This is a genomic window from Ureibacillus yapensis, from assembly GCF_003515775.1.
GTDB classification, from domain to species: Bacteria; Bacillota; Bacilli; order Bacillales_A; family Planococcaceae; genus Ureibacillus; species Ureibacillus yapensis.
This window is the reverse complement of the sequence record NZ_QWEI01000008.1, coordinates 115343-160834: the sequence shown is the minus strand read 5'-3', so window position 1 is coordinate 160834 and position 45492 is coordinate 115343. Positions and strand designations below refer to the sequence as shown.

Annotated in this window: 45 protein-coding genes and 2 riboswitches; of the genes, 16 read left to right on the top strand and 29 right to left on the bottom strand. The window is 40.5% G+C overall.

The features are described from left to right. Nucleotides 1-338: 338 nt before the first annotated feature. Complete coding sequence (locus tag D1B33_RS14195) at nucleotides 339-1238, bottom strand: nucleotidyltransferase-like protein (RefSeq protein WP_118877057.1); 900 nt, start codon at nucleotides 1236-1238, stop codon at nucleotides 339-341. Nucleotides 1239-1465: 227 nt separating this feature from the next. Here D1B33_RS14195 and D1B33_RS14190 point away from each other — a divergent pair, with 227 nt between their 5' ends. Continuing rightward, nucleotides 1466-1816, top strand: a complete 351-nt coding sequence (locus D1B33_RS14190) for a YgzB family protein (RefSeq protein ID WP_118877056.1) — start codon at nucleotides 1466-1468, stop codon at nucleotides 1814-1816. Between the two features lie 105 nt (nucleotides 1817-1921). Here D1B33_RS14190 and perR read toward each other — a convergent pair whose 3' ends face one another. The 3 genes from perR to bcp form a co-directional block, all read right to left on the bottom strand. Next, nucleotides 1922-2368, bottom strand: a complete 447-nt coding sequence (gene perR, locus D1B33_RS14185) for a peroxide-responsive transcriptional repressor PerR (protein WP_147370416.1) — start codon at nucleotides 2366-2368, stop codon at nucleotides 1922-1924. A gap of 211 nt (nucleotides 2369-2579) precedes the next feature. Further along, complete coding sequence (locus D1B33_RS14180; protein ID WP_118877054.1) at nucleotides 2580-3527, bottom strand: NAD(P)-dependent oxidoreductase; 948 nt, start codon at nucleotides 3525-3527, stop codon at nucleotides 2580-2582. A gap of 77 nt (nucleotides 3528-3604) precedes the next feature. Then, a complete protein-coding gene (gene bcp / locus D1B33_RS14175) occupies nucleotides 3605-4072 on the bottom strand; it encodes a thioredoxin-dependent thiol peroxidase (protein WP_118877053.1) in 468 nt (155 codons plus the stop codon). Between the two features lie 118 nt (nucleotides 4073-4190). Between bcp and D1B33_RS14170 the strand changes: the two genes are divergently transcribed. Then, complete coding sequence (locus tag D1B33_RS14170; protein ID WP_118877052.1) at nucleotides 4191-5477, top strand: glutamate-1-semialdehyde 2,1-aminomutase; 1287 nt, start codon at nucleotides 4191-4193, stop codon at nucleotides 5475-5477. Between the two features lie 411 nt (nucleotides 5478-5888). Further along, the gene (locus tag D1B33_RS14165) at nucleotides 5889-6977 is read left to right on the top strand and encodes an FUSC family protein (RefSeq protein WP_118877051.1); all 1089 of its coding nucleotides are present in this window, start codon (nucleotides 5889-5891) and stop codon (nucleotides 6975-6977) included. A 58-nt stretch (nucleotides 6978-7035) separates the two neighbouring features. On the opposite strand, the gene D1B33_RS14160 is transcribed toward D1B33_RS14165, so the two are convergent. After that, entirely contained in the window at nucleotides 7036-7650 is a 615-nt protein-coding gene (locus D1B33_RS14160) for a Crp/Fnr family transcriptional regulator (protein WP_158582988.1), read from the bottom strand. A 134-nt stretch (nucleotides 7651-7784) separates the two neighbouring features. Here D1B33_RS14160 and D1B33_RS14155 point away from each other — a divergent pair, with 134 nt between their 5' ends. From D1B33_RS14155 to cysK, 4 genes are all read left to right on the top strand, one after another. Continuing rightward, nucleotides 7785-8636, top strand: a complete 852-nt coding sequence (locus tag D1B33_RS14155) for an ABC transporter ATP-binding protein (RefSeq protein ID WP_118877049.1) — start codon at nucleotides 7785-7787, stop codon at nucleotides 8634-8636. Then, the gene (locus D1B33_RS14150) at nucleotides 8569-9354 is read left to right on the top strand and encodes an ABC transporter permease (protein ID WP_118877048.1); all 786 of its coding nucleotides are present in this window, start codon (nucleotides 8569-8571) and stop codon (nucleotides 9352-9354) included. Before D1B33_RS14155 ends, D1B33_RS14150 begins: the two co-directional genes overlap by 68 nt. A gap of 10 nt (nucleotides 9355-9364) precedes the next feature. Next, nucleotides 9365-10387: an aliphatic sulfonate ABC transporter substrate-binding protein gene (locus D1B33_RS14145; RefSeq protein ID WP_118877047.1), complete on the top strand. Its 1023-nt coding sequence runs from the start codon at nucleotides 9365-9367 to the stop codon at nucleotides 10385-10387. Between the two features lie 254 nt (nucleotides 10388-10641). Beyond that, nucleotides 10642-11568 (top strand): cysteine synthase A, encoded by a 927-nt coding sequence (gene cysK / locus D1B33_RS14140; protein WP_118877046.1) that lies wholly within the window; start codon nucleotides 10642-10644, stop codon nucleotides 11566-11568. Between the two features lie 50 nt (nucleotides 11569-11618). On the opposite strand, the gene nikC is transcribed toward cysK, so the two are convergent. The 9 genes from nikC to mutY form a co-directional block, all read right to left on the bottom strand. Next, on the bottom strand, nucleotides 11619-12512 hold the full coding sequence (gene nikC / locus D1B33_RS14135; RefSeq protein ID WP_118877069.1) for a nickel transporter permease: 894 nt from the start codon (nucleotides 12510-12512) through the stop codon (nucleotides 11619-11621). Between the two features lie 24 nt (nucleotides 12513-12536). Beyond that, nucleotides 12537-13541 carry an ABC transporter permease gene (locus tag D1B33_RS14130; RefSeq protein WP_118877045.1) on the bottom strand — a complete coding sequence of 335 codons (1005 nt, stop codon included), beginning with the start codon at nucleotides 13539-13541 and terminating at the stop codon, nucleotides 12537-12539. Between the two features lie 120 nt (nucleotides 13542-13661). Further along, nucleotides 13662-15296, bottom strand: a complete 1635-nt coding sequence (locus tag D1B33_RS14125; RefSeq protein WP_118877044.1) for an ABC transporter substrate-binding protein — start codon at nucleotides 15294-15296, stop codon at nucleotides 13662-13664. A 52-nt stretch (nucleotides 15297-15348) separates the two neighbouring features. After that, nucleotides 15349-16317: an ABC transporter ATP-binding protein gene (locus D1B33_RS14120; protein ID WP_118877043.1), complete on the bottom strand. Its 969-nt coding sequence runs from the start codon at nucleotides 16315-16317 to the stop codon at nucleotides 15349-15351. Next, complete coding sequence (locus tag D1B33_RS14115; protein ID WP_118877042.1) at nucleotides 16289-17311, bottom strand: ABC transporter ATP-binding protein; 1023 nt, start codon at nucleotides 17309-17311, stop codon at nucleotides 16289-16291. Before D1B33_RS14115 ends, D1B33_RS14120 begins: the two co-directional genes overlap by 29 nt. Nucleotides 17312-17622: 311 nt before the next feature. Then, nucleotides 17623-19368 (bottom strand): ABC transporter ATP-binding protein, encoded by a 1746-nt coding sequence (locus D1B33_RS14110; RefSeq protein WP_118877041.1) that lies wholly within the window; start codon nucleotides 19366-19368, stop codon nucleotides 17623-17625. Nucleotides 19369-19590: 222 nt separating this feature from the next. Then, nucleotides 19591-20139 (bottom strand): nucleoside tri-diphosphate phosphatase, encoded by a 549-nt coding sequence (gene ntdP, locus D1B33_RS14105; RefSeq protein WP_118877040.1) that lies wholly within the window; start codon nucleotides 20137-20139, stop codon nucleotides 19591-19593. A 257-nt stretch (nucleotides 20140-20396) separates the two neighbouring features. After that, the gene (locus D1B33_RS18500) at nucleotides 20397-20615 is read right to left on the bottom strand and encodes a hypothetical protein (protein ID WP_158582987.1); all 219 of its coding nucleotides are present in this window, start codon (nucleotides 20613-20615) and stop codon (nucleotides 20397-20399) included. A gap of 69 nt (nucleotides 20616-20684) precedes the next feature. Further along, nucleotides 20685-21740, bottom strand: a complete 1056-nt coding sequence (mutY, locus tag D1B33_RS14095; protein ID WP_118877038.1) for an A/G-specific adenine glycosylase — start codon at nucleotides 21738-21740, stop codon at nucleotides 20685-20687. 110 nt (nucleotides 21741-21850) lie between these two features. Between mutY and D1B33_RS14090 the strand changes: the two genes are divergently transcribed. After that, nucleotides 21851-22837, top strand: a complete 987-nt coding sequence (locus D1B33_RS14090) for a metal-dependent hydrolase (RefSeq protein WP_118877037.1) — start codon at nucleotides 21851-21853, stop codon at nucleotides 22835-22837. Between the two features lie 341 nt (nucleotides 22838-23178). On the opposite strand, the gene D1B33_RS14085 is transcribed toward D1B33_RS14090, so the two are convergent. The 3 genes from D1B33_RS14085 to recX are packed head-to-tail and all read right to left on the bottom strand — an operon-like array spanning nucleotide 23179 to nucleotide 24587. Next, nucleotides 23179-23454, bottom strand: coding sequence for a YfhJ family protein (locus tag D1B33_RS14085; protein ID WP_118877036.1), 276 nt, complete (start codon nucleotides 23452-23454; stop codon nucleotides 23179-23181). A 1-nt stretch (nucleotide 23455) separates the two neighbouring features. Beyond that, the gene (locus D1B33_RS14080; protein ID WP_118877035.1) at nucleotides 23456-23785 is read right to left on the bottom strand and encodes a YfhH family protein; all 330 of its coding nucleotides are present in this window, start codon (nucleotides 23783-23785) and stop codon (nucleotides 23456-23458) included. Further along, nucleotides 23778-24587: a recombination regulator RecX gene (gene recX / locus D1B33_RS14075; RefSeq protein WP_118877034.1), complete on the bottom strand. Its 810-nt coding sequence runs from the start codon at nucleotides 24585-24587 to the stop codon at nucleotides 23778-23780. Before recX ends, D1B33_RS14080 begins: the two co-directional genes overlap by 8 nt. Nucleotides 24588-24719: 132 nt before the next feature. Here recX and D1B33_RS14070 point away from each other — a divergent pair, with 132 nt between their 5' ends. Continuing rightward, nucleotides 24720-25511: a polysaccharide deacetylase family protein gene (locus D1B33_RS14070; RefSeq protein WP_118877033.1), complete on the top strand. Its 792-nt coding sequence runs from the start codon at nucleotides 24720-24722 to the stop codon at nucleotides 25509-25511. Nucleotides 25512-25557: 46 nt separating this feature from the next. Here the strand turns inward: D1B33_RS14070 and ribH are convergent, their stop codons facing one another. From ribH to ribE, 3 genes are all read right to left on the bottom strand, one after another. Beyond that, nucleotides 25558-26025: a 6,7-dimethyl-8-ribityllumazine synthase gene (ribH, locus tag D1B33_RS14065; RefSeq protein ID WP_118877032.1), complete on the bottom strand. Its 468-nt coding sequence runs from the start codon at nucleotides 26023-26025 to the stop codon at nucleotides 25558-25560. 36 nt (nucleotides 26026-26061) lie between these two features. Next, on the bottom strand, nucleotides 26062-26694 hold the full coding sequence (gene ribB / locus D1B33_RS14060; protein WP_118877031.1) for a 3,4-dihydroxy-2-butanone-4-phosphate synthase: 633 nt from the start codon (nucleotides 26692-26694) through the stop codon (nucleotides 26062-26064). A 213-nt stretch (nucleotides 26695-26907) separates the two neighbouring features. Beyond that, nucleotides 26908-27546, bottom strand: coding sequence for a riboflavin synthase (ribE, locus tag D1B33_RS14055; RefSeq protein WP_118877030.1), 639 nt, complete (start codon nucleotides 27544-27546; stop codon nucleotides 26908-26910). Between the two features lie 126 nt (nucleotides 27547-27672). Next, nucleotides 27673-27806, bottom strand: a riboswitch (FMN riboswitch). A gap of 126 nt (nucleotides 27807-27932) precedes the next feature. After that, nucleotides 27933-28067, bottom strand: a riboswitch (FMN riboswitch). Nucleotides 28068-28255: 188 nt separating this feature from the next. Here ribE and rlmD point away from each other — a divergent pair. After that, the gene (rlmD, locus tag D1B33_RS14050) at nucleotides 28256-29617 is read left to right on the top strand and encodes a 23S rRNA (uracil(1939)-C(5))-methyltransferase RlmD (protein ID WP_407656742.1); all 1362 of its coding nucleotides are present in this window, start codon (nucleotides 28256-28258) and stop codon (nucleotides 29615-29617) included. Between the two features lie 40 nt (nucleotides 29618-29657). On the opposite strand, the gene D1B33_RS14045 is transcribed toward rlmD, so the two are convergent. Genes D1B33_RS14045 through D1B33_RS14035 form a run of 3 tightly spaced genes read right to left on the bottom strand, consistent with a single transcriptional unit; the run spans nucleotide 29658 to nucleotide 31946 of the window. Then, a complete protein-coding gene (locus D1B33_RS14045; RefSeq protein ID WP_118877028.1) occupies nucleotides 29658-30449 on the bottom strand; it encodes a CPBP family intramembrane glutamic endopeptidase in 792 nt (263 codons plus the stop codon). Nucleotides 30450-30467: 18 nt separating this feature from the next. Beyond that, nucleotides 30468-31559: a DUF1648 domain-containing protein gene (locus tag D1B33_RS14040; RefSeq protein ID WP_118877027.1), complete on the bottom strand. Its 1092-nt coding sequence runs from the start codon at nucleotides 31557-31559 to the stop codon at nucleotides 30468-30470. A gap of 12 nt (nucleotides 31560-31571) precedes the next feature. Further along, nucleotides 31572-31946, bottom strand: coding sequence for a GntR family transcriptional regulator (locus tag D1B33_RS14035; RefSeq protein ID WP_118877026.1), 375 nt, complete (start codon nucleotides 31944-31946; stop codon nucleotides 31572-31574). 384 nt (nucleotides 31947-32330) lie between these two features. On the opposite strand from D1B33_RS14035, the gene D1B33_RS14030 reads away from it, so the two are divergent. Both D1B33_RS14030 and nspC read left to right on the top strand, forming a co-directional pair. Then, nucleotides 32331-33557 carry a saccharopine dehydrogenase family protein gene (locus D1B33_RS14030; RefSeq protein ID WP_118877025.1) on the top strand — a complete coding sequence of 409 codons (1227 nt, stop codon included), beginning with the start codon at nucleotides 32331-32333 and terminating at the stop codon, nucleotides 33555-33557. A gap of 1 nt (nucleotide 33558) precedes the next feature. Next, nucleotides 33559-34701 carry a carboxynorspermidine decarboxylase gene (gene nspC / locus D1B33_RS14025; RefSeq protein WP_118877024.1) on the top strand — a complete coding sequence of 381 codons (1143 nt, stop codon included), beginning with the start codon at nucleotides 33559-33561 and terminating at the stop codon, nucleotides 34699-34701. Nucleotides 34702-34938: 237 nt separating this feature from the next. On the opposite strand, the gene D1B33_RS14020 is transcribed toward nspC, so the two are convergent. Beyond that, on the bottom strand, nucleotides 34939-36111 hold the full coding sequence (locus D1B33_RS14020) for an MFS transporter (RefSeq protein ID WP_118877023.1): 1173 nt from the start codon (nucleotides 36109-36111) through the stop codon (nucleotides 34939-34941). A 274-nt stretch (nucleotides 36112-36385) separates the two neighbouring features. Between D1B33_RS14020 and D1B33_RS14015 the strand changes: the two genes are divergently transcribed. Further along, nucleotides 36386-36580, top strand: a complete 195-nt coding sequence (locus tag D1B33_RS14015) for an SE1561 family protein (RefSeq protein ID WP_118877022.1) — start codon at nucleotides 36386-36388, stop codon at nucleotides 36578-36580. 145 nt (nucleotides 36581-36725) lie between these two features. Next, the gene (locus D1B33_RS14010) at nucleotides 36726-38276 is read left to right on the top strand and encodes a fumarate hydratase (RefSeq protein WP_118877021.1); all 1551 of its coding nucleotides are present in this window, start codon (nucleotides 36726-36728) and stop codon (nucleotides 38274-38276) included. 289 nt (nucleotides 38277-38565) lie between these two features. Here the strand turns inward: D1B33_RS14010 and D1B33_RS14005 are convergent, their stop codons facing one another. Then, a complete protein-coding gene (locus tag D1B33_RS14005; RefSeq protein WP_118877020.1) occupies nucleotides 38566-39060 on the bottom strand; it encodes a pyridoxamine 5'-phosphate oxidase family protein in 495 nt (164 codons plus the stop codon). Nucleotides 39061-39324: 264 nt separating this feature from the next. On the opposite strand from D1B33_RS14005, the gene D1B33_RS14000 reads away from it, so the two are divergent. Next, the gene (locus D1B33_RS14000; RefSeq protein WP_118877019.1) at nucleotides 39325-41223 is read left to right on the top strand and encodes a heavy metal translocating P-type ATPase; all 1899 of its coding nucleotides are present in this window, start codon (nucleotides 39325-39327) and stop codon (nucleotides 41221-41223) included. A 37-nt stretch (nucleotides 41224-41260) separates the two neighbouring features. On the opposite strand, the gene D1B33_RS13995 is transcribed toward D1B33_RS14000, so the two are convergent. Then, nucleotides 41261-42190 (bottom strand): YihY/virulence factor BrkB family protein, encoded by a 930-nt coding sequence (locus D1B33_RS13995; protein ID WP_233549487.1) that lies wholly within the window; start codon nucleotides 42188-42190, stop codon nucleotides 41261-41263. 128 nt (nucleotides 42191-42318) lie between these two features. Then, nucleotides 42319-42654, bottom strand: a complete 336-nt coding sequence (locus D1B33_RS13990) for a YtxH domain-containing protein (RefSeq protein ID WP_118877018.1) — start codon at nucleotides 42652-42654, stop codon at nucleotides 42319-42321. A 167-nt stretch (nucleotides 42655-42821) separates the two neighbouring features. On the opposite strand from D1B33_RS13990, the gene D1B33_RS13985 reads away from it, so the two are divergent. After that, nucleotides 42822-43043, top strand: a complete 222-nt coding sequence (locus D1B33_RS13985; RefSeq protein WP_118877067.1) for a DUF1128 domain-containing protein — start codon at nucleotides 42822-42824, stop codon at nucleotides 43041-43043. Between the two features lie 279 nt (nucleotides 43044-43322). On the opposite strand, the gene D1B33_RS13980 is transcribed toward D1B33_RS13985, so the two are convergent. Both D1B33_RS13980 and D1B33_RS13975 read right to left on the bottom strand, forming a co-directional pair. Continuing rightward, complete coding sequence (locus D1B33_RS13980) at nucleotides 43323-44237, bottom strand: pseudouridine-5'-phosphate glycosidase (RefSeq protein WP_118877017.1); 915 nt, start codon at nucleotides 44235-44237, stop codon at nucleotides 43323-43325. A 1-nt stretch (nucleotide 44238) separates the two neighbouring features. Further along, nucleotides 44239-45327, bottom strand: a complete 1089-nt coding sequence (locus D1B33_RS13975) for a PfkB family carbohydrate kinase (protein ID WP_118877016.1) — start codon at nucleotides 45325-45327, stop codon at nucleotides 44239-44241. Between the last annotated feature and the right edge of the window lie 165 nt (nucleotides 45328-45492).

Below are 45492 nucleotides of genomic sequence, written 5' to 3'. Positions count from 1 at the left end.
GGCATCAATTTTGATGTCCAATTTTTTGTTTCTTATAATGGAAGAAACTTTATTCATTAACGTTTTGTTGTTCAGTTTTCAAGGTTCATATTATTTCTTCGTCGTTTTTCAGCGACTTCTCTATAATAACATCTCACTCGAACTCTGTCAACAACTTTTTAAAAAGTTTTTTTCAAAGTTCTTTGCGATTCAGTTTTATCTGTTCGCCTCAGCGACGTTTATAATAATACAACGTTATCTATATTAAAGTCAACACTTTTTGTAAAAAAAATCGGAGTGTATTTTACACCCCCGATTTTTCAAGCTAGATTATAGGAATCTTTCTTATATATACTTCCCTATTGCCGAGGCTTATACTGTGATTCGACAAACTCCCTATCTACTTTATAATGGCGATGATAAATCAACTCACTTTTAGATAGTTGCGGTTCTACTATGATACAACCTTTTTCTATTAAGTATTCAACAAATACTTCCAAGTCCTTTGAATAATATTTCAGCTCTTTATGATTATGTAGTTCCTGCGTCGTCCAAGTCTCTTTCGTTAACATCGTTTCCAATAAATGCTGCGCTCCATCATTTGTTCTTGAACCGATCAAAAATTCAATCGCCAAAAATAACAGTTCAAGTCGTTTGTCCAGAGTTTCCGTGCTCATCACAAGTTCCTCGTAAAGCTTATAGATGGATGGTTCGATTTTTTTCACTTGGGACCATACTGTCACTTCTGGATATAATCCATTTTCAATAACGGAGAGTCTGGCTAAATGATGAAGGGAATCAACTACATGATGATAGGAATCAAAATAGTTTCCACGGTTGAAAAACTCTTTCCCTTCTAAATAACGTCGAATCAATTTTGAAAATTGGATGCCTGTTTTTAATTTGCGGCCCAGGTAAGGGAATTCTTGCAGCCTTGACCTCAAGTTTGATAGATATTCATTTCGGTCAAACATTACTTTGCCGTAAAAAATCCAATCGACTATTCTTCTGTCTATCCCAATGTTAAGTCTTTTATTTAATAATTCTTCGGTAATAACATGCATCGCCATTTTTTTATCTTCATGTAAATAATGCTTTGTATAAATCGGTATTTCCGCATTTTCCACAACAATCAACAACACGGCATCAAATGTATCCGTTATACTCATCGTCTCTTCGCGTTTAGTTGCTAGAATAACACCCAACGTTTCCGATTGGCTTGCACGCTCCTGATAGATCGGGCGCAAAATGTGCTCCATAATAATCCTCCTAAATCACAGTTACATAATTTTTTCGACATTCAATAAAAGAATCCTTCTTTTCGAGCATTGCTTATCTGTTTTTACTTCATTCCAAATCTCTTAAAGTGAGATACTCTTCTTATACCACAAAATGAGTACTGGGAATTTTTTTGGTCTAATTTCTTATCCTCAAATAAAATTGTTCTATGTTATAGTAGAATCTAGATTGGGAGGGTCAAGAAAATATGGCAAAAAAATATAAAAATAAGATAAATAAAATCCGTTCGTTCGCTTTATCCCTTATTTTCATCGGGTTCGTTATAATGTATGGGGCCATTTTCTTCCGTGAGAATCAACTATTGGTTCTAATTTTTATGACACTAGGGTTATTATGTATTATCGGCAGTACCGTAGTATATGGATGGATCGGTTTGCTTTCGACAAAAGCTGTCCAAGTTGTTTGTCCTAATTGCAATCGCCATACAAAAGTGCTTGGTCGTGTGGATATGTGCATGTACTGCAATGAGCCATTAACATTGGATCCTGCACTTGAAGGAAAAGATTTTGACCAGGATTATAATAAGAAAAAAATTTAAGTCTAACGCTTTTAGCTTGCAAGGAAAGTACAAAATAAACTTTTCCCGCAGGCTCTTTTTTTGCACAAAAAAACCCGGCAACAAACTGTTGCCAGGCCCAGTTTACTATAAAATTTGTTTTCCGGCATTTTCTAGGCAATCTTGGCAAGTACCGTACACTTCCAGACGGTGTGAGTGTACTTTGTAGCCTGTTACATGGGAAGCAAATTGCTCCACCTCGTTCAATCCCGGGTAATGGAAATCGACAATCTTCCCACAGGATTCACAAATCATGTGATAATGGTCATTTGTTACAAAATCAAATCGACTTGCTGCATCTCCGTATGTCAACTCTTTCACTAAACCCGCTTCACGGAATACACGTAAGTTATTGTAAACAGTTGCTACGCTCATGTTCGGGAATTTCCCTTCAAGCGCTTTATATATTTCATCGGCAGTAGGATGTGTCATCGATTCAATTAAATATTCCAAAATAGCATGACGTTGCGGAGTAATTCTTACACCAGTTGTCTTTAACGTGTCCAGGGCATCTTTCAAATGCTTTTCAGACATCGCCATGCACCTCTTTCTAATTAATTCTTAATTTATAATTGTTATAATTAGTGTACCTAAATTCTCTATTATAGTCAACAAATCTGTACTTCCCGTTAATAATTCTTGAAGAAAAAAAGCAAAAATTTAAGATGTTAATGCTTTTATTATCAAAAATTTGCGATGCTTAGAAAGCAGATTGTCCAGGGATTATCAGTTGCCGATTTTATTCTCAATAACCGCGCAAGATCTCCATCTTATTTTCAAGATTCGTATCACCCTGCAAGTATTTTTCCAGGCTTGGTATAAGAATTTCGAAGCTTCTTTCCAAATAGCGGGATGAATGGCTGGAACAGTGGGGAGAAATCGTAACATTGTCCAAATCCCATAGACTGCTTTCTGCTGGAAGCGGTTCTTCTTCGAACACATCCAGAACAGCGTGTTGAATTAGTTTTTCTTCAAGTGCACGAATTAATACATCTGTTGCAACCAAATTTCCCCGGCCAAAATTCATAAAGATTGCATGCTCTGGCATCAACTCGAAATGTTCGTACTGAATTAGGTGCTCCGTTTCATCTGTGCTTGGCAAAATTGAAATAACAATATCAGCTTTTGGCAATTGTTCGGCTAGTTCATCAAGAGGATACGTTTCATTCATATATTCTGCCGGATTGCCGCTTCGATTGCAGCCTATTGTATAAACATCGAACGCTTGGAGAAGTCGTCCAATCTCTCCACCGATTGCACCCGGTCCTATGATCAAGGCTGTACTGCCATTTAATTCGGTTGGACGGCCTCCCCGTTTATTCCAAATTTTGTTGCGTTGGTTGTTATAGATATATGGCAAACAACGTTTTAAAGATAAAATGTGCGCTAATATGGATTCCGCCATCGGTTTTTTATGAATTCCCCGAACATTGGATACTAGGATATTTTTGTTGGCAATTGCTTGCTTTGGCATTTGCTCAATCCCTGCTGAAGCAACGAAAATCCATTTTAAATTATATGCCTGTTCAATGTGTGCATCCGTCAAATCTTCCCCATAAGTTACAATTACTTCAGCCGTTTCCAAGTCCTCTGCATGTATTCCTTTGCGAAAAACAAATTCGACTTCAGGAAATTGTTCGACTAATTGCTTTTGTAAATCAGGCCGTGCATCAAATGTAAAATAAACTTTCATTCCCTTTACCCTGCCTTTAAAATCAGTTTTTCATCAATTATAGCGAAAACCACTTGCTATTTCTTCCAAAAAAATTATTATTCTTGTTTTTTCAAGTAGGATAGAACTTCCTCGATATGGTTTTTAACCTTCACCTTACGCCATTCCTTTTCGACAATTCCTTCCTCGTTAATCAAGAAAGTGGAGCGTTCTATTCCCATAAATTCACGTCCGTACATTTTCTTTAATACCCATACACCATATTCATCGGCCACTTTATGATCCTCATCCACCAACAATGAAAATGGCAAGCCATACTTTTCAATAAATTTAGTATGTTTTTTTGAATCGTCACCGCTAACTCCCAGGATGACTGCATTAAGTTCCTTGAAATTTTCGTGTTGATCGCGAAAATCACAAGCTTCTGTCGTACAACCTGGAGTCATATCTTTCGGGTAGAAATATAATACGACCTTTTTCCCTTTAAAATCACTTAACGTGATGTCCTCTTCTTTTTCGTTTTTCAATGTGAAGTCCGGCGCTTTTTTATTTACTAAGGTTTCCATAAAATTTCCTCCCTTTTTTCCTTATCGTACAGAAGAATATGGCTACTTTCAAATTCTTTGGCAAACGCTTTGCATTAGGTCTACAATAAGATGTGTAATATATGAGGGGGTTTTTCAAATGAACCATACTAAATCGGAAGAAGTTTATTCAGAAGCGTTGGAACATATCGTTGGTGGGGTGAACAGCCCATCACGTTCTTATAAGGCAGTAGGCGGTGGTGCACCGGTCGTTATGGCAAAAGGAGAAGGTGCATACTTTTGGGATGTAGACGGCAATCGTTATATCGATTACTTGGCAGCATACGGTCCGATCATTACAGGATTTGGCCACCCGCACATTGCAAAAGCGATTTCTCATGCAGCTGAAACGGGTGTTTTATTTGGTACGCCAACTGAGCATGAAGTGAAATTTGCAAAGATGCTAAAGGAAGCAATTCCTTCATTAGATAAAGTGCGTTTCACCAATTCAGGTACCGAAGCGGTTATGACAACTGTCCGTGTAGCACGAGCTTATACGGGGCGCACCAAAATCATTAAATTCGCCGGTTGTTATCACGGGCATTTTGACCAAGTACTTGTTGCCGCCGGTTCTGGTCCTGCCACTCTTGGTTCTCCGGATTCTGCGGGAGTTCCTGAAGCAGTGGCAACAGAAGTGATTACGGTTCCCTTCAATAATCAAGAACAATTCCAGTTGGCGATGGATCATTGGGGAGATGAAGTGGCAGCGATTTTAATCGAACCGATTGTAGGCAACTTCGGGATAGTTCAACCAAACAAAGGATTTTTGGAATATGTCCATGCAATCGCAAAAGAAAAAGGCGTTTTGACCATCCATGATGAAGTGATTACGGCTTTCCGCTTCCATTATGGCGCTGCACAGGATTTGCTTGGCTTGACTCCCGACTTGACTGCCATGGGGAAAATCATCGGCGGCGGACTGCCAATCGGTGCGTATGGTGGCCGTAAAGACATAATGGAAACCGTTGCTCCGCTTGGACCTGCATATCAAGCAGGAACGATGGCCGGAAATCCCGCGTCTATGTTGGCAGGAATCGCCTGTCTGGAAGTATTAAAGCAACCTGGTGTTTACGAAGAAATGGATCGCCTGGGAGCAATGCTGGAACAAGGCATTTTAGAAGCAGCAAAAAAACAAGGTGTCACAATCACACTTAACCGAATAAAAGGTGCATTGGCTGTTTACTTTACCGATGAGAAAGTGGAAAACTACGAACAAGCAGAAAACTCGGATGGCGAAAAGTTTGGGCGCTTTTTCAAATTAATGCTCGAACAAGGCATCAACCTGGCTCCATCCAAATACGAAGCATGGTTCCTCACAACGGAACATACAGAAGAAGATATCGTCGAAACAATCAAAGCAGTAAACAACGCATTCTCACAATTATAATTGAAAAGCGGAGAACGCCCGCTTAGCTCCGCGTCGGCGAAAACGCCACGTCCTGTGGCAACGCCGACATGACTCACATCGTGTGAGCCTCAACAACTGGCTGACAAAAGGGCGCTCTTTGCCCTTTTAGGCAGCACCAAAGTTGTCGAGGAGCTGGCGTTCGGAGCTGGACATCAAGAAAAGCGCAAGCCCCTCCCTGCTTACCTCCCAAAAATAACTCCGGGGGCTCAGGGACTTGCGCTACATTTATAATAAATTGCCTCAAATTATTGACAAAATTCGTACCTTTTAATTTTATTCAAGAAACCAGTTGACCCCATTTAGAAAATTGGGTAAAGTTATGTAATTTCTACAGAGTGAATATCTTACTACGTAGAATATATTACTTAAAAAGAGAGGGCGTATTTTTACATGCAATTAGGTGCCCGTGTTCTAAAAACAGGTGTTGCTATTGTTTTTGCACTTTTTCTGGCTCAGATATTTGAATTACCTTCACCTGTTTTTGCTGGAATTGCAGCCATTTTTGCCATCCAACCTTCCATTTATCGTTCTTACTTATCCATTATTGAACAAATTCAAGGCAATATCATCGGTGCTACCGTTGCTGTTCTGTTTGGTTTAGTATTTGGCCATCATCTTGTCGCTATCGGGATTGCAGCGATTATTGTAATCGCCTTGGTGAGGAAATTCAAACTGGATAGTTCCATGTCTTTGGCGCTTGTAACAGTAGTTGCCATCATGGAATACCAGGGAGATAGCTTCTTGGAATTCGGCGTTGTCCGTTTTTTAACGGTCATGGTCGGTGTCTTCGCTGCCTTTATTGTAAATTTAGTGTTCATTCCTCCACGCTATGAAATTAAACTTTTTAAGATGATTGATTCGTTGCAGGATGATATTATCCGCTGGACAAGACTCGCTGCAAGGCAAGCATCCGAACATACATCAACAAAAGCAGCATTAACCAAATTCGAAAATCGTTTGGCTGACGTTGAAAAGATGTACGACTTTTACAAAGAAGAACGCCATTATTCAAAGAAAAAGCGATTTATGCAAGCGCGTAAGCTTGTCATTTATCGTCAACTGATTATTACAACCAAGAAAAGCTTGGAACTTTTACACCGATTGCATAAACACGAAAATGAAATTACCAATTTGCCGGACCATTTCCGATTCATGGTCCAAGATCGTCTCGACTTCCTTTTAACCTTCCATGAGCAATTGATTTTAAAGTTTACAGGAAAGCTGAAACCGGAACATTCCAAATGGATTGATAAAGAAGGAGAAAAATACGCAGACGTCATGGAACAGTTGATTCAACAGATTGCTTTTGAACAAGATCGGGAAAGCGAAGAGGAATTTTCAAGCTACCATCTATTTTATATTTTTTCCAGACTTCTTGATTATGAGGAAAACCTGGAGCACCTTGACACATTAATCGTTTCGTTCCTCAATTATCACGGCGAAGAAAGAAACATCGATTTGGAAGAAGACTTTTATTAGGCAACAAGGCTTATCGGCAAACTCGCACGATAAGCCTTGTTTATTGCTCTAAAATTACTTAATTCATTTGATCTACCTCTACTAATTGAATAAACCCCCGATCATATTCAATAATCCCTTCTTTTTTCCACTTATTTAGATACGTCGTCACTTTTTGCCGGCTGCACCCGACCATATAGGCAATCTCTTCATGTGTTAGAGGTATGTTGATAACAGCTTTGCCATTACTGGATGTAGCTAGCTTTTTTAAAAACCACCCCAGTCTTTCAGGTACGGATAATTTTGAGTGCACATATACCAAGTTTTGGGCATCCGACAATTGTTTTGCGATCATCTTGAAAAACGCTCTTTCAAATTCCGTTAAATTTTCCAGATGCTTCAGAATTATATCGAGCGGAAACGCAATTACAGCAACATCAGTAAGAGCAACCGAATATTGAGTATGTTCAAAACGATTATTAAAGTAATCTAGATAGCCAAAAAGCTCGCCTTCTTGAAGCAGCGAAATTGTCACGGGGTGTCCATCACCTGCATCCTCAGCCAATTTAACAATTCCTTGTTCCAGAAAATATATATTATCGATTTCATCGCCTGTTTGATAGATTGCGGAATTTTTTTTAAAATAAAGCTTTTTGCTAAACTGTTCCGCATTTGTTAAGACATCCATCATCATTGCTATCCCCCCTATTTTTAGAATTATACCTATTATTCTGATATTTTGTAACAAAGGTGACAGAAAAATTATTTTACAAAACATAGAATAAAACATAGTATATTAATATGTTTTATTGGGATGGAGGGAATTAAATGGCTGAAGAACATATTATCCTGAAAAATATTCACAAAGGCTTTCATAGAAATGAAGATACTCCTACCATTGCATTGGATGATGTGACGCTAACCATCAAAAAAGGCGAATTTGTTTCTTTACTGGGTCCTTCCGGTTGCGGGAAGTCCACTTTATTGAATATTATTGCAGGCCTGGAAAAAGAGTCTTCAGGCAGTTTGCTAGTAAATGATCGTCCTATTAAAGGACCTGGCAATGACCGCATTGTAGTTTTTCAAGAATCGGGGCTTTTTCCTTGGATGAGTGTACTGGATAACGTTATGTATGGACTTCTTATTAAAAAAGTTCCAAAAGAAGAAGCAAATAAACGGGCAATGGATTGGCTTCAAAAAGTCCATCTTGGGAAATTCGCCAATTCAATGCCACATGAATTATCAGGCGGCATGAAACAACGGGTTGCAATTGCTCGAGCGTTGGTAATGGATCCCGAAATTCTGCTGATGGACGAACCGTTTGCTGCACTCGACGAGCAAACACGTATGGTGCTACATAAAGAGCTTGAAAAAATTTGGCGGGAAACCGGCAAAACCATCATCTTTGTCACTCACAATATTCGTGAAGCAGTTGTTTTATCGGATCGAATCGTTTTAATGAAAACACGCCCAGGCGGCATTAAAAATATTTTCCCTGTACAAGCAGCTCGTCCTAGAATTTCTTCAGACAGCCTCTTAATACATTTGGAAAATCGGATTTTAACCGAACTTGAACAGGAAATGGAAAAAGTGCTGAAGGAGGAATTGGGCAGTGACTACGCTCTTAAGACGGATCATCTTCGTGTTGATCCTCATAGCAATATGGGAAGCGATATCTAAATTTGAAGTTTTCCCGTCATTTATGTGGCCGCCGTTTATCATTCCTAATGATCCTGGTGGCGTTACGGTTGTAAAAACATTGGTCAATGGACTTATAAGTGGACAGTTGCTTCTGGCAACAGGTACTTCTTTATGGCGTTTAATACTAGGCTTTGTAATCGCCGTGATTATTGGCTTGTTATTAGGATTCCTCATTTATAAATATAAAATTGTCGATGACACTCTTGGATTCTTTGTAACAAGCTTACAAGCAATCCCGAACCTGGTCTGGATGCCGATCGCTATTTTATGGTTCGGTCTTGGTGTGGAATCTGTTATTTTCATTGTTATTTTGGGAGCAGCGCTATCCATTACCATCACATCCAGTACGGCTTTCAAAAGTGTGCCTCCCCTGCTTATTCGTGTTGCCAGCACGATGGGATCGTCGGGTTTCCATTTATTCCGGACCGTTATTTTTAAGTCTACGGTCCCTCAGCAAATTGCAGGTTTGCGATTGGCATGGGCATTGGCATGGCGTTCCGTGCTTGCCGGGGAATTGCTTGGCGGCAGCGGAGGTCTAGGTACATTGCTTGACTTGGGCCGTTCCATCCAGGCAATGGATTTAATCTTCAGTATCATGATCATTATTGGAGTAATCGGCTCCTTTATCGATAATTTTGTGTTTGTAAGACTGGAACGAATGGTACTAAAGAAATATGGCATTCAAACAACACCTTAGGAGTGAAAAAATGAAGAAGAATTTTCTATCTTTGGCTCTTTTAATCCTTGTCATCCTAGTGTTGGCTGCTTGTGGCGGCGGCGAGGTAACCAACGATTCCGAAATTTTGAACGATGCGGCAAATGAAGTACGCATTGGGTACTTTCCCAATATGACGCATATTGCCACAATTGTTGCACTTGAAAAAGGCTTTTTCGAAGAACAATTCGGTGAAGACATTGAAATTTCTACAAAATTCTTTAATGACGGCACTGCTTTCATGGAGGCTATGTCCACAGATGCGATTGATATCGGTACAGTGGGGCCAACACCGGCCATCAACACTTTCGTCAAAAACCCACAGCATGAGATTATTGCGGGAGCTGTAAGTGGTGGCGCTGTTCTTGTCATTGGCAAAGATTCAGGAATTGATAGCGTGGAAGATTTAGCCGGCAAAACGGTAGTGATTCCAGCTTACGGCAGTACACAGGATGTTTCCTTAATGAAATCTCTTAAGGATGCCGGCCTAAAAGTAAAATTAAGCGGCGGCGCTGTGAATACAATTAAACAAGCACCTGCCGATACTGCTGCATTAATGTTAAGGGGCGAAATCGATGCGGCAGCAATGCAGGAACCTTGGGGCGTTAACATTGAAATGAATGGCAATGGAAAACTTTTATTGGATGAAACTCAGTTTGGTTGGGGCAGTGAATCAACAACTACGGTTGTAGCGGCAAGAAAAGATTTCTCTTCCATAAATCCTGATTTAACTACAAAAGCGTTAAAAGCACATGTACAAGCTGTTGATTTTATTAACGAAAATCCAGAAGAAGCCATTCAATTATTCTTGGATCATATCAAGAAAATTACAGGCAAGGAATTATCAAAAGAAGAAGTAACAAAAGCATTTGACCGTATAGCACCTACAACGGAAGTAAACGAAGAAGTTTTAAAGGAAATGGCGACAGTTTCCAAAGAAGCCGGTTATATTCACACAGACAATATTGATGGATTAATAAACTATTCTTATTTAGAGGAAGCTTTAAGCGAATAAGTTATAATGAAGCTAAGCAGCAAAACAAATGGGCTTAGCTTTTTTAACTTTATTCAGTAGAAAGCCCATACTTCCAATTAAGTAACAATTCAAGAATAGTAAATTTTTCTGGAGGGGTTCAAACTTAACTGAATAAAGTTAAAGCCTCCGGCGGATGCCACAGATTTTCAGAGGAATTTTTCGAGCTAGCTCGAAAAAATCTGGGCACAAATACGCCAAGGCGAATTTGATTGTAAAAGAAAGGTGTTTTTCCAATGAGAATCCATAGCAATATTCTAGAATTAGTTGGCAATACTCCAATCGTAAAATTAAATGCATTGCCGGATAAAACAGGTGCAGAAGTGTTTATAAAATTGGAATCTTTTAATCCCGGCGGCAGTGTAAAAGACCGCGCTGCACTGAACATGATCGTTCAGGCGGAAAAAGAGGGAAAACTTATTCCCGGAAAAAGTACAGTAATTGAACCTACGTCCGGGAATACGGGCATAGGCCTGGCAATGGTTTGTGCAGTAAAAGGCTACCCTTGTATTATTACGATGCCTGATAACGCGACAAAAGAACGGGTTCAGCTGATGCAGGCTTATGGAGCGGAAGTTCATTTAACTCCGGCTAATTTGCGGATGCAAGGGGCAATCGATGAAGCAGTTCGCATTGCGGCTGATATACCAAATAGCTTTATTCCCCTTCAGTTCGATAACCAAGCCAATGCCGATGCGCATCGAACAACAACGGCATTGGAAATTCTGGAAGCTTTCAATCATGAGCTCGACGTTCTTGTGTTGACTGCAGGAACAGGGGGAACCGTAACAGGTACCGGCGAGGAATTGAAAAAGCACCTGCCGAATTTAAAAATCTATGTGGTTGAACCGGCAGGCTCTCCTGTTTTAGCCGGCGGGAACCCAGGACCGCATAAAATTCCTGGTACCGGGCCTGGCTTCATCCCGAAAATTTTAAATCAAGACGTGTATGATGAAATTCTTCATATCGAGGATGATGATGCTCAATCAACCCCAAGACGATTGGCCGCAGAAGAAGGTATACTGGTCGGTGCTTCCGGAGCGGCATCAACCTATTTTGCCGTTGAGCTGGCAAAGCAGCTGCCTCCTACCGCTAAAGTACTTTGTTTAGCGCCTGATACCGGCGAGCGCTATTTATCATCGGATTTATTTCCGGTTGATTAGAAGCGTAACACGCAATTAAGATTAAAGAGACGAGCACATGCCCGTCTCTTTTAATTTTTCATCTTTGGATCCAATGCATCTCTTAATCCATCTCCCATTAAGTTGAAACCGAGAACGGTTAACATAATCGCCACCCCAGGGAAAATCATTGTCCAAGGTGCCGTCATCAAATGCACCCGCGCGTCCGAAAGCATTTTTCCCCACTCGGGCTGCGGCGCTTCCGCTCCCAATCCCAGAAAGCTTAATGCGGCCGCTTCAATGATGGCCGTTGCGATTGCCAAAGTGCCTTGCACAATGACCGGCGAAAATGAGTTCGGCAAAATATGTCTATATAAAATGCGTGAATCTTTCATGCCAATGGCTTTGGCAGCCACGATATATTCCTCTTCTTTCACGCTTAACACTTTTGAACGGATCAAGCGGCCAAAATTCGGAATGTTAATAATCGCAATTGCAATCAACGCATTCTGCAAAGAAGGACCTAAGATCGAAACAATGGCAATCGCCAATAAAATGCTCGGAAAGGCCAACATAATATCAAAGATTCTTGAGATGATCGTATCCAGCCAACGCCCATAATAACCCGCAATGACACCCAAGAAACTGCCTACAACGATGGAAAGTATCACGGATAGGAACCCGACTGCCAATGAAATTCTCGCACCATAAACCACCCGCGAGAAAATATCTCTTCCAAAATCGTCTGTGCCAAACCAGTACTCGCTAGAAGGGGGGGCCAATCGGAGGGTCGGGTCTTGCAATTTTTGTTCGTTTATTCCTTCTGGTGCAATGAATGGCCCAAAGATGGCAAGCGCTATAAAAAACAAGACAAGCGCTGAGCCGATTAAAGCCGACTTGCTTTTTCTGAAAGTGCGCCAGGCTACTTTCCAAGGTCCAACTACTTTTTCTTCTTTCAAGGTTAAATCTGCTGAATTCGAAACCATTTCCCGCAAAAATCCCACTCCCTTCTAGTTATATTTAATTCTTGAATCGATTACTGAGTATAGGAGGTCGACAAAGAGATTAATCATCACAAACATAAAAGCGACTATGAGAATCCCTGATTGGATGACAGTATAATCCCGGTAACCGATTGCTTCATAAATATAGCGCCCTATCCCTGGCCAGCTAAAGATGGTTTCCGTTAAAATGGCTCCCCCTAGCAGCAGCCCCGTTTGCAATCCAATAATCGTAATAATCGGAATCAAGGCATTTTTAAGTGCATGTTTGTAAATGACTTTACTCATTTTCTGCCCCTTTGCTCTAGCGGTACGAATATAATCCGAGCGCAATACCTCCAGCATGGATGACCGCGTCATTCTTGCAATAATGGCCATCGGAATGGTTGCAAGGGCTACTCCCGGCAAGATCAAATGTTTAACCGCAATCCAAAACTGATCCAATCGCCCTTGAATGAGCGTATCAATTAAGTAGAAATGCGTTATTGCTTCAACGGGATTGCGCACCTCTTCCCGTCCGGAAGTCGGCAGCCAATGCAATTCAATGCTGAACGCCCATTGTTCCATCAAACCCAGCCAAAAAATCGGCATGGATACACCAATAAGCGCAATAACCATCGCAATATAATCAAACCAGGAATTCTGGAACCAAGCTGAAATAATTCCCGCATTCATCCCTATAATAACCGCCAAAATCATTGCGAAAATCGCCAATTCAATCGTCGCGGCTAAATACGGCCAAATTTCCGTGGAAATAGGCTGCCTGGTACGCAGCGACTCCCCCAAATCCCCGGTCAACAACCCTTTTAAATAATCAAAGTATTGAATGTACCATGGCTGGTCAAGTCCCAGCTTTTCTCTCAATGCTTTAATGGATTCTTCCGTCGCTTGCTGCCCTAATATGACTTGAGCAGGATCCCCCGGGATTGCACGGATAATCAAAAATACCACAAAAGTCATTCCTAGCAACACTGGGATTAACTGAAGAATTCGCTTTCCTATGTAACGAAGCATATCTTCACCTCTTTTATTTTAATGAATCTTACTAAAAAGAATGGGAGGCACCGTGACCCCCCATTTAAACTATCTGTCTAGCTTAGAGATTTTAAATTTGTTTGCTACCCTGATTCCACCCTATTCCATTGACACGTTGATTAGGCTTTCGGAACCTGTTGGGTGCGGCAAGTAATTTGCCACTCCTTTTTTCCCTGCCAGCAATGGCGTGGAGTGTGCTAACGGTACCCATGGCGCATCCTCGAAAATGATTTCCTGGGCTTGTTTGTACAGCTCATTCCGTTTTTCTTCATCAATTTCCGATTGAGCTGCAATCAACAACTTATGCACTTCATCATTTGAATAGTAGGAATAGTTGTTGCTTCCGATTGTGTCTTTATCCAGCAATGTATAGATAAAGTTATCTGCATCGCCGTTATCGCCTGTCCAGCCTAGCAGGAATGCATCTGCTTCCCCGTTTTTCGCTTTTTCCAAATAAGTCGCCCATTCAAAAGTCACGATTTTTGATGGAATGCCGACATCCGCTAAATTTTTCTGAATGGCTTCAGCCACTTTTTGGCCATCCGGCATGTATGGACGCGGCACCGGCATTGCCCACAGTTCAATTTCCGAACCATCATATCCCGCTTCAGCCAATAATTCTTTTGCTTTTTCTGGATTATATTCATAACCTGTAATTTCTTCGTTATATCCGCTGATTGTCGACGGCATCGGATTGACCGCTACCTCTGCACGTCCTTGGAAGAATGCATCGACAAGGGCCTGTTTATCAACCGCATAGTTTACAGCTTGACGCACCAATTTATTGTCAAATGGCGGACGAGTATTCGTTAAACCCAGATACCCAATATTCATGGAAGGGCGTTCAATTAATTGCAGTTCCGCATTTCCTTCAATGGTTGCAGCATCAGATGGATTAATGCCATCCGCTAAATCAATTTCACCTGTCACTAGAGCATTTAAGCGAGCGGAGTTATCCGGAATGGCACGGAAAATGATTGTATCCAGCTTCGGCAATCCCTCTTGCCAGTACTCTTCATTCTTTTCAACCGTGATCGAGTCGTTGCGTTTCCATTCAACAAATCTGAATGGTCCCGTTCCAACAGGGTTGTCCCCGAATTTATCTCCTGCTGCTTCAAAAGCAGTTGGCGATGCAATGGCAAATGGGCTCATTGCAATATTTTTCAGGAATGGCGCTTGTGGACGAGATAGGGTGAATACTACTGTATATTCATCAGCAGCCTCGACGCTTGCAATCACATCTTCCCCTTCTGCTTTAAACATGGAATGGAAGTAGTAGTATTGCTCTTCTGCTCCGCCTTTCCAGCGTTCAATGTTTTTCACGACCGCCTCGGCATTGAAGTCTGTTCCATCATGGAATTTTACGCCTTCCTGCAAATGAAACGTATACGTTAACCCATCTTCACTAACTTCCCATTCTTTTGCCAACCCCGGATTGATTGTTGTATCTTGTTCACCAAAGTTCAGCAGCGTTTCATAAATATTTTCCGTTACCTTAAAAGACTCCCCATCCGTAACGATGGCTGGGTCAAGTGATACAGAGTCGCCTCCACGGCCAAACACCAACACTTGCGGAACTGCTTCTTCCGCTCCCTCTGTCGATGTTCCATCCGTTGGTTCCTCTGTTTTTGCCGGCTCATCTGTTGTTCCCTCATCTTCACTGCAGGCAGCTAATAGCAGGGAAAAAGTCAGCAACAACAATATTCCCCATAACCAATGCTTGTTTTTCTTCATAGAAATCCTCCCCATGTTTCTTAATCTATATGTCATTGCTGCGTATTCGTTATCAATCGGTACTGTATAAGTGACACGCAACAGAATGACCTGGTTTAACTTCTTCTAAATTTGGTGCAATCATTTTGCAAGTGATGGTGGAATAAGGGCATCTTGACTGGAACTTGCAGCCCCTATCCGGAATGGCATTGGTGATATCGCCCATCAGGATCATTTTTTCTCTTTCAACTGTTGGGTCGGGTATTGGTACTGCAGAGAGCAATGCTTTTGTATATGGATGAAGAGGTTCGGTATATAAGGATTCGCTGTCTGCCAACTCTACAATTCTCCCTAAATACATCACGGCAACTCGATCGCTAATATGGCGAACAACTCCCAGATCATGTGCTATAAAAATATAAGTAAGCCTTAAATCATTTTGCAGTCTTTGCATCAGGTTAAGAACTTGCGCTTGTATGGAAACATCAAGTGCCGACACCGGTTCATCGGCGATAATCAATTTCGGATTTGTCATTAACGCCCGCGCAATGCCAATCCGCTGTCTTTGTCCACCGCTGAATTGGTGTGGATAGCGTTTTGCATGATAAGGACTTAAACCTACAATATCCAAGAATTCTTCTACCAGCTCTTTGCGGTCTTTTGCATGGCCAATTCCATGTACAATCAAAGGCTCCTCCAGTATTTTCTTAACTGTATGCCGTGGATTTAAGGAGGCATATGGATCTTGGAAAACCATCTGGATATCCCGTCTTTTTTTCCTCATCACTTTTTTCGGCAGCTTTGACAACTCTTCACCGTCAAATGAGATTGTGCCATCCGTCGGTTCAAGCAGACGCATGATCATTCTTCCGGTGGTCGATTTTCCACAGCCCGACTCACCTACAATTCCGAGCGTTTCTCCTTCATATACTTCAAACGAAATATCATCCACTGCTTTGATTTGTGTTGCTTTTTTTAAAGAACCGGAAGATTTCCGAAAAAATTTCTTTAAATTATCGACTTTCAATAACGTGTTCTGCAATTTCGCTTCCCTCCATTTCCTGCAAGAAGCACCTTGATTTATGGACTTTCATTTCACCCACGTCATATAATGGCGGGTTTTCGGTTGTGCATCGCTCGGCGGCAAATTCACAGCGAGGTGCAAACCGGCAGCCCATCGCAATGGATCCCGGTTTTGGCACATTGCCTTTAATCGAATATAAAGTTTCTTTTTTATAGCGCATATCGGGGACAGATTGGATCAACCCTTTTGTATAAGGGTGCCGGGGATTTTTGAAGAGTTCCTCGACCGGCGCTTCTTCGACAATTTGACCTGCATACATGACGATGACCCGTTCACAAACCTCGGCAACTACGCCAAGGTCATGCGTAATTAATAAAACCGCCGTTTTAAATTGTTTATTCAACTCTTTCATTAACTTTAGAATCTGGGCTTGAATGGTTACATCAAGCGCAGTTGTTGGTTCGTCTGCAATCAACAATTTTGGATTGCATAAAAGGGCCATGGCAATCATGACACGTTGCCTCATTCCGCCCGATAATTGATGCGGATAGTCTTTCATCAACTGTTCTGCCCGTGGCAACCCAACCAACCCCATCATTTCAATTGCCTTTGCTTGCGCTTGTTTCTTTTTCATTTTTTTATTGTGCAATAAAATCGCTTCAATCAGCTGCTGGCCAATGGTATACAAGGGATTTAAAGAGGTCATTGGTTCCTGGAAAATCATTGCGACTTCTTTTCCTCGAATCTTGCGCATCTGCTTTTCGGATTGCTTTGTCAAATCCACATCACTCAAAAGAATTTGGCCTGACGTAATTTTTCCGGGAGGGGAAGGTACCAGTCCCATAATCGAAAGTGATGTTACGCTTTTTCCGCAACCCGATTCTCCGACAATACCCAATATCTCTCCTTCATATATATGAAAATCAATATGATCAACTGCCGGTATTCTCCCATCCTCTGTAAAAAAAGTTGTTTCTAAATTTTTTACGTTCAATAATAGGTTTCTTTTCATCTTGTCCCTCCCTGTGTGAAAGTTACTGCATCTGCTAGTTTCGACTCTTTTTCTATCACTGCTTATACAAAAGATAGATTGCAATCTATTAATCATATTTTTTTATGCGAAAGAGAGTTGAATTATCCCTTTTTGCAGATTTAAAGTTGTCGACAATTCCCAACAAATTGACTACATCATCAGCTTGCAGTTCGAACCGGATTGCGTAATCACAGGGATATTTTGATCCAACATAAAAATGCCCGGTAAGTCGAAAAGTGACTTACCGAGCATTAAAATGTCGCTAACTTTTTTGCGTACAGTGTACATAATTAATCTAATTTTTGAATTTGGAACAAATCGTAATAGGCGCCTTGTTTTTTCATCAATGTATCATGATTGCCTTCTTCCACCAATTCACCATGATCGATGACGAAAATCTTGTCTGCATGCGTGATGGTCGACAGACGGTGAGCGATGATGATCGTTGTTCGATCACTTGCCAAACGTTCCAGAGAGTCCTGAATCAGCGCTTCGCTTTCGAGGTCTAGGGCAGACGTTGCTTCATCCAATATTAAAATCGGCGGGTTTTTCAAGAATACACGGGCAATGGCCACACGCTGTTTTTGTCCACCGGATAGTTTAACGCCGCGTTCCCCGACTTTCGTTTCATACCCTTCCGGCAATGTCATGATAAAGTCGTGGGCATTGGCCGCTTTTGCAGCAGCAATGACTTCCTCGTCTGTTGCACCCGGTTTTCCCATCAAAATATTTTGTTTTACCGAATCGCTAAATAAAATATTATCTTGCAGGACGATGCCAATTTGTGCTCTTAATGAATGAATGTTTGCATCTTTCACATCCATACCATCAATTTTAACGGCACCTTCCGTCACATCGTAAAAGCGGGGAATCAAACTGACGATCGTTGACTTTCCTCCCCCGCTCATCCCGACGAATGCCGCTGTTTGACCTGGCAATATGTCGAAGTCGATATTTTTTAATATCATTGAGCCGTCTTTTTCGTATTTGAAATTTACCTTTTCAAATGAGACATGTCCATCCACAACCGGCAATTGACGGGCATTTTCTTTATCTTGAACATCATATTCTTCATCCATCAATTCAAACATACGGTCCATTGACGCAATGGATTGCGTTAACATGGTAGACGAATTTACCAAGCGGCGCAACGGGCTATATAAGCGTTCGATATAAGCGTAAAACGCAGCCATTGTCCCCACTGATAAATCTCCTTGTATGACCCGGTATCCTGCATAGCTAATAACGAGAAGCGGCGCAATATCCGTAATCGTGTTCACGACAGCAAAGGATTTTGCATTCCATTTTGTATGATCCAGTGAGCGATCCAGAAATTCGCCATTTTCTTTATCGAAAATTTTTTGTTCATGTTTTTCCAAAGCAAAGCTTTTAATGATGCTTATTCCGCTTACACGTTCATGCAAATAACTTTGGACATGCGCCAAAGCCTGCGATCTCTTTCTGGTTAAATCCCGCAGCTTTCCAAAGAAATACTTCACGCTGATTGCAAAGAATGGCAAGGCAATAATTGACACGAGTGTCAGTTTTACATCCATCGCCAGCATGATGCCAATCGCAATCAAAATTGTGGCAACATCCAGCCAAAGATTCATCAAACCAATCATGATGAAGTTTTTCGTTTGCTCTACATCGTTAATTACCCGAGAAATGACTTCTCCGGCACGTGTATTGGCATAATATTTCAAACTTAGTTTTTGCAAGTGCCCAAACAATTCCTGCCGAATATCAAACAGCACTTTGTTTCCGACATGCTGGGCAAAATATTGGCGGTAATATTCAATCGGCGGTCGAATTATAAAGAATAAAATCACGGTTCCGCCCAGCCAATAGACTAGCTGTTCAATTTTCTCGCCATTTGTCAGGTCCGGTGCGCCGATGATATTATCAATGACAATCTTCATCAAGATCGGGATGAACAACGGAATAGCAAATTTTAATATCCCAATCACGATGGTTAAAAAGATTTCCATACGATAGGGTCTGACAAAGCGCATATAACGTTTAATACTATCCAACTTTTCCACTTCCTTTGTTGCGTAACCTTCAAAATTCTGCCTACCAAGCTTTACCCCTATTCGTGATATTAAAGCTCCCGATTTAGAGCATCTGAATTTCACTATACTCTACTTTATCAGTAATTTCACAAATATGCCCCATCTCGAAGCTTTTCAAATACTCCACTATTCGTTAACCAAATAAAGAAAGAGGGTGTCTCTGCTAGACGCCCCCTTCCCGATTTATTTTTCGTTGGAATGCATTTCCTTATTAAATAAATATCGATTCGTCCATACCTCGATAAAATCAGGCGCAAATGGACCTCTTTTTTGCTTAATCCAGCCAACAAGTTTGGTGACATTGCGTTTCAGTATTTTATCGATTACTTCTGGATACCCCATTTCTTTTTTGTGCTGCTCGTATTCATCTTCATCTAAAAGTGTATAGGACATATCCGGGAATACTTTAATATCGAGATCATAATCAATATATTTGATTGCATTGTTATCAAATACATAAGGAGAACTCATATTACAATAATAGTACACTCCATCTTCACGAAGCATACAGATAATATTGAACCAATGCTCGGCATGGAAGTAGCAAATGGAAGGCTCTCTCGTCAGCCAAGTACGTCCATCCGATTCCGTAACCAAGGTACGTTCGTTTGCTCCAATAAAAATATTTTTTGTTCCTTTTAAAACCATCGTTTCCTGCCAGACACGGTGGATGCGACCATTATGTTTATAACTATGTATTTGTATGGTTTCTCCTTCTATAGGTATTGTCATTGATATGCCCACCTTTTCGTCTATGTATGAATATCGCTTGGTGATAATTTTGCTGGTATATTTTGAGTCATCTAACACTAATAGGTCTATTATAGCAATGCTGACCAAAAACGTGTAGTTTGAAGAACATCTTTTTCAAATAATCCAATGGAATGCAGGATTTTCCAAGCTGAAGCAGGTAAAAAAATTTAGGTATAGACAATGTCTATACCTAAAAGTGAATTCACTTTATTCATACTCGCGAAAAAATGACTTAATTAAAAGTCGTTGTTGTTATCGTTATTGTTGTTGTTATTTGCGTTGTTAGCATTGTTGTTGCGGTTATTGCGGTTTTGGCGAGCTTGTTGGAAATCTTGTTCAACAGCAAATTCTTCATTGTTGTTGAAGTTGTTGTTGTTATTGTTATTGTTGTTGTTGTTGCGGTTGTTGCGTGAATCATTGTTGTTATTGTTGTTTCTGTTGTTGTTGTTTGCCATCTAATATCACCTCCGTGATATTTATTGTGGTCTGGACCCTTCGAGATTATTCGACATTTTTAAATTAAGTCAATTCAGAACATTCATAATTTTCAACATCGGCACTGGCATTGGCAAAGCTTGTATACTATCCATTGCAAGGAAAAGCGCGTCATTCGGTAATGTTGATTGTTGTTCTACTTGAACAAAGATACAATTCAACTCCCAAGTTAGATGTGAAAAGATATGCTTGAAGTTTAAATCTTTATCATCGGCTTTTTCCAAAATGATGACATTGTAATTATGTTGAAATGACTCGATGCTGTTTGCATTCTCGTTTAATTCAATCATCGGGAATTGCCACATATTTGCTAATAGCCCTTCTTCTTTGCGCTTCTCCACTAGATACTTTCCTTCCTTATCTATGGCTACAAAAACATCAAATTTCACTTTTTTTGTTTTGGTTTTCTTTGACTTAATGGGAAGCTGGTCCGCATCGCCTTCCTGAAAGGCCGTGCAATAATCCCTCACCGGACAGAGCAGGCACTTGGGGGATGTTGGAGTACAAATCATGGCGCCAAGATCCATCAACGCCTGATTAAAATCCCCTGGATAGTCTTCATCGATTAACGCGTCTACTGCTTCTTCAAATACTTTTTTGGTTTTCGGGACAGCTATATCTTCCGTGATGTGCAAAACACGGCTCAGTACGCGCATAACATTGCCATCAACCGCGTGCTCCGGCTTATTATAGGCAATGCTTAAAATAGCTCCGGCAGTATAGGGACCGATTCCCTTTAACTTGGAAATATCATGGCGAGTGTCCGGAACGATTGCATCATACTTTTCTACAACTTCTTTTACACCTGCTTGCAGATTTCGGGCGCGTGAGTAATAACCAAGGCCTTCCCACATTTTCAGGAGCTCTTCTTGCGGCGCATATGCAAGAGACTGCAAAGTGGGGTATTTATCCAAGAAACGGTTGTAATATGGGATGACGGTATCGACCCTCGTTTGTTGGAGCATGACTTCTGAAACCCATATTTTATAAGGATCTGATGTGCGTCTCCATGGTAAATCCCGTTTTTCTTGATGAAACCATTCGACTAAACTGTGTCGAAATTCTTCTATATATGGATAATTCATCATAGCCTCCTATAGATTTCGATTTTAAAATGCGTAATTGGGGTATATTATAGTTATACTAAACAAAAAATTTATTTTTTTAATCTCTCCAAAACAAGGAGTTGATATATTTGGATTCTGGCACACATTTGGTGATGGGCATTGCTTTAGGCGGCCTGGCTCTAGCCGACCCGGCTGTGGCAAATAACACGACTGGGTTCGCAGCAATCATGGCCGGTACCATCATCGGATCACAAGCACCTGATATTGATACAGTTTTAAAATTACGCAACAACGCGGTTTATATACGGCATCACCGAGGAATTACACATTCGATTCCCGCGGTAATTTTGTGGCCAATCGCCATTACTGCCGTTTTGAGTTTCATTTTTCAGGATGTTAATGTCCTGCACCTTTGGCTTTGGACATTTTTGGCCGTATTTTTGCATGTTTTTGTTGATATATTCAATGCATACGGGACACAAGCCCTAAGACCTTTTTCAAGAAAATGGATTGCTCTTGGCGTCATCAATACTTTCGATCCAATTATTTTCGGCATTCATTGCATTGGGCTATTGCTGTGGGCGTTTGGCTTTGACCCGGTTAAAACCTTCACCATCATGTATATCATTATTGTGGTTTACTACATTTTGCGTTTTTTGGTACAAGCTGCGGTCAAAAGAGCGGTTCACAATACAATTCAGGATGAAGATTTCGTTATTGTGGCACCGACAATGCGCTTTTTCAACTGGCGTGTTGCCGCAAAATCAAAAACACATTACTATGTTGGCCGCGCCTATGGAAGAACCATTAATATTTATGATAAATTCGAAATTCATCCTATACCAGAAACGCCGCTTGTGAAAAAAGCGTTGGAAGATCGAAACTTAAGTGCATTCCTTTCGTTCTCTCCCTTATATCGTTGGGAAATTAATGAATTGGAGAATGGGTTGACGGAGGTGCGCCTAATCGATTTAAGATACCGCAGTAACGATCACTATCCGTTTGTAGCATTAGCTCACCTTGACGATGATTTAAATATCATCAATTCTTACACAGGGTGGATCTTTAGCGAAGACAAACTGCAAAAGAAACTTCAAATTGGATCAAGTGATTAATCCGGAAAGCGGAGGCGCCCTTCTTAGCCCCGACAGATGTTTTGTGTACCGAAAGCATAGCGACAGGTACAAGCGCTGGCCGATAAAAACGCCACATCGTGTGGCAGATGTTTTTTGCGCGAAAGCGAAGCGACAGCAGCATTATCGGCACTTGCACATCCATGTGCTGCGGAAGGTCCGAATCGAAAGTATCTCTTCAGCTTTCTACCGAGGGCAGACCGCGACTCGAGGGGCTGGGCGCCGGAGCTAGACATTATTTGAATTTCCCAAAAAATTCATACTATCGTATAATCAAGTTAAGGAGCTGTCCATTTTAGGACAACTCCTTATTTTTATACAACTTATTGAAGTGTTCCATCACTTTCATCCAATAAATGAATGTACTTTGGATTTCTTCCTGCAAATTCATGGATTTTGTCGCCGTAACTTGTAATCCATTGTCTAATGATTCTCTCGGTATATTCAGCACCTCGATAATCATACCCCGCTTTGGCATAAGTGGATTCAAAATCCGACCAAAGCAATTCGATCCAAGTTCTTGCTTTATTTACGGATAAGTTAGGGTTTTTCTCAGCCAGGAGTTGTGTTAGCTGTTCAATGGAATGTTGTTGATTCATTTTATTTCCCTACCTTCATTGGCAACAGAATCGAGATTGGCAATGCTTCTTCATAGCGCTCCCCGCCTAAACGATAACCCCAGGCGAAGCGTCCTTTTAAATATTCCACTTTGAAAAATTCTCCCGGTGCACCGTCAATCCGGTACATCTCGCCTTTGACAATCGTATCAGGGTCAATAAGATAAGCAGCTGCCATGGTCGCTTTTCGTTCATAAACCGCATATTCATTCACAATACCTAGCTGCTCCGCTTTTCTCGCTTTTTCTTTTAGCTTTGCAATTTCTTCTCTTAGTTCTTGTTCAGTCATGTCGGCATAGCTTTTTTCAGTCATGTTGTTCCCTCTCCTTTTCCTCTAAAAAGCGATCGATTATTTCTATCGGAAACCCTTTTTGATAAAGAGCTTGTTTCATCTTCATGCGCAAATCATTTCCACTGTATTTTGAGGCGTATTTCTTCCAAAGTTTCTCCCCTTGAAGTTGAATCATTTGCTGCCAATCATCATCTTCTCGCTCAAGCTTTATTTCGTCAAGTATTTGAGTGATGACGGAAAAAGAATACCCTTTACGAAGCAAAACATCCTGTATTTTTTGCTTGGTTTGCATGGGTGTTTTATTTTGGTTGGCGCGAACGGCCTTTTGCGCTAGCTCCATCGCAATAGCAAGCTGCTCATTAAAGGAAAAAGAATCTAGTACCTTAGCTTGCGTTTCTTTATCGATTCCTTTTTTGATTAAATCCTGCTTAATGGCCCTGGGTCCTTTTTTCGCTGTTTTCTTTTTTGTCTCCAAAAGGGCTTTCGAATAGGTTTCATCATTTAAAAACCCTAGTTTTTCAAGCTTTTTTATGGCCTCCAACACGACGGCTTCCCCAAAGCCCGCGTCCAGCAGCTTTTTTTTCACTTCGTATTCACTGCGCATTTGAAAGCTTAAGAAATTCAACGCCCGATTAAAAGCTTTGGCAATCTCGTCTTCGTATGTAATTTCATCAATATCAAACTGCTCGAGCACTTTTCCCTTTGTTAAGCCAAACTTAATAAGCGTCGACTCATCCACCGCAAAAGCGTATGTATCATTTAAATAGATATTATAGCGTTCTGGATTGTTTTTTTGTCTGCCAATTTTTGAAATAACTTGCATACAAACACTCCTTCTTAGGCTAGTATACATGTTTTTTACGAACGTTTCATTTTATTTAAATACCATCATTTGACTCGCATACCCTTGAACCCTACCGTGCAATATAAGGAAAAAAGGAGGCTAAAATATTTTATGAGGATACGTTATATTTCTGGCTTAATCATTTGTTCACTGTTGTTTTCAATGATATTTAGTATGGTTAAACCGGAAGTTGCCAATGCAAACGAATATCACTGGGGCTTTACAAAATCCAAAAATGGACAGCCCGGAGATGCCGGGGAAAAGTTTGAATCGATTATAGAGAAATATGGTGCGTTTTTTACGGGAGATCCCGAGCATAAAATTATCTATTTAACTTTTGATAATGGCTTCGAAGCTGGGCATACGGAAAGAATTCTTGATACCTTGAAAAAAGAAAACGTTCCTGCGACATTTTTCTTAACCGGACATTATTTAACAAGCGCAACCGATTTAGTGAAAAGAATGATTGAAGATGGGCATATTATCGGGAATCATTCCTACAGCCATCCGGATATGTCGAAACTTTCCGAAGCCGAATTAGTAGAAGAATGGCAAAAATTCGATAAAAAACTTGAAGAGATTTCAGGTATAAAACGTACACATTATGTGCGTCCTCCTAAAGGAATTTTTAATGAAAGAGTTTTGGAAGTTGGCAATAAATACGGTTATACGCATATGTTTTGGGATACGGCCTTCGTGGATTGGCATAAAGATTCTAATAAAGGTTGGGATTATGCCTATAATGAATTAATGGGACAACTTCATCCTGGAGCGCTCATCCTTCTTCACACTGTAGCGAAACATAATGCAGATGCTCTTCCGAAATTTATAGAAGATGCCAAAAAACAGGGATATCAATTTGGAACATTGGATGAGTTAGTAATGGGAGAAGTAATGGAGTAATAGGTGGGAGACCCAAAACTGAAATTTTGGATCTCCTACTTTTTATTTATTTAAACATTTTCTTTAAGTTTGCCATTTCAATTGCAGACACTGCAGAGTCATATCCTTTATTTCCAGCTTTTGTACCCGCTCTTTCGATTGCTTGCTCAATGTTTTCAGTTGTCACAATACCGAAAATGACAGGAACGTTTGAATTTAAAGAAACACTTGCAATGCCTTTTGCCGCTTCATTATTTACATAATCATAGTGCGTCGTAGCCCCGCGAATCACGGTACCTAGTCCGATTACCGCATCATATTCGCCTGTTTCGACCATTTGCTTGGAAATAAACGGCACTTCGAATGCTCCCGGTACCCAAGCAATATCGATGTTGTTTTCCTCTACCCCATGTCTTTTCAGGCCATCAAGTGCACCTTCCAAAAGCTTGTCCGTAATAAAATTATTAAAACGCCCCACTACAATTCCAACTTTCAAGCCTGTTCCGATTAATTGTGCTTCAAATACTTTTCCCATTTTCCATTCTCCTCTTCTCATATAGATTCATTCTTTTCAGTCACCAACGACTGTACTTTTCTCTTTTACTTGATTTAAACGGTAAAGCACCAGATCTTCGATAGAAATAATTTTTAAATTATGTTTTTCGGCAAAGATTTTTAATCCGTCCAAGCGCAGCATTTCTCCGTCATCCCCCATGATTTCGACAATCACACCTGCAGGATAACTGCCGCAAGCTTTCGCTAAATCAACAGCTGCCTCCGTATGACCTCTTCTTTCGAGAACACCATTTTGTTTTGCCACTAGTGGAAAAACATGGCCAGGTCTTCTAAAATGATTTGGTTTTGCATTTTCGCCAATCATTTGCAGAATCGTATAAGAACGCTCATGTGCACTAATTCCAGTTGTTGTTTCAATATGGTCGACACTCACAGTGAATGCAGTTTGGTGATTATCAGTATTCAGTGCGACCATCGATGGCAATTGTAAATTTTCAGCCAACTCTTCTGTAATTGGCGTACAAATTAATCCACGGCCAAATGTTGCCATGAAGTTAATGTTTGCCGGAGTTGCAAATTCAGCCAGAATTACTAAATCGCCTTCATTTTCACGATCTTCGTCGTCCACAACGATGATCGCTTTTCCATTTTTTAGCTCTTCCAAAGCTTCTTCTATTGTATTTAACATGTAAGACACCTCCTGAATTTAAATCAAATTTGCCTTGGCATATTTGCGTCCAGATTTTTATTGAGCTTGCTCAATAAACTTCCTTTAAAAATCTGTGACATCCGCCGGAGGCTTTAACTTTATTCAGTCCAGGTTTGTACCTCAACTGAATGCTTTTCTCTTTTTTTATTCATCACATCACTTATAGAAGTTTACGACTTCTACTGAATGAAGTTAAAAACCATTTTGTCTCAGAAAATCCATTGATATATTTGATTTTGTTTCAGTTTTTCTTAAATGATGCAATACATACTTCCCTAGCATATCCGTTTCGATATTTACACTTTCACCGACATTTTTCATGCCTAAAATTGTTTCGGCATAAGTGTGCGGAATTAGCGAAACCGTTACGCTGCTTTCTGTTACACCAAAGAGCGTTAAGCTTGTTCCATCTATCGTGATGGAGCCTTTTGGAATGCAATTTTCCGCAAGGTCCTTGGGGATTTCAATTTCAATATAAACAGCATTCGAAACAGGTCTTTTGCTTTTGATCGTCCCCACTCCATCTACATGTCCCGAAACGATATGCCCACCAAATCGGCCGTTTGCGCTCATCGCACGCTCCAAATTCACGAAATCACCCAATTTCAATGTATGGATGGTTGTCGCTTTCACGGTTTCCGGCATAACATCAACGGTCATTATTTCATTGTTCATGTGCGTAATTGTTAGACATACGCCATTCACCGCAACGCTATCTCCCAACTGGGCATCCGATACAATTTTCGGGGTTTCAATTGTTAGCTGCATGCTATTTACATCTTTTTGAATCGCTATTACTTTTCCTTTATCTTCAATAATGCCTGTAAACATCTACTCACCTTCTTCCAAATCATGAAAAAAATAAAAACCCCTTAGCATCCTAAGGAGTTTGGGAGTAATCATTAATGGCATAGCCTAATAGACCTTTTGAACATACGTTTTCAAAAAGTGCCACAATTCATCCTTCTCCCATCCAGACTATACTGTCGGCTTTGGATTCGCACCAAATCCTGCTCATAAAGAGCTCACGGGCTTAGAAGTTTGACTTCATCACCGTCGATTGGGAATTTCACCCGACCCCGAAGGACATTTCACATATATAATTGTTTAATTAAATAAAAAAAATCCCGTCTTAAAAGAGCGGGATAAAAGCATACGAAAAAATATATAGCAAATTAGACCATTAAAAAATCCATTTTTAATAGCAATACTATAAAATGCTCCTTCTCCCATCCAGACTATACTGTCGGCTTTGGATTCGCACCAAATCCTGCTCAAAAAGAGCTCACGGGCTTAGAAGCTCCAGCTTCATCACCGTCGATTGGGAATTTCACCCGACCCCGAAGGATATATTTTATTTAATTGAGATAACAATACCACTTATTCAAGAAATTATCCAGCCTATAATTTCTGAAAATTATTTCAGTAAAAAATACCCACGATTGAAAAGCTTTATTCGTTTGCTTTCATTTATTGCTTCGCTATAATAATGAGATGAACTTATTAAAGGACGTGAACGCTTTTGAGCGATAAAGCAACGATGGAAATCGGGCAAAAATTCCCGTTAACCATAAAACGATTAGGCATTAATGGTGAGGGCGTCGGCTTTTATAAACGAAATGTGGTCTTTGTAAAAGGTGCCTTGCCTGGTGAAGAAGTAACAGTGAAGGTGTCCAAGGTACAACGCAATTTTGCCGAAGCCGAAATTTTGAATATACGCAAAGAATCTCAAGAACGACAGGAACCAATCTGCGCACTTTACGATGAATGCGGCGGTTGCCAGCTCCAGCATTTGTCCTATGATGGCCAGCTAAGAGAAAAACGGGATATGGTCGTGCAGGCGTTGGAGAAATACGTAAAACCTGTTGCGGAAAAAACAGATATTCGATCCACGATTGGAATGGATAATCCTTGGCATTATCGAAACAAAAGCTCCTTCCAAGTACGCAAAGAAGGCAAGCGTGTGTATGCAGGGCTTTATTCAGAAGGAACGAACAAGCTATTGAATATTAATGATTGCGCCGTTCAGCACCCGTTAACATCAAAAATTACGGTGGCTACCCGCAAAATATTGCAAAAACTAAATATCTCAATCTATAATGGCAAGTCATTGGATGGACTCGTAAGAACAATTGTAGTGCGTACAGCAATGCAAACCGGCGAGACACAAGTATGTTTAGTTACGACACGAAAAGAGATTCCACATAAGGATGAGCTGATTGAACGTATGCTAAAAATCGATCCAAGCATCGTTTCCATCACACAAAATATCAACCGGGAAAAAACTTCTCTTATTTTCGGCGATGAAACGATTACGCTCTACGGAAAAGAAACAATTCACGAAAAATTGGGAGAATTGGCATTCGACCTTTCTTCCCGTGCATTTTTCCAATTGAACCCTGAACAAACTGTTCATTTATACGATGAAATTAAAAAAGCGGCACAGTTGACGGGGAAGGAAAAAGTGGTAGATGCCTATTGCGGCGTAGGAACAATCGGTTTGTGGCTGGCCAATGAGGCAAAAGAAGTGCGAGGAATGGATGTTGTTCCGGAGAGTATTGCAGATGCGAAGAAAAATGCAAGAAATCATGGTTTCAACCATGTCCGTTATTACACAGGGACTGCTGAAGAATGGCTTGCGAAATGGAAGCGCGAAGGTTTTATTCCGGATGTCATTACAGTCGACCCCCCGCGCACGGGCCTTGCCCCAAGCTTTATTAAAACCGTCATGAAAATCAAGCCAAAGCGTTTTGTTTATACATCTTGCAACCCTTCAACTTTTGCAAAGGACTTGCAGGAGCTGACAAAGATTTACCATGTTGACTATATCCAGCCGGTTGACATGTTCCCTCAAACAGCAAGAGTCGAAATTGTTGCCAAATTAACATTGAAAGATAAATAAGTGGGGATTTGTTCCCCACTTTTTTTATATCTGTATTCCATTAATAGAACAGCGGAATAAACAGCAATTGCATCGAAATATGCGTAAACATGTGTGCAATAATGGCGTATTCAAAACCTTTCTTCCAATAAAGATAGCCAAAGAACAAACCACCGATTCCATTCAGCAAGAAGCACCTTACCACAACATCCACCGTTAAATCCCCAAATACGGCGCTTGTCGCAGGCAAATGTCCGGCAGCAAATAAAACGGACGCGATTACGATTGCAATCCAATAAAATACAGGAGCTAAATTGCTCTGTTGGCGTTGGAAAATCAATTTGAATATCCACACGAGCAAACTCATAGCGACCAATCTCATCAAAATCTCTTCAAAGACACCGCCATAGAAAACCCCCGTCACCAGGCCTAAAAGCGAAAAACTTGGTTCAGTTTCACGCATTATAGCAATTTGATATTGGAAATAAAAACGGTCTCCCCCAATGATCACAAAGCCGGCAATCACACCAAATAGAATGGATAACATAACCCCTTTTCGATCAAAACGCACTTTTTCCTTGTTGAATAAGGAATATAAAACATCCAGTGAAAACCCTGCCTTGCGCGCAAGCTTCACCCCAATAAAAGCCAGCACAAATGAAATGACCGCTAATTGAAATCCAGTCAACAAAAGTAAAGCTGTATATGGCAAAGGCATTGTTTCCACTAATAGCTCATATTGTTCCGGAAAAGTTTTTTGTAAACTTGTGAGTTGGTATGGCACTACCAAGAGGCCCCCAACCAAACAAATGAGCGACAAAAGCAGCGCCACTTTCCAATCTGATTTTTTCATCACACACCCCACTCCTTCTTATATAAAAGAAATCAAGATAATCAAGATAATTGGCAAGAAGACAATACAATAGCCAATTGGGTTGGCAAAATTAATCGTCCAGCCAACACCGAATCGTTTTTCAACAAAGATCGATGGATCATTTTTATTAAAATAAAACAATCCACCTTTCCAATATTGGTCGTCGTCGATGTCCCTAATTCGCTCTCCTACTACTTCGAAAGTCTCTTTATCAGACCTGCCTACTTTCACTGCAAAGATTAATGTTCCTATCAGAACAGCAATCAGGAAAACGATTGGAATCAGCAATTTTGCCAGCCCCTCCGAAAGCTGCGGATGAATCATGGTTAGCTGCAAATAACTCATTAACATTGTGACGGCAAGGACAACGAAAAACATAAACCAACTTGAATATTTTCTTAGGCCGAGCTGTCTATTGCGGGAAGCTTGCAGTCCAGTAGCGCTCAGTTTAATCCCAGATTTTTTTGTTGCTATATGAATGCCCAGAAACATTGTTTGCAGTATCAATAAAATCAACGTTAGCTGTATAGCAGAGAAATACGATTTTTCCTTAAAAGCATCTGCCTCGCCACTCGGCCCCCAATGCGTTGGAATTTGCTGCGGCAAAACATCGTAATTCATCAACGTATAGACCATAAGCCCTACTGTCGAAACAATTGGCAGCAAAAAAACAACCCAAGGAAGCATTGCATCCTGACTGCGCACCGATAAATCCGTGACTTTTACTGCTTTTAACTCTTCCATCCATTTATTTTTTTGTTTTAATTGTTTTGTCTTGGCATGAAAGTACATATAAAACGAGAAACTTATGAAGATTAGTGCAAATTCCAAAATTGCTCCAACCATTGCAATCTGTTCATCCAAAAGGTTATTTCTTAATGCCCAGAAAACATATAATCCGATCAATATAAAAGAGATGAGTCCTACAGAAACGGCATAAAGTTTTTTATATTTTAGAAGAGTTGCATCATTAATATACTGGTCCGGAACGGTAACACCAAAAACCGCTGTCCGTTTTGCCAAATACGGAATCATGATTTGAACCACTGCAATAAACGCTGTAACGATTAAAAAAATGAATAATGCCATGCGATTGCCCCCTTACCTTTCTTTCATTTCATTCATCATCGAAATAATCAATTCCTGAATTTCTTCTTTTTTCATTCCCAAAACAAGGCCTTCTGAAATAAGTGGTTTTAGTTCGCTTAAAATCTGAGCCTTTTTCTCGGCCGTAATCTCCTCGGGGGAAATGACCGCACCGGATTTCGGAATGATTTTAATCACCCCTTTTTTCTCCAATTCATGGTAGCTTTTATTTACCGTATGCATATTCACACCCAAATCTGCAGCAAATGCTCTAACAGATGGCAATGATTCACCAGGCATTATTTCTCCACGTGCAATTCCTTCTATTATTTGATTGGTTAGCTGTGTATAGATGGGAATATCCGATTCGGCTTCAATTCGAATGATCATTTCACCCCTCCATTCTGTTATATGTTTATTATAACAGAAGTGTTCTATAATTCATATAACAAAATTCCAATAGACAATATTAATAATTAACCTCTTTTTTGTTTACGCTAATTAAGAGGGGGAAAAGGTTATTAGGATTTGCTGAAGGTCTCTTAGGCAGATTCTTGACTTTTGGTATTTACCGAGGAGATTTGCGAGATTTAACACAATTTTTAAGGAAAAGTAATTGCTACGCAAAAAATATTTATGTATAATCTGTTTTATTGTTCAAGACTTAATAAGCCTTTCGTTCGAGCAGGCTTGACAAAGTTTATGGCTAAATGATTAATAACTGCCTCGCCAACGTTCTTGGTGTACAGGCCACTATTAGGGGGTTATAAAGAATTGGGTAAAGCATTGATTATTGGTGCTGGCGGAGTTGCCAGCGTTGTCGTGCACAAATGTGTACAAAACTCGGAAGTATTCGAAGAGATTATGATCGCAAGTCGAACAAAGTCTAAATGTGATGCTTTAAAAGAAAAATTAGACGGCGGTAAAACAATTATCCACACTGCACAAGTAGATGCGGATAATACGGACGAGCTAATCGAATTAATCAATGGATTTAAACCAGATGTGGTAATTAACGTTGCTTTACCATATCAAGACTTAACAATTATGGATGCATGTTTGGCTACAGGTGTTCATTATGTTGATACTGCCAACTATGAGCCGCCTGAAACAGCTAAGTTTGAATATAAATGGCAATGGGCTTACAAAGAGAAGTTCGAAAAAGCCGGCTTAACAGCACTTTTAGGCAGCGGTTTTGACCCAGGCGTAACTGGAGTATTCTCTGCGTATGCATTAAAACATTACTTTGACGAAATTCACTATATCGATATCCTGGATGCAAATGCCGGGGACCATGGCTATCCTTTCGCAACAAACTTCAATCCGGAAATCAACATTCGTGAAATCACGGCAAACGGTCGTTTCTGGAAAGATGGCGAATGGGTTGAAACTGAGCCATTGGAATATAAAGAAGTTTATAACTTCCCTGAAATCGGGCAGAAAGATATGTATCTTCTATATCACGAAGAACTGGAATCTTTGGCAAAAAACATTACGGGAATCAAGCAAATCCGCTTCTGGATGACATTCTCGCAAAAATACATTACACACTTAAACGTACTTGAAAACGTTGGCATGACTTCGATTGAACCGATTGAATTCGAAGGAAAAATGATTCAGCCGCTTCAATTCCTGAAAGCAGTTTTACCGGATCCAGCTTCCCTCGGTCCACGTACGAAAGGTAAAACAAATATCGGTATTATCGCTCGCGGGATTAAAGATGGCGAAGAGAAAACTTACTATGTATACAATGTTTGCGACCATGAAGAATGCTATCGCGAAGTTGGTTCACAAGCCATTTCCTATACAACGGGCGTACCAGCGATGATTGGTGCAATGCTTGTGATGAATGGCACATGGCAAAAACCAGGTGTTTACAATGTAGAAGAGTTCGATCCAGATCCATTCATGGAGGCTTTAAATAAATGGGGTCTTCCATGGCAAGAAAGCTTCAATCCTGAATTGATCGACCTAGACCTTGATAAAGAAGAGGCTAAGTAAGATGAAAACAATTGATTGGAAAGCGGCGCCGTCTCCTAGCTATGTAGTGGACGAGCGCTTGCTCTTGCGCAACTTAGAAATCTTGAAATCTGTTCAAGACCGTACTGGCTGTGATATTTTATTAGCTCTTAAAGGTTTTTCGATGTTCTCGACATTCCCGATGGCCCGAAACTACCTGAAGGGTATTACTTCAAGTTCTTTATTCGAAGCTCGTCTAGGCTACGAGGAGTTCGGCAAAGAAGTGCATGCCTATGCACCTGCCTATGCGGAGCATGAAATTGATGAATATTTGAAATATGTCGATCATATTGTGTTCAACTCGTTTGACCAACTACATAAGTATAAAGAAAAAGTACAAAGTGTAGAAGGCAAGCACGTATCCATTGGCTTGCGTGTAAATCCTGGTTATTCAGAAGTTGAAACACCGCTTTATGATCCATGCTACATCAATTCACGATTAGGTATTCCAGTCGACTCTTTCCGTCCCGATGAACTGGATGGGGTTGAAGGAATTCACTTCCATGCGATGTGCGAACAAGGCTCAGATGTATTGGAACGCATACTGGTTCACTTTGAAGAAAAATACGGCGAGTATTTGCATAAAATGAAATGGATCAATTTTGGCGGCGGCCACCATATCACACGTGAAGATTACGATGTGGATAAGCTTGTGTCATTGATTAACTATATGCAAGACAAGTATGATGTGAAAGTTATCCTAGAGCCTGGTGAAGCGATTGCGCTAAATACTGGCTATTTGGTAACGACAGTTCTGGATGTTGTGAAAAACGGGATGGAAATTGCCATTCTGGATACATCCGCTACATGCCATATGCCGGACGTGTTAGAAATGCCATACCGTCCTCAAATTATCGGCGCGAGTACACCGAACGATAAAGCTTACACATACCGACTTGGCGGCATGACTTGTCTAGCAGGCGACGTAATCGGTGACTATTCATTCGATGAACCGCTGAAAGCCGGCGATAAAATCGTCTTCACGGATATGGCACACTATACAATGGTAAAAAACCATATGTTCAACGGCGTCAACTTGCCAAGCATTTGCTTGTACAATGAAGAAGAAGGCGTCAAAGTCGTTCGCCAATTTGGCTATGAAGACTATCGCAATCGATTATCTTAATGAAAAAAGCTAACCTGGAACATGATTGTTCCGGGTTAGCTTTTTTTGTTGGGTTGGTGATTTAGTTATTTTGGTTCTGTCTTTTGAGCTATCGATGCATGCTATCGAAACTTTGGGCTAATCGAGTGTTTTTCTCTGGACTTGCTCCAAATGCCGCTTTAGACGCTTGCTAAACAGACATGCTTTCCCGCAGACTCTTTTCATTCATATTTCTTACTTCAGTTGTAAACGAATAAGTTATGCTTCCTTCACTTGTTTTCCAAAGAAAAAAACAACCAATAACATTACCAACAAAATAAACGAAATGAACAACAGGAAACTTAATGATTCCACATACTGAAGATAAAGTCCCCCAGCTGTCGGTCCGATCAAACTCCCAAGACTAAAGAAAATGCCGTATAGGAGATTTGCAGTCGGCAAAAGAGCTTTCGGTGTAAGTTCTGCCATATAAGTAATCCCTAAGGAGAACATCGAACCCAGGGCCATTCCCGCCAATAAAAATACACACGCGATAATCCATTCCGAATGTTCAAACATGCTGCCCACCCCAAAAAATACCGTACCTGCCAAAAAAGCGGCGAGAATAATCTTTCTTCTTCCGATTTTATCGCCTAGCATCCCGATTGGCACCTGAGTGAGTATCCCGCCAATTGAAAAAGCGGCGAGAATGATTGATACCATTGATACATCAAAATCTTTTCTTAGGGCATATACCGGGAAAAGTGCATTCAGGCTTGTTTCCAAAACCCCATAAACTAGTGGCGGTATGAATGCAACCCAGGCATATTTAAATGACATTTTATAACGGTGGAAGCTATTTGACTCTTTACTGTCTCCTATTAAACTTTCAGGTTTTTCATTTCGAACAACAAACACAAAGGACCATGCGATTAAGCAAAGGATGGATGAAACGATAAAAGGCAATGTTTCCGATATCTTCACTAAGTTCACCATTAATGGCCCCACTGCAAATCCTACGCCAAATGATAATCCATAAATGGACATGGTTTTTCCAATGTTACCGGCAGGGGCCGTACTTGTTAACCAAGTTTGCGTGGAATAATGCAAGCAATGGTCCCCTATTCCAATCATCATTCGCAAGATAAACCAAAACATCACGTTATGCCAGAATGGGAACAAGAACAGCGCGATAAACACAATTGCACCACCCACTATAATGATGGGCTTGTATCCGAATTTGCGCAGCGGCTTCTCGATAAATGGCGATATTAACAACGTTCCTATGTATAATCCTGTGGCATTTAATCCGTTTAAAGTGGATGAGACACCATCACTTTCAAAAATAACCGAAATCAGCGGCAATAGCATGCCCTGAGAGAAACCGGATATCGACACAATGGCGACCAATATCCAAAATCTGCGTTGTTCATAATGAGTTGCTGCTATCATGTATATCCTCCCATTTAAAACTCTCCTCTAATACGGTACTATGTTATCACAATCATCAAGTAAATAGCTTTAAGATTTTGTTTGTTATCGAATACTTTCCCATGTTCTTTGGCATCGTTTAATCGATAAAGAAAATGATAAGAGGGCGAATAAAACTCCCGCTACAACCCTATTGTTAAACGCATTTTAATCTATTTCTCCTGCCTGCTTTAAGTTTTTATTTGAATATTGTCCATCATTCCGCTATGATGTTCTTGATGAAAGAGGTGTACACATGACCAAGCCTGTTACAGATAAAAACAAACAAGTAATTTACTTAAAAGAACGCCTTCAAATTTTTGTAGAAGTACTGGATGCGATTGATCCCGAGACAGCAGATGTTGAGGATATTGACAGACTGATACAAATGCTCGACGACGTGGAAGACAAAATGGAGCAATTTAAAGGAAGAACAGATTCAGCTGAATAATACTTGCCACAAGGGGCTGCAAAAGTTGCAGCCTCTTTTTCCATTTGTTCTCGAATGTCTGTCTATGACCCTTTTTTTCGGGAACTGAACAAGGTATAATAAGTGGTGGTGAAAATATCAAAATATTCTGGGGGGGAATATCATCATGTCTCAAGTGGCAACATCCTATTTACAAACATTAGAAAAAAGTATTTATGACTTAGTGAGCGAAACTTCAACAAATTTACCAAAAGACGTTCGCCGGGCGATTAAAAAAGCGAAAGACGCAGAAAATGCAGGGACGCGTGCCGCAATGAGTTTGGACACAATTTCCAACAACATTGTGATGGCGGAAGATAATGTATCGCCAATTTGCCAAGATACCGGCTTGCCTACTTTCAAAGTCAAAACTCCAGTTGGCGTGAACCAATTGGAAATTAAAGCAGCAATCAAAAACGCAATTGTCCAAGCGACGAAAGATGCAAAGCTACGCCCGAACTCAGTTGATTCTTTAACAGGCAAAAACAGTGGAGACAACTTGGGCGAAGGTGTTCCTGTTATTAAGTTTGAACAATGGGAAAACGATTACATTGAAGTGAAATTGATTCTTAAAGGCGGCGGCTGCGAGAACAAGAACATTCAATACAGCCTGCCATGTGAACTGGAAGGCCTTGGCCGTGCAGGCCGCGACTTGGATGGAATCCGCAAATGTATCTTGCATTCTGTATGGCAATCACAAGGGCAAGGTTGTTCTGCCGGTTTCATCGGAGTAGGTATTGGCGGCGACCGTTCTTCCGGCTATGATTTGGCTAAAGAACAGTTATTCCGTCATGTGGAAGACGTTAACCCGAATCCTGACTTAGCAAAATTGGAAGAATACATTGTCGAAAAAGCAAACACATTCGGCATTGGTACAATGGGCTTTGGCGGGGAAGCAACTTTATTGGGCTGTAAAATCGGTGTTATGCACCGTATTCCGGCTTCATTCTATGTATCGGTAGCATATAACTGCTGGGCTTACCGTCGCATGGCCATCGATATCAACCCTTCAACTGGCGAAATTACAAAATGGCATTACCAAGAAGGCGAAAAAATCACTTTCCGTGATGAACCAAAAACAGAAACGCAATCAGAAAGCAAAGTAGTTGAGTTAACTGCACCGATTACGGAAGAACAAATCCGTGAACTTAATGTAGGCGATGTGGTGAAAATCAATGGCCGCATCTATACTGGCCGCGATGCGATCCACCATCATTTAATGAGCCACGATGCGCCGGTTGATTTAAATGGACAAGTCATCTATCACTGTGGTCCGGTAATGGCAAAAGACGAAAACGGCAACTGGACTGTAAAAGCGGCTGGTCCAACAACATCCATCCGTGAGGAGCCATATCAAGGCGACATCATGAAAAAGTTCGGTATCCGCGCTGTAATCGGTAAAGGCGGTATGGGACCTAAAACGCTTGCTGCTCTTAAAGAACACGGTGGCGTATACTTGAATGCAATCGGCGGTGCTGCTCAGTACTATGCAGATTGCATCAAGAGTGTAGACGGTGTTGACTTGCAAGAATTCGGTATCCCTGAAGCAATGTGGCACTTGACTGTTGAAGGCTTCACGGCCGTTGTAACAATGGATTCCCACGGCAATTCATTACACGCCGACGTTGAAAAATCGTCACTGGAAAAACTATCTCAGTATGCTGAACGTGTTTTCTAATTTAGTAAATCTTGTTTATCTTAAGAAGAAATAAATTTAGTAGTTTTCATTTTAATTCAGCTGCGCGAAAGGCGTTAGCCGACAGCGATAACGCTGAGAGAGTATTCTAATTAAGAAAAGATAATTTTATTATTAGCATATAATAAATTAGTAGATTCCATTTTAACTCAGCTGCGCGAAAGGCGTTAGCCGACAGCGATAACGCTGAGAGAGTATTCTAACATCAATTAATAAAGAGCGTAAAAAACTTGCAAGCATCCCTTGCAAGTTTTTTCTATATAAGAGGGTTTTACAATTCCAAAGTTTGGTTTGTGCTGTTGCTTGGCTTTCCTGGCTCTTCATTTCCTACCACTTTTCTGACAAAGTTAAACGCCGATTTAACGGTTGACCCTGTATCCCAGTACTCCGCTGACTCTGCGTGGATTTTGATGAGCGTAACACGGGGATCTGTATAATCCATATTAAACATATCTTCATACGCTTTGTTCCAGAACTTTTTCTTAAGTTCCAGATCATCCACAATTTCTGCGTGCCCCGTGATGGATGCATATGATTTCTCCGCGATCACCACATTTACGACATCGTTATGTTTTATTTCATAATACTTTTCCGTATCTTTCAGGGTTAAGAACCAAAGATCTCCGTTAAATTCCACCTTTTGAAGCTGCATGGGTCTTGACACAATATGGCCATCCAACGTTGTCGTCACAAGCATTGCCGTATCGGCACTTTCAACTATATTTTTTAACGTCTCGCGTGTTTTTTGATATTCTTCACCGTTCATTTAATTTCACCTTTCCTTCCTTATTTTCACTATATCTAACTCATTCCCGACAAGATTGTGTTCAAACATTTACAAAATACCCTCGCTATTTTTCTCTCTTACATAAAAAATATTCAATTGGATTTACAAAATCAACGGTCTATATTATAATAATTATAAATTAAAAATGATTTTTTCAAATACATCAAATAAATGAAAACCGTTATCAAAATCTCTTTATAATAACACTTTGATAGTGATATTCATTATCAAAAGGAGGATTGTATGGATAATACTAATCGAGAAAACAATGTTTTAATTGAGAAAATAAAGGAACACGGGGAGTTAATTGCGGCTCTTGTTTCAGGCGTAATCATTTTGCTCGCATGGCGTCTGGAAACTGCAGGCTTGTCCACAGCTTCTGTAATTGCTTATCTAACGGCATTTGTCATTGGAGGCTATGCCAAAGCAAAAGAGGGCATTTTAGATACACTCGAGAATAAAAATTTAAATGTGGAATTATTGATGATTTTAGCTGCCATTGGTTCAGCCATTATTGGCTATTGGACGGAAGGGGCAATACTTATCTTCATATTTGCATTAAGCGGTGCACTCGAAACCTATGCGATGAATAAAAGCCATCGCGAAATTTCCGCTCTCATGAATTTGCAGCCCGAGGAAGCCTGGCTGGTACGCGGGGGATTTCAGCCGATCAAAGTTCCCGTTTCTTCATTAAAAATCGGAGACCATTTATTGATTAAACCAGGTGAACGAATTCCGGTTGACGGGCAAATTTTCAAAGGAAATTCTACAATTGATGAATCTGCAATCAGTGGTGAATCCATGCCTGTTACAAAGCAAGTCGGGGATGAAGTATATGCCGGTACGGTAAATTTAAATGGAACATTGACCGTTAATATGACCAAACCAAATACCGAAACACTATTCCAAAGAATTATTACACTTGTTCAATCAGCGCAAAGCGAAAAATCTCCTTCTCAGCAATTTATCGAAAAGTTTGAAGGCAGATATGTAAAATTTGTTTTGGCAACGGTTGTACTCATGTTGTTCCTTCCCCATTATTTACTTGGGTGGGATTGGACAACAACGTTCTACCGGGCAATGGTTTTATTGGTTGTCGCTTCGCCCTGTGCCCTTGTCGCTTCCATTACACCGGCGACTCTTTCCGCCATCTCAAATGGTGCAAGAAAGGGAATCCTCTTTAAAGGCGGGGTTCACTTGGAACATCTAAGTGCCCTTCAATTATTGGCAGTCGATAAAACAGGGACTTTAACGGTGGGTAAACCCTCTGTAACGGATGTAATCGTCAGGGAAAATTTAAGCGAAGCTGAAGCGATTGCCACATTGGCATCAATTGAAGCTCAATCAAACCATCCATTGGCTCACGCCATTATGCAATATGCGAAAAATCAAAAGATCGAGCCGACACAAGGGATCGAGATAGAAGATGTGCCAGGCTGGGGTTTAAAAGCAACCATTCAAAATGCCGCTTATCTTGTAGGAAAACCTGAGTTTGTAGGTCGAGAAGAAGCGGCACAGTTCGCCGATTCAGCTGCCGGTAAATTAGCGGAGGAAGGAAAAACCGTTATATTCATGAAAGATGACCAAGGCATTGCAGCTTTAGTCGCCATGAAAGATACAGTACGGGATGAGGCAAAAGATGCGGTAAAACTTTTGAAAGAGCTTGGCATCTCCGTGGCGATGCTTACAGGTGATAATAAAAAAACCGCAAAAACCATTGCCAAAGAAGCTGGTGTCAATGAGTATATTGCAGAATGCTTGCCTGAAACAAAAGTGAACCATATTAAAGGATATTTAGATAAATACAGCAATGTTGGCATGGTTGGCGATGGCATTAATGATGCACCGGCACTTGCGACTGCAACAGTTGGAATTGCGATGGGCGGAGGAACAGATGTTGCTTTGGAAACTGCAGATGTTGTATTGATGAAGAATGATTTATCCAAAATCGCCTATGCTGTTCGTTTATCCAAAAAAATGCAAAAAATCGTCAAGCAAAACATCATTTTTTCAATTGCAGTCATTGCACTTTTAATCATCTCCAACTTTTTGCAAATCGTCGACCTTCCATTTGGAGTCATTGGCCATGAGGGAAGCACGATTTTAGTAATTTTAAACGGTTTGCGAATGTTAAAATCCTAAAAAGAAGGTTGGCCGGAAAACAAACCCGGTCAACCTTTTATTCTTTATATCCCTTTTTCACCAGCGACCGTTTGTGCACCGAAGCATTGATTAGGCCACCGAAAATCAGAATCATTCCGGTGAAATACAGCCATAGCATCAGTATAATAACCCCGGCGATACTTCCGTAAGTAGAAGCATAGTTGCCAAAATTATTTACATAGAATGAAAAACCGTAAATCAAGATGACCCAGGCGACCGTGGAGAAAATCGATCCAGGCAATACACTAAACAGCTTCAATCTAGGGTCGGTATTCGGGATCACCCAGTACAATAGGTTTAGCACGATAAAAATTAACACCGGGGGAAGAAACATCCGAACCATCTCCCAAAAATTAGCAAATGTTTCTTCTACTCCCAAATAATTAAAAAGTGTATAGGCAAACTGGTATCCAAAAATCGGGATGGCTAAAGCGATCAGGATGACAACAACTAGAGCAATCGTAAACACTAACGACAGACCACGGCTGATCAATCCAGACTTGGGTTCTGTTTCATATGCGCCGTTTAATGTTTTGGTCAGCGCGTTGACCCCCCTTGAAGCCGACCAAAGGGTACCCAAGATCCCGATGGACAACAGCCCACCGCCATTTTGCGTTGTTAACAGTTCAGTTAAAGTCCCTTGTGTTAATAAAAACACCTCGGCGGGTACAATCGTCTGCAGGAAATTGAATACTTCCTCTTGATTAATATTCAAATAAGGTACCAACGTAATAATGGAAATCAATAAAGGGAAGAAGGATAGTAAGAAGAAGTACGCTAATTGGGCACCCATTCCTGAAACATCTATATCTTTCATGCGTACGATTAGGTCTTGAAAAAACCCTTTCGTGGTCGTGATATCAATTTTTGATTCATCCGGATTGAAAAATGATCTTATATTATTAACGGCTTCATGTTCATTCTTTTCTTTCTTTTCACCCAGCAAATTCAGCCCACTTCCCCTCAATGACAAATTATATGCATCGTTATTATCATGACTTTCTCCAACGCTTCCCTCACATTTAAAACGCTATGTAGTAGCTGCGGCAAACTTCGCCGCAGTTTGAATTAGAGTTAGTTCAGTCTTTCAGCATTGGAATTCTTAACAATGTTTTTCGTATCACTTACCATATTCTGCACGCTTGCCGGTATTTCTTTTACATCATCCATTTTACTTATGATTGTGCTAATATTTGTTGAAGCATTTTCATATACTTCTTGTGCCACTTCAATTTTTTGCTCAAGCATTCTTTGCAGCTCGTCTCGGTTCTTCGCATAGTAGACAGCCATATCTTTCATTTGTTTTGTCTTTTCTTTAGTATTCTCTCTTGTTTTACGGTCAAACATACTAATGACTGCACCTGCAGCTGCTCCGACTAATACAAATTTCATTAATTTGCTTTCATTCATTCCGATTTTACCTCCTAACTTAGTCTACCTTTTGACTTGTTAATATTTTCTATACATTACCCATTTTATAAAAAATGTAACCCTGTTAAAAGACCGTTCGATTATTATTGACAAGGAAGGGCAAGGAATGGAATGATTAAATGGATACTTTGAAAGGTGGGGAAAAAATGGATTTAACACAACCATCGAAAGAAAATATTATTTATATGGTCGAACAAATGAAAGAAAAACTACGCATGGTCAATGTTGACGCTATGAAGTCGGAAAACTTTTCGGATGAACATTATGAAGATATTTTATATCTTTATGAAATGGTCATGAAACGCAGCACTTTCAGTCCGAGTGAAATGCAGGCGATCGTTTCCGAATTAGGCGCATTGAGAAGATAAAGCCAATTAATTGCGGACAAAAAAGTTCCCAACACGAAGAAATCATCTTCTCGTTGGGAACTTTTTTTATTTGTAAGAAAAAATATTGACTTTCAACAATATTCAGCGCGGCGGCCAGCCCCTCGAGTCGCTTCAGTCCCTCGGTCGAAAGCTGTAAAAGCTTCGCGATTCGGGCCTTCCAGCGCTTCAGGCTCACAGGATGTGAGTCATGTCGGCGATGCCACAGGACGTGGCGTTTTCGCCGACGCGGGGCTAAACAGGACGCCTCCGCTTTTCATATTATTTATTTTGATTTAGTGCTACTGCGATTTCTGCTCCAACTCGTGCGTTGTGTTTTACAAGGGCAATGTTTGCTTCCAATGATTTTCCTTCAGTTAATTCTTTTACTTTTCCTAAAAGGAATGGTGTTACCTCTTTCCCTTTGATTCCGTTTTCTTTAGCTTCTGTTAAAGCTGTTTGGATAATGCCGTTAATGAAGCTTGCTTCAAGTGCATCTTCTTCAGGAATTGGGTTTGCAATAACTGCTCCGCCAACTAAACCTAGATCCCATTTCGCTCTCATCATGTCCGCTACTTCTTGCGTATTGTCTGCTCGGAAGTTAACCGAGAACTCGCTTTCTCTTGTATAGAAGGCTGGCAGCATGTCTGTTCCGTAACCAACAACAGGTACACCTTTTGTTTCAAGATATTCAAGTGTTAAACCGATGTCCAGGATAGATTTTGCTCCTGCACAGACTACGGCAACATTTGTTTGAGCCAACTCTTCCAAGTCTGCAGAAACATCCATTGTTGTTTCAGCTCCTCTATGAACTCCTCCGATACCGCCAGTAACAAACAATTCGATTCCCGCAAGTTCAGCAGCAATCATTGTTGCCGCTACAGTTGTAGCTCCTAGTTTCTTTGTTGCTACTAGATAGCCAAGATCTCGGCGTGAAGCTTTTGCCACATTGTCGGCGTTGCCGAACATTTCAAGTTCTTCATCTGTAAGACCGATTTTGATTTGGCCGTCAATGATGGCAATTGTTGCCGGTACTGCTCCTTTGTCGCGAATAATTTGTTCTACTTCACGTGCTGTTTGTACGTTTTGTGGATACGGCATTCCGTGTGAGATAATTGTTGATTCAAGCGCTACGATTGGCAGGCCTTTTTCCTTCGCTTCTAATACTTCTTGTGAATATGATAAATATTTTTCCATGTTATTTGTTCCTCCAATTGTTTAATTCTTCGGCTGTTATGTCTTGTCTTACTGTTTTATTGGATTGCAATGTTTTCGATGCATTATATTGCCCAAAATTCACTGCATCGATGAAGCTTTCCTCATTTAATACGGCATGCATAAATCCGGCAACAAAAGCATCTCCTGCCCCCGTGACATCAATGATTTCCTGCGTTTTCTCCGCTTCAAAATGATGGATGCCATCTTTATTGCCTGCCATTGCTCCTTGTTCCCCCAAAGTCAAAATGACGTTTTTTGCACCCATTTCCAATAGCGTGCTGACGGCATTTGAATAATCCTCTTTGTTCTTCATTTGAATATTCAAGTAGGATTCCACTTCGTCGCGATTTACGATAAAGTAAGCAACTCCCGATAAATCCTTCGGCATATTTTTCATTTTCGGTGCCGATACAGGCACGATTGCCAAAGGAATCTCACGGATGCTGGCAAGATTCTGCAGATATTCTACAGTTTCTTTCGGACAATTTAGATCAATAATAATACATTTCGCATTACTTAAAGCGGCTTCGTGTTTTATTAGTACGGGTGGGAGCAAATAATCATAAATCGACATATCTGCCATTGCGAGTATTAACTCACCCTTGCGATCTAATACTGCACTATAGGAACCTGTCTTTAAATCGGGCAATTCTTCTACATAATCAAAATTGATAAAGGCATGGCTTTCATTTTCGATGACCTTTGCACCGTGGTCTTGTCCGATTAATGTAATGAGTTTTACGTCATTTCCAAAGCGGCCCAGGTTCTCGGCAACGTTCCTGGCAACACCGCCTACGCTTTCCGTAACCGTGGAGGGATTTGATGTGCCATGCTGTACCGAGCCATCGATATGGAATTTGCGGTCAACATTCGCTCCCCCAATTGCAAAAATCGAATTCCTTTCAGGCAGCACATATGCCCTTCCAATAATCTCGCCCTTTTTTATAAGTCCCGAAATAATATTGGCCAAAGTCGGGCGAGGTATATTTAAAACTTCAGCCATTTCTTGTTGGGATAGAAAAGGGTTGCTCTTGATTGTTTGGAGAACAAGCTGCTCTTTTTCATTCACTAATCATTACACCTCACTCTTCAAACATTTGTTTAAGATTATAAACTATTGTTTATATAGAGTCAAACTGGAGATATTCTAAAATATTAAAAGTGCATATATAAAGTATGGGTTAAATTGAGGTGGATAATGTGGACTTTTTCGATAGGTAGGTTTTAAAGGTTT

Coding starts and splice junctions, on each gene's coding strand:
- D1B33_RS14195 (WP_118877057.1), bottom strand. CDS start 1,238: ATGGAGCACATTTTGCGCCCGATCTATCAGGAGCGTGCAAGCCAATCG.
- D1B33_RS14190 (WP_118877056.1), top strand. CDS start 1,466: ATGGCAAAAAAATATAAAAATAAGATAAATAAAATCCGTTCGTTCGCT.
- perR (WP_147370416.1), bottom strand. CDS start 2,368: ATGTCTGAAAAGCATTTGAAAGATGCCCTGGACACGTTAAAGACAACT.
- D1B33_RS14180 (WP_118877054.1), bottom strand. CDS start 3,527: ATGAAAGTTTATTTTACATTTGATGCACGGCCTGATTTACAAAAGCAA.
- bcp (WP_118877053.1), bottom strand. CDS start 4,072: ATGGAAACCTTAGTAAATAAAAAAGCGCCGGACTTCACATTGAAAAAC.
- D1B33_RS14170 (WP_118877052.1), top strand. CDS start 4,191: ATGAACCATACTAAATCGGAAGAAGTTTATTCAGAAGCGTTGGAACAT.
- D1B33_RS14165 (WP_118877051.1), top strand. CDS start 5,889: ATGCAATTAGGTGCCCGTGTTCTAAAAACAGGTGTTGCTATTGTTTTT.
- D1B33_RS14160 (WP_158582988.1), bottom strand. CDS start 7,650: ATGATGATGGATGTCTTAACAAATGCGGAACAGTTTAGCAAAAAGCTT.
- D1B33_RS14155 (WP_118877049.1), top strand. CDS start 7,785: ATGGCTGAAGAACATATTATCCTGAAAAATATTCACAAAGGCTTTCAT.
- D1B33_RS14145 (WP_118877047.1), top strand. CDS start 9,365: ATGAAGAAGAATTTTCTATCTTTGGCTCTTTTAATCCTTGTCATCCTA.
- cysK (WP_118877046.1), top strand. CDS start 10,642: ATGAGAATCCATAGCAATATTCTAGAATTAGTTGGCAATACTCCAATC.
- nikC (WP_118877069.1), bottom strand. CDS start 12,512: ATGGTTTCGAATTCAGCAGATTTAACCTTGAAAGAAGAAAAAGTAGTT.
- D1B33_RS14130 (WP_118877045.1), bottom strand. CDS start 13,541: ATGCTTCGTTACATAGGAAAGCGAATTCTTCAGTTAATCCCAGTGTTG.
- D1B33_RS14125 (WP_118877044.1), bottom strand. CDS start 15,296: ATGAAGAAAAACAAGCATTGGTTATGGGGAATATTGTTGTTGCTGACT.
- D1B33_RS14115 (WP_118877042.1), bottom strand. CDS start 17,311: ATGAAAAGAAACCTATTATTGAACGTAAAAAATTTAGAAACAACTTTT.
- ntdP (WP_118877040.1), bottom strand. CDS start 20,139: ATGACAATACCTATAGAAGGAGAAACCATACAAATACATAGTTATAAA.
- D1B33_RS18500 (WP_158582987.1), bottom strand. CDS start 20,615: ATGGCAAACAACAACAACAGAAACAACAATAACAACAATGATTCACGC.
- mutY (WP_118877038.1), bottom strand. CDS start 21,740: ATGAATTATCCATATATAGAAGAATTTCGACACAGTTTAGTCGAATGG.
- D1B33_RS14085 (WP_118877036.1), bottom strand. CDS start 23,454: ATGAATCAACAACATTCCATTGAACAGCTAACACAACTCCTGGCTGAG.
- D1B33_RS14080 (WP_118877035.1), bottom strand. CDS start 23,785: ATGACTGAAAAAAGCTATGCCGACATGACTGAACAAGAACTAAGAGAA.
- recX (WP_118877034.1), bottom strand. CDS start 24,587: ATGCAAGTTATTTCAAAAATTGGCAGACAAAAAAACAATCCAGAACGC.
- D1B33_RS14070 (WP_118877033.1), top strand. CDS start 24,720: ATGAGGATACGTTATATTTCTGGCTTAATCATTTGTTCACTGTTGTTT.
- ribH (WP_118877032.1), bottom strand. CDS start 26,025: ATGGGAAAAGTATTTGAAGCACAATTAATCGGAACAGGCTTGAAAGTT.
- ribB (WP_118877031.1), bottom strand. CDS start 26,694: ATGTTAAATACAATAGAAGAAGCTTTGGAAGAGCTAAAAAATGGAAAA.
- ribE (WP_118877030.1), bottom strand. CDS start 27,546: ATGTTTACAGGCATTATTGAAGATAAAGGAAAAGTAATAGCGATTCAA.
- rlmD (WP_407656742.1), top strand. CDS start 28,256: ATGGAAATCGGGCAAAAATTCCCGTTAACCATAAAACGATTAGGCATT.
- D1B33_RS14045 (WP_118877028.1), bottom strand. CDS start 30,449: ATGAAAAAATCAGATTGGAAAGTGGCGCTGCTTTTGTCGCTCATTTGT.
- D1B33_RS14040 (WP_118877027.1), bottom strand. CDS start 31,559: ATGGCATTATTCATTTTTTTAATCGTTACAGCGTTTATTGCAGTGGTT.
- D1B33_RS14035 (WP_118877026.1), bottom strand. CDS start 31,946: ATGATCATTCGAATTGAAGCCGAATCGGATATTCCCATCTATACACAG.
- nspC (WP_118877024.1), top strand. CDS start 33,559: ATGAAAACAATTGATTGGAAAGCGGCGCCGTCTCCTAGCTATGTAGTG.
- D1B33_RS14020 (WP_118877023.1), bottom strand. CDS start 36,111: ATGATAGCAGCAACTCATTATGAACAACGCAGATTTTGGATATTGGTC.
- D1B33_RS14015 (WP_118877022.1), top strand. CDS start 36,386: ATGACCAAGCCTGTTACAGATAAAAACAAACAAGTAATTTACTTAAAA.
- D1B33_RS14010 (WP_118877021.1), top strand. CDS start 36,726: ATGTCTCAAGTGGCAACATCCTATTTACAAACATTAGAAAAAAGTATT.
- D1B33_RS14005 (WP_118877020.1), bottom strand. CDS start 39,060: ATGAACGGTGAAGAATATCAAAAAACACGCGAGACGTTAAAAAATATA.
- D1B33_RS14000 (WP_118877019.1), top strand. CDS start 39,325: ATGGATAATACTAATCGAGAAAACAATGTTTTAATTGAGAAAATAAAG.
- D1B33_RS13990 (WP_118877018.1), bottom strand. CDS start 42,654: ATGAATGAAAGCAAATTAATGAAATTTGTATTAGTCGGAGCAGCTGCA.
- D1B33_RS13985 (WP_118877067.1), top strand. CDS start 42,822: ATGGATTTAACACAACCATCGAAAGAAAATATTATTTATATGGTCGAA.
- D1B33_RS13980 (WP_118877017.1), bottom strand. CDS start 44,237: ATGGAAAAATATTTATCATATTCACAAGAAGTATTAGAAGCGAAGGAA.